Below are 53,820 nucleotides of genomic sequence, written 5' to 3' on the forward strand. Positions count from 1 at the left end.
GTTCTTTCGTGGTCCGTTGTTGTTTTGGTTTCTTTTTTTTTGTTTCTCCCCTTTTCCCCCTCCCCCCCCCCCCCCCCCCCCCCCCCCCCCCCACCCCCCGGCGGTGAGCACGACGGCTGCGATCAGGGGAAGGGGAAACAACCGGCGGAGCATCCGACGACTGTGCCGCATGCCCGGGCACCTTGGGGCGAGGGCCCGCGTGCATGCCACCGAAGAGTGACGTCAGGCCGTCCCGCCTCCGCGCAGGACGACGAACGGCCCGCGCCCCCGGGAACCGTCCGGCCGCTCCCACTCCGCGGTCACCTGACCGAGTACTCCGGTTGCGGCGGAGCCGCCGGCCTGCCCCTGGGCTTCCAGGACCCGGTTCAGGTGCACGACCAGTGGGCCGTGTGCGTCCCTCCCCACGACCACATCGGTGCCCTGCGCCGTGCTGCCTACCGCCGCGACCGGCCCCGCTGCCGACGCGTCGGCCCCCGCAACGTCAACCGCCGCGAAGTCCGCCCCCGGTCCCTCGGCGGTGACCGAGCGGTCCGGGGTGCCGGTCGCGTTCTGCGCCTGCGGCTCGGCGCGGCCCTGGAGCAGGGCGAGGAGCTGGGCGACGCACACCGGGTCGTACGCGCCGTCGTACACCCATCGCCGACCGAGCACCCCGTGCTCCGAGGTGCCGACGAGCCCCTGCGCGGCGCCGTCGAGCGGCGCGCCGCGGTAGGTGAGCGGCACGTGGTACGTGTGCGGCCGGTCGCCGGAGTCGTCCGTGACGACCACGAACTCGATGCCGACCTCGCCCTGCGGGTCGTCGAGCCGGAAGCCTCCGGCCTTGCTCAGCCGGGGACCGTCCCCCGCACCGGCGTACCAGGGCTGCCCCGGAAGCCAGGCGGCGAGCAGCTCCAGTTTGCCGGGGGACATGGTGGTGCGATGAATGACAGCCATGCTCCGTGAACTGCCACGGTACGACGGGAATTCCCCGCGCCCGCTTCGGTGACCCGCCCCGGCGCCCTACTCGTTGCCTCCCGCCGGCCCGTAGTGCTCGAGGTACTCCCGGAAGGCGGGCACGAGCGCGGGCCGGTCGGCACCCTGCACCAGGTCCCAGAGTTCGTTCTCCACCCAGAAGCGGTAGGCGAACTCCTCGAAGGACGGCGCGCACCACAGGATCGCCGACGCAGCGCCGCCGCCCTCGGCACCGTCCTCGCGGCCTTCTCCGGTTTCGTCACCCGCGGCGTCGTAGTCGTCGCAGTTCTCGTAGTCGTCGCAGGCTTCGTAGTCGAGGTGCGACGCCACGACGAAGGCCTCCCCGCCGGGCCGCAGGTAGAGGTACCAGAACACGCAGTCCTGCTGGTCGCGGAGGAACCGTACGAGGCGGGCGCCCTCCTCCACCGGGCTGCGCAGCGGCCCCGAGAAATCGGTCCAGCAGCCGGTCACCGAAGCCCGGTCGAGCGAGTGGCACAGACGCGCGCTGCGGTAGAACGTCCGGAAGTCCCCGGGCAGGGTGATCCCGGCAGCGGCCAGCTGCTCCGCCAGCGCGGCGAGCTCACCGTCGTGATCCGACGCATCGGAACCGGCCCCGCCCAGCCACCGGAAGCCGCCGTCGAACGTGACGGTTTCGAGCGGCGGCAGGCTCTCGTACGGGTACACCTCGTACGTCCCCTCGCAGGCCCTGTACACGCCGAGGTCGGTGGCGCACCAGCCCCGGTCGAATTCCACCGGCGGCGGTGGGGTGTTGTCAGACGTTTCTGCGGACACCGCTTCCCCCTGTTGCTCATCGACCCGTCCCGGAACGGCGGGTCGATCACGAGCATGGCACCCGCCACTGACAACGCGACCGCACGGGCAGCAATCGCACATAGCGGGACGAGGAATGACAACCCGCTCATCGTACTGGACATGGCGACAGGCACGCTGAAATGATCTCCGGCCCCCCTTCCCTTACGTAAAGGCTTCAGAGAATGACGACGCCTCACACGTCCGTCTTCCGGCGTGCCGGGTGGGTCGCGGCGATCGCCGCGGTGCTGCTCGCGGTGCCCGCGCTCGGCACCCCCGCGCAGGCGGCTCCCGGCGACCCGGCCACCGTCTCCTCCTTCGACCTCAAGTCAGGGCCGGACCTGACCGGTCACGTCGCCGACCTCAAGGCCGCCCTGCCCGTGACGGGCGTGCAGGTCCTCCTCGACCAGGCCAACCGGATCGCGAAGACGGGCGCGTCGTGCACCACGGACCCCTTCGGCGCGGGGGACAACGGCGGCGCGCTGGCCCCGGCCGGAAAGCTCTGCTGGGACGGGGGCGACGCCGACACGAAGGAGTGGATACCCCAGGGCATAACGGGCGTATCTGATGCGCAGTCCGACGAACTCTGGGGCTCCCGGAAGCCGTTGGTCACCTCCTGGTACGACAAGTCCGACGCCGCGCTCTGCTCCTCGGACCCCGGCACCTGCGACGACAAGGGCGTGCGGTTGTCGTTCCTCGACCCGGAGACCCCCGTGACGGGGGACCCGGACGGACGCCGGTACCGGCACGTGCTGCTCGTCGAGCCGTACTACAACTCGTACGGCAACATCTCGTACAAGTCGGTCAACGTCCACGCCGGCGGCCTCGCCTGGTACAAGTACTACCTCTACATCGCCGACACCATGAACGGCCTGCGGGTCTTCGACATGCGGGCCGTGCTCGACCTCAACCCCGACCGTGACTCCGCCGTCGACGACACCACGCTCGACGGCCTCAAGAGCAACGTGCGCGACGAGACCAAGATCGGCCGGCAGAGCGGCGTCTACTACAGCCACACCTACCGGTACGTGATGCCGCAGGTGGCCTCGTACAAGTTCGTCGCCGCACAGGGCAACTCCTCCTCGGCGGCGACCTGCGTCGCCACCGGTGCCCCCAAGGCGTCCTACATCTCCGTCGACCGCAGCGACCTCACGGCCCCCGCGCTGCTCATGGGCGAGTACTGCAACTCCGACGAGACGCACCCCGAGAAGGGCCGGGTCGGCGCACTGCCCATCGACGACAGCACCGGCCTGCTCAAGGCGGCCGGCGGAGTCGTCAGCGCGACGCAGGCGTACTACCTGCCGCGCGACCTCACCCAGGGCGCCGCGCGCTACAACGGCACGTACTACTTCAACCGCAGCTACCTGAACAACAGCGGCAGCCTGCGGCGGGCCACCGTCTCCGGCGGCCGGCTCGTGGACTTCGGCGGCAACATCACCAACGCCGTCGGTCCCGAGGACCTGTACTTCGAGCACGGTCAGGGCCGACCCGGGGCGCCCCAGCACCTGTGGTCGCTCACGGAGCACCGCATGGACGCGAGCGACCCGACCTGCACCGACAACGGCTCCCCGTGCGGTCGGGTCGTCTACGCCCACCAGGTGAGCGACATCCTGGCGCGCCCGTAGCGCCCCGGGCGCCCGCGCGCCCGTAGCGTCCCGCGGCAGCAGCCACCGGGGGCCGGCCCGTCGGGCCGGCCCCCGGTGTTAGTGTCGCGCCATGTCAAAGACCGAGATCGACGTGGTGACGGCCGACTTCTTCGGAGCCTTCGACAACCGGGGCGGCAAGGCTGCCGACCTCGAGCGGCTCCGCAGGCTGTTCCTGCCGGGCGGTGTGATCGTCAAGACCGGCCCGGACCTCACGGTCTACACCGTGGACGAGTTCATCGAGCCGCGCCGGAAGCTGCTGGCCGAAGGCCGGCTGGTCGACTTCTCCGAGTGGGAGACCTCCGAACGCACCGACATCGCGGGCGACATCGCGTCCCGGTTCGGCGAGTACGGCAAGTCCGGGATCCTGGACGGCAAGCCCTTCGAGGGGGCCGGGACCAAGACCATCCAGTTCGTCCGCACGCCGGAGGGCTGGAGGATCGCCGCGTTCTCCTGGTACGACCGGCCCTGACCCCGGGACCGCCGGCGGGTACCGCCGCGGGCGCCGTGCTCAGTCGTCGAGCAGCTGCCATGCGGTCAGTGCGACGCCGGCCCGGATCAGCCCGGTGGGGCCGGTGAGTTCGATGCCCAGGATCCTGCCGATCTGTTCGAGACGGCGGGCGACGCTGCTGTGGTGCAGGTGGAGACGGTCGGCGGCCCGCCGCAGGGAGCCGGTGGCACAGTAGGCGTGCAGCGTCTCCAGGTCGTCCGGGTTCTCGGCGATGCGGGCGATCGCGGCCACGTCGGCGTTCTCCCGCGCGGCGTCCCGCGGCACCCGGGCGAGCAGGGCCAGCGCGCCCAGGTCGTCATGGCGGACGACCGGCCGGAGCGGGGTGGTGAAGCGGAGGGCCGTACGGGCCTGCTGCCAGGAGCGGTCGGGGCCGCCGGCGGAGCCGATGCCCGCGCGGACACCCTCGGGGAAGCGGTCCGGGTCGATGCCGGTGGCCAGGACGACGCCCACGCCGGCCAGCTGCGCCGCCCTGACCGTGCGGGCCGGGCAGACCAGGCCGCCGATCCGGTCGAGCGGCAGCGGCGAGCGTACGGCGGCGACGTGGAGCGGAGCGTCGGCGGCGAAGCCCAGGAGCCGTAACGCCCGGGCCCTGGCCGCTTCGTCGCTGCCGGAGCTGACGGCCAGCTCGACGAGGGCGGGGTCGGCCATGGTGGTGCCGGCCGGTCCGTACCGCTCGACGGCCGCCGCGGTGGCGAGGGCGAGCCGGTCGAGCAGTACGTCGTCCAGCGGGCCGGGTGCGCCGGGGCGCTCCAGCCACACCGTGCCGATCTCCTCCTCGTCGAGGGTGATCGGCACGGCGCTGGAGGCGGGTGCCTGCGGGGCGGACGCCGGCCTGCCGTCGGGCGCGACGCGCACGGTCCGGCCGGTCCCGTGGAGCCGGATCCCGGCCACGCACTCGGCCAGGACCGCCGAGGCCCGGGCGAGCGCCTCCGGGTCCACCCGGCGGCGCATCAGCGTGTCGTAGAACACGACGACGCGGATGGCGCCCTCGACGTGCGAGTCCAGATGTGACAGCCGTACGGCCAGTGCCTCCATGGGCAGAGGATAGGGCGCCACGGCAGGAGGCCAGCACGCCGGTCGGCGCGCAATCGGGCGGCGAGGCCCGACAGTTGGCGGATGACCTCGGCAGTGCCGGCCAGCAGGATGGCCGGCATGGATCCCGAACTCGAAGCATTCGTCCCCCTGCTCCCCTCGCTCGACCTGACCGACCCGGAAGCCGCTCGCAAGAGCTTCGCCGCGGCGGCCGCCGCGAGGCCGGCGGCGGACACCGGCAACGTGACGGCCGAGGACCGCACGGTGCCCGCCGGTCCCGGCGTGCCGGTGCGCGTCTACCGCCCGCGCCAGGCCCGGGGGACCGTCATCTGGCTGCACGGCGGCGCCTGGGTCCTCGGCGACCTGGACACCGAGGACCCGGTGGCCCGCCTGCTCGCGGAACTCTCCGGCGCGGTGGTCGTCTCGGTCGGCTACCGGCTGGCGCCCGAGAACCCGTTCCCGGCCGCCCTCGACGACGCGTACGCCGTGCTCGACTGGACGGCCGGGCACGCCGCCGAGCTCGGCATCGACCCGGCGCGCATCGCGGTCGGAGGCCACAGCGCGGGCGCCGGACTCGCGGCCGCGGTGGCCTTGCGGTCCCGTGACGAGCAGGGGCCGCCCATCCGCTTCCAGCTGCTCAACCAGCCCGAGCTCGACGACCGGCAGGAGACCTGGTCGGCCCGGAACTTCACCGACACGCCCTGGATGAACCGCGACAAGATCACTGCCTCGTGGCGGCACTACCTGGGCTCCGCGCCCGCCTCGCCGTACGCCGCCCCGGCGCGGGCCGCCGACCTGTCCGGCCTGCCGCCCGCCTACATCGCCACCGCGGAGTTCGACCCCAACCGCGACGAAGACATCACCTACGCGCTGCGCCTGCTGCAGGCGGGCGTGTCCGTCGAACTCCACCAGTGGCCCGGCACCTTCCACGGCTCGCAGGCGATCGCGTCCGCGGACGTTTCGCAGCGGCAGATCGCCGAACTCGCCGCAGCCCTGCGCCGAGCCCTGACCGCGTGAACCGGCAGGCGAGGTGCGGCGGCGCAACCGCCCGGGCCGGGAACCCGGCGGCACGGGCGGCCGTGGGAAGCCGTCCGAGTACCTCAGCCGGGACGCCGACGTCCTGGGGACGCCCCGGGCCCTCGGCGGAGGGTGGACCCCGGCCGCCCAACGCCTGCTGGTGTCGGCGGGCGACGCCACCGGCGACGCGACTCCCGGCCTCTGGCCCACCGCCACCGACGGCACGGCCGAAGACCTCGCCTTCGTGTCCGCAGTCACGAGCCCGTCCGCACCGGTGACGATCGGCACCGGCGGCTGGCAGTGGATCAACTCGCCGTCCTGACAGCCCGGATGTCCCTGCGCCGCCGATCCTCCGGAAGGCACCGGAGGCCCGGCGGCGCAGCCGCACCGCATGCCCCGCGGGGCATGCGGTGCGGACGGGGTCAGCGGCCGAGACGCTTCAGCAGGCGCTTGCCCTCGGCGGACTCGCCGAGCGTCTTCCACAGCTTGGCCGAGCTGGTGGAGGCGTACACGCCCGGGGCGCCCTGCTCGGCGCAGCCATCGCCGTACGAGACGATGCCGATCTGGTACGTACGGCCGGCCACCCTGCGGAACAGCGGGCCGCCGCTGTCACCCTGGCAGGAGTCCTTGCCCTCGACTCCCGCGCACACGTTGACGGCCTTGTTGTATCCGGGGTAGGTCGCCTTGCACTCGAAGTGCGACAGCAGCGGCACGTTCACACCGCGCAGCCGGTCGGGGTAGTGGGTGATCTCGGTGTCCGTGTTGCCCCAGCCGATGACCGTGGCCTTCGCGCCGGGGCGCAGCAGCGCGTCGGTGCCCGCGGTCGGCAGTTTCACGGGGGCGATGCCGGTGACCGGCTTGGCCAGTTCGAGCAGCGCCAGGTCGTAGGCCTCGTCGCCCTTGACGTAGCGGGGGTGCGAGACGATGGTGCGCACCGAACGCAGCTGCCCCTGGCTCTTGTCGGAGAGCACGGTGCGGCCGACGGTGACCTCCAGCTGCTTGGCCTTGGCGCCCGTCACGCAGTGCGCTGCGGTCAGGACGAGGTCGCTGCTGATCAGACTGCCGCCGCAGAACTGGCGGTTGACGGGGCTGCCCTCGCCCTTGCTCAGCAGGGCGGCCATCCACGGGTAGGCCGCGTCGGGCTGCTCCTTGCCGCCGATGACGCCGACGGGGGGCTTGGACGAGGTGGTGGACGGCTCCGGGAGGGCCGTGGCCGGGCCGATGGTCGACGCGGACAGGGCCAGCGCCGCGCCGGCCACCAGACCGGCGGAGGCTATGCGGCCGCCGCGGCGGCCGGGCAGGGACGTCTTCATGGGGGGTGGATCTCCTACTTCTTCCTCGATCGAATGCCAAAGGTCCGTACCTTCTGGGCTGTTGGCCTTGGCATCTACCGAGATACGAGAGTGGAATCCGTGCCCGGGGGTTCACTCCCGTCCAATTCGGTTGTGCGAAAGTTGATCTTCCGGCTACAACCGTGGTGCTTCACGGGCCCGTTGCTGCGGCCCGCCCGCCCGGAGGGAAGGAACGCCACACGTGGACGCCGACCAGAGCCTGTTGCCGACAGAGCGCTTCGAGGAACACCGGTCACATCTGCGGGCGGTGGCCTACCGGATGCTGGGCTCGCTCGGCGAAGCCGAGGACGCCGTCCAGGAAACCTGGCTGCGCCTGAACCGGACCGACGTCAGCGAGGTGCAGAACCTCGGCGGCTGGCTGACGACGGTCGCCGGTCGGATCTGCCTCAACATGCTCCGCTCCCGCGAGCACCGGCGCGAGGACCCGCTCGACGTGCAGGTCCCCGGGACGGCCGGCAGCCCCGACGCCGCGGTCCCCGACCCCGAGCAGGAGGCCCTCCTGGCCGACTCCGTCGGGCTGGCGCTGCTGGTCGTACTCGACACCCTGACGCCGTCCGAGCGGCTCACCTTCGTCCTGCACGACATGTTCGCCGTGCCCTTCGACGAGATCGCGCAGCTGATCGAGAAGACACCGGCCGCGACCAGGCAGCTCGCGAGCCGGGCCCGCCGCCGGGTCCGGGGCGCGGAGCCCGCACCGGACGCCGATCTGAACCGCCGGCGCCGCGTCGTCGACGCCTTCCTGGCCGCCTCCCGCGGCGGCGACTTCGCGGCGCTGGTCGCCCTGCTGGATCCGGAGGTGGTGCTCCGCGCCGACAGCGCGGTCGGCCCCACCCCCGCGCCCGTCTTCCTCCGCGGTGTCAACGCCGTGGCCAAGGGCGCGTCCGCTGCCGCGGAGCGGGTCCGCTACACGCAGCCGGCGCTGGTCGACGGCGAGGTCGGCCTGGTGATGGCGCCCCTCGGGAAGCTGTTCCTGGTACTCCGCTTCACGATCGCGGAAGACCGGATCACCGAGATCGACATCGTCGCGGACGCGGACCGCCTCGGCCGGGTGGAGATCGCCGTTCTCGACGCGTGACCAGGCCCCCGGAGCCCGGTCCGGCCGGGCTCCGGGAGTTCCGCCGGTGCGCTCCCGCCGGCCGTACGGTCAGCTGCGCGGCCAGTCGTACGCCGTGATGAGGTGTTCCAGGACCGGCGAGGTCCCCATGCCCAGCAGCAGGCAGGAGTTGAGGGCGTCCGCGAAGGTGGCGCCGGGGCGGCCCGCGGCCGGCTGGAGGCGGGGCTCGGAGCTGATGCCGAGCAGGCCGCCGTCGGCGATGGTGTGCCAGATGGTCGAGTACTGCCGGGCCGGCAGCACCAGATGGGCCGTGCTCCTGCGCGACGCCGTGCCCTGGAACTCCAGGTTCAGCTTGACCAGCGGCTCCAGGCCGCCCATCGCGGACCAGCCCGTCCCGATGCCGAGCCGGTCCCCGACCTCCGCCGGGCCCACCTCGTCCAGCAGCCTGAACGCCTCCCGCAGCTGCGGCGCGGGCCCGAACGTCCGATCGTCCTCGTGGACGAGGAAGGTGAACAGCGGCTTCATCGCCACGTCGCGCGCGCCCTTGCCCGGCAGGATCAGCGCCGCGCCGGCCGCCAGCACCGTGCCCGCGAGGAAGTCCTGCCGCTGGCGCGCCTCGTCGTCGGGGTCGTACCGCGTGCTGCGGGTGATCCGCCCCGGGGTCGGCCGGTGCAGCGGACCTCCGCCGTCGTCCGTCCCGCCCCAGACGTCTGCCGCTTCGCGTTCCTTGCGTTCCTTGCGTTCCTCGCGATCCACCGCCGCCCCCAGTGCTGCGCCGACCCGATGCCCGTGCCGCCAGCGTGGCACAAAGAGAGCCCCGCCGGGGCCGGTTGGGGGATCGGGGGCGGTGTCCGGGACGCCGGGCTCATTCCTGGACTGGTGTCCATGTATTCTGGACACCCGTCCATGAAATGGAGTGCTCCCCATGGAGATCACCGCGAACGTGCTGGTCGCCCTCGTGGCCTTGCTGCACGCCTACATCCTGGTGCTGGAGATGTTCCTGTGGGAGCGTGCCCCGGGCCGGGGGCTGTCCGGGTTCGACCGCGAGATGGCCCGGGCCACCGCCCCGCTCGCCGCGAACCAGGGCCTCTACAACGGCTTCCTCGCCGCCGGACTCGTCTGGGGCCTCGTCGCCGACGACCCCACCGGGTTCCGCGTCCAGGTCTACTTCCTGATCTGCGTCGTCATCGCCGGGCTGTACGGCGGCTTCACCGCCAACCGCCGCATCTTCGTCGCCCAGGCACTGCCGGGCGCCCTGGCCCTCGCCGCCGTCCTGGCGGTCGCGGCCGGATGAGCCCCCGGCCCTCCGACCCCCGCACCCGGCGCACCCGGGCCCGCCTCCAGGAGGCGCTGCTCGCCGAGTGCGCCGACCGGCCGCTCCGGGAGATCACGGTCGCGATGCTGGTGCGCCGGGCTGCGGTCGCCCGCGCCACGTTCTATCTGCACTACGCGGACGTCGAAGACCTCGCGGTGGACACCTGCGGGGGCATCGTGCGCGAGGCGGTGGACGCCCTGCACGCCTGGCAGGGCGCCCCGGACCCGGCGCTGCCACCGCCTGCCCTCTCGGCCTTCTTCCGGGACGCGGCAGGGCGTACGGACCTCTACGCGGCCCTGCTCGGCCCCGGCGGCGGCGGTCCGCTCGGCGACACGCTCCACCGCGACCTGCGGGCCCGCAGCCTGGCCGAACGCACCGCCGCCGGCGGCTCGGCCCCCGACCTCGTCGCCTCGGCGGTGGCCGCCGCCTTCACCGGAATCCTCGCGGACTGGTCCCACGGGCTGATCGACCGCACCCCCGAGGCGCTGGCCGGGGACGTCTGGCGCCTGCTGATCGCCCTCCACCGGCACGGCCCGCCGCGCTGACGACGGCCGCCGTTCACCGTGACCGGACAGCCGGCGGCCGCCGAGCCGTCGGCCGCCGGGGCGCGTGCGCCGTGCCGTCAGCCCGTGATGATGACGGTGGCCGTGGCGGCCACGATCGTCGTGACCGAACACACCAGCATGACGGTCCTGACGCGATGGCCTTCGTCGGACGCCAGGGCCTGGCGCAAGTGCTCCAGCGCCCGGGCGGCTCCGCAGCCGGGCTCGGCGGGAGTCGTGTGCTCCTCGCGGAGGAGGGCGCAGCGGGTGCAGTCCTCGGTGTGCGAGCCGCCCTGCCAGTACGCGCCGTCCAGTTCGGCGAATCTCGGTTGTTCCACGCCGTGCTCAACTCCGCCGCCGGGGCCGGGCAACGCCCTGGCCACGGGTCGAGACCTGATCGGTATGCACCGGGCCCGGGGCGTCCTGGAGCCACAGCCACCGGGCGAGCAGGCCGGTCGCCGTGCCCGCCGCGTGGTACGGGACAGGCCAGGCGCGAGGGCCGCGCTCGCCGTGTCCCCGGGAAGTGCCGTGCGGAGTCCGGGGGTTCGGATGGAGGGCAGGCCGCCCCCGTCGTGCCGGACCGGCACGTGCACATCACCGCCGGCGGTGTCGCGGGGCCGGCGGTGAGGGGGTGCTCCAGGTCAGAGTCTGCCCATGCGCGTGTACGGGCTGACGATCCGTGCGGTGCGGGATCCGAAGTCGACCAGCATGGCGACGCCCTCCTCGACGCCGATGATCCGGCCGAGGCCGTACTGGTCGTGGGTGACCCGGTCTCCCAGTTCGAAGTGCTTGGCTGCCGGGGCGACCGGAGCCTGGAAGGGACTGGTGGGCAGGTGGCGCCGCGGCGCGGATGGCTTCGTCATCGTGAAACCAGTATGCGCCTCCGGACCTATGATCGGGCAGGCCTGCGGCGCCTCCGGGGCGGCGAGGATGCCGGGCGGCCGCAGCCGTCGGGCCGCCCGCCCCGGGTCCTGCCCTCGCCCCGCCGCCCTGCGGACCGGGCAGCCACCGGAAAACGGCAGGTCCAAGCTCGATGCCGGTATCCTGTCCCCGCATTGACCCAAGGTCAGCTTGTCCAATGAGCCGGCGAAAAATCCGATACGTCAGGCCGTGTGGTGGTACGGCAGGAGAGGGAGACCCCGATGGACGCGCAGCACTTCGAGCGGATCACCGCGTTCATCGAGGCGCGCCTCACCCCGCTGTTCGACGCGGAGACGGGCAGCGAGTACGGCTTCGGCATGGACGACACCTCCCGCGCGCTGCGTGCCCTGCGCAACGCCGTCCTGGAGGCCTCGTCGATCAAGGGCCTCATCGAGACGCGGGCGACGGCCGAACCGGCCGTGCGCCGCATCATCGACCAGTCGGTGGAGCACAACTGGGACGTGCTGCGCGGCATCGCCCGCCAGTGGGAGGACCACGGCGACTTCCGGCGCGAGTTCAAGCGCCACGCGTGGGAGCTCGACGAGGCGCCCGCTCCCGCCGCCGCGAAGGGCTGAGCCCCCCCCCCGCGTCCGCCGGGCCACGTGCTGGTGTGGCACCACGGCCGGTGAACCGGGCGGATCCGGGGCCGGGGCGGCCGGGGGCGGTGTTAGCGTGCGGGGATGCGCGCTCCCCTCGGAACCTTCGACGACGCCCGGCCCGCCCCCGACTGCCTCGACGAGCTGACCCGGCCGGTGGCCGAGGCGGTGCGCGGATGGCGCGGCGGCGTACCGGCCGGACAGATCGTGTACGTCGACACCGACCCGGAGATCGCCGACACCGCGGCCTTCGTCGCACACTACGGGCAGGAGCTGCTCGGGCAGTCCGCGAACTGCGTGGTCGTGGCCGCCAAGCGCGGCGGTGAGACGACGCTCGCCGCCTGCGTGGTGCCGTCCGCCGCCCGCGCCGACGTCAACGGCGTGGTGCGGCGCCACCTCGACGCCCGCAAGGTGTCCTTCGCCCCGATGGCGACGGCCGTGGAGCAGACCGGCATGGAGTACGGCGGCATCACCCCGCTGGGGCTGCCGGCCGGCTGGCCGCTGCTGGTGGACTCCGCCGTGGTGGACATGCCGTACGTACTCGTCGGCAGCGGCCGACGGCGGGGCAAGCTCATCGCGCCGGGGAAGCTGTTCGCCGAGCTGCCCGGCGCCGAGGTCGTCGAAGGCCTCGCCGGCTGAGGCCGGGGGGGCGCCCCCCCCCGGCCCCGGACGGGGTCAGTTGCCGGGAACCGGCGGGATGGCCTCGGTCGGCGTGGTCGTCGGCGTGTACCGCTGCGGGGCGACCGTCGTCGGCACGAGGGCCTTGTGGATGGCCTTCGAGATGCCCTGGATGGTCGCGACGCCGTAGTCCATCGTGGTGTTGTCCTGCGTCAGCACGGAGATGGAGTAGTCGCGCCCGCCGCCCTGGAAGGCGCCGACGCTGTGGACCCGCCAGCCGTGCGTGGCGCGCGGCAGCCAGCCGTTCTTGACGTGCACCTTCACCGTGGACGGCGCGCCCGCCGGGGTGCCCCAGCGCTGCGAGGCGACGACCTTGTTCATCAGCTTGAGGAGGTACGCGCGGGAGTTGTCGCTCAGGACCGTGTTCTTCGCCGTGATCAGCGCGAGGAGCTTCTGCTGGTCCGTCACGTTGATCTGGGTGAGGCCCCAGTAGCCGCCCGTGCCGGGCACGGTCTTCGTCATGCCGGCTGTGGTGAGGAACCCCTTGATCTTCGTCAGGCCGAGCTGGCGCCACAGGGCGGTCGTGGCGTTGTTGTCGGACTTGGTGATCATGGCGGTCGCGAGGTCGGCCTCGCGCTGCGTCAGGTAGCGGTTGGTCTTCTTGGCGTCCCACAGCAGGGTGGCCAGCACGGTCACCTTGACGATGCTGGCCGAGTCGTACGCCGAGGTGGCGCGGAAGGTGCACGTGGTCTTCGTGCTGCGGTCGTACAGCCCGACCGCGATGGCGCCCTTGCGGTACTTCATGGCGGCGGTGATGTCCCGCTGGAGCTTCGTGGCGAGACCGGCCTTGGCCGAGCTGCAGGCCACCTGCGGTGCGGGAGCGGCAGCGGCGGGCGCGGCCGCCGTCACGAGCGGTACGAGCACTCCCGCCGCGGCGGTCGCGGACAGCACGCGGGCGCGCCGGGATATCCGGTGAATCATATGGAGGTGTCCCCATCCCCTTGTCGTCGGTCGAGTGCGCCCCCGGCGCACTCGCACCCTCATGACGCGCGGGAGCGGGGAATGGTTGTACCTCGTACGAAAAAATGTTCGTAACGTTATCGAGGGCCGGTCGCGCTCGCCGGGCCACCTTCGAGTTCACGGTCGGCACACCCGCGCGCCGTGTCGCGGCTCGTGCGGCTTCATCTCGCGGTCCCACGCTCGGCGACGACTGACCGTCATGTTCCTGACATTGGAGTCCCTTCGTGGCCCTGCAACGTCGCGTCCGGCCCGCCGCACCCGCCGCCCTCGTCCTGAGCGCGGCCCTCGCGGTGCTCGCCGCCGGCACCGCCTCTCCCTCGACCGCCCTCGCACACCCCCGCGGGACGGCGACCCTGCCGGCCGTCACCCCCACGTCGGAGACGGCCACGCTGTTCGACGACGAGGAGGGCGGCAACGCCAACGCCGACGACCCCGCGATCTGGCGCAACACCGCCGACCCCGGCCGCAGCCTGGTCGTCGCCACCGCCAAGGAGGGCGGACTGCGCGTCTACGACCTCGACGCGGCCCAGGTGCAGGCCCTTCCGGCCCCCGCCGGACCGGGCGCGGACGACGCGCCGGGGCGCTTCAACAACGTCGACCTGGTCACCCGCATGCGGCTGCCGGCGGGCCGCGCCGACCTCGCGGTCGTCACCGACCGGGGCAACGACCGCCTGCGCATCTACCGCATCGACGGCGACCGCTCCGGAGCACCGCTGACCGACGTCACCGACCCCGCCGCCGCCCCGGTCTTCTCCGCCGACCAGACCGAGATCAACGACCAGCGCACGGCGTACGGGCTCGCCACCTGGACCGACCCCGCCACGCAGCGCTCGTACGCGCTCGTCAGCCGCCGCCACGAGACGACCGTCGCCCTGCTCGAACTCCTCGCGGTCCCGGGCGGCAAGGTCGGCTACCGCAAGGTCCGCACCCTCGACCTGCCGTCCTCCTTCAGGCTGCCCAACGGCACCGCGTGGACGCCGTGCAGCGAGCCCGGTGAACGACCGCAGGTCGAGGGCATGGTCGTCGACCCCGCCACCGGGACGCTCTACGCCGGGCAGGAGGACGTCGGCATCTGGCGCGTCCGCGCGGACCTCACCTCGCGGCCCGTCCTCGTCGACCGGGTCCGGGAGTACGGAGTGCCGGGCACGTACGACGAAGAGACCGAGGAATGCGCCCCGGGCGCCGACCCCGGCTACGGCGGGCGGCGCATCTCCGCCGACGTCGAGGGCCTGACCCTGATCAACGAGTCCGGCGGCGACGGATACCTGATGGCGTCCAGCCAGGGCGACGACAGCTTCGCCTTCTACGACCGCGAGCTCGACGAGGACAACGAGTACGAGGCCGGGCTGCGCATCACCGCGCGCTCCGAGGACCTCGACGGATCCGAGGAGTGCGACGGCGCGGCGGCCCTCAACCAGCCCCTCGGCCGGAAGTACCCCCGCGGCCTCCTCGTCGTCCAGGACGGGCACGACGCCCCGGAGGACGGCGAACGCACCGCCACGGGCTTCAAGTTCGTGGACCTGGGCGCCGTCCTGGACCGCATCGACGACTGATCCGGGCCTGGACGGCCGGTGCGGGACGCCGGTGCAGGGCGGCGGCCGCGCCGCCCTGCACCGGCCGGATCACCTTCAGCAGCGCGGGCAGGCGTCGCGGATCACGCGCCACGTGAACGTGGTGCTGCCGGTGCCGCCCGCCGCGTCCACTGCCGTGACCGTGACCGTACGGGTGCCGGCACCGCGCAGGATGCCCGAGATGCGGCCGGTCGTGGCGTTGATCGACACGCCGGTCGGCAGGTTCGCGGCCGACCAGGTGTACGGCGGTGTACCGCCGGTGGCCGTCATCTGCAGCGAGACGCTGTCGTACTGGTACCCGGTCTGGTTGCCGGGGTTGGCGACGTTGACCGTGCCGCTCTGGCTGCCGCCGGTGTACAGCAGCAGGTTCGGCGACCCGGAGCCCGGGTTGATCACCTTGCCGGGCGTGGCCGCGGCCGTCAGGGCGGCCTGGACCTGCGCCGGGGTGTCACCGGTGTGCGTCGCCAGGTGCAGCGCCGCCGCGCCGGCCGCGTGCGGGGCCGCCATCGACGTGCCCTGGAGGACGTTCGTTGCCGTGTCGCCCGTGTACCAGGCCGAGGTGATGCTCACGCCGGGCGCGAACAGGTCGGTGCAGGGACCGTAGTTGGAGAAGCCCGCCCGGTTGTCGGCGCTGTCGGTCGCATTGACCGTGATGGCCTCCGTCACGCGCGCGGGGGAGTAGTTGCAGGCGTCTCCGCTGCGGTTGCCGGACGCGAGAACGACGGTGATCCCGGCGGCGATCGTGTTGCGCACGGCCGCGTCCGCGGTGGTGTCGATGCCGGCGTAGCCGAGGCTCATGTTCGCGACCGCGGGCCTGACGGCGTTCGTCGCGACCCAGTTCAGGCCGTCGACCAGGCCGGCCGTGGTCCCGGACCCGGCGCAGTTCAGCACCTTCACGGCGGTGAGCCTGACCTGCTTGGCCACGCCGTACGCGCCGCCGCCGACCGTACCCGCCACGTGCGTGCCGTGACCGTTGCAGTCGGTGTTGTTGGTGTCGACGGAGTTGTGGCCCCATACCGCCCGGCCGCCGAAGTCGGCGTGGGTGGTGCGGATTCCGGTGTCGAGGATGTACGCGTTCACGTTGGAGGCGGTGCCCGCGTACGAGTAGCTGTTGTCGAGCGGCAGGTTCCGCTGGTCGATCCGGTCGAGACCCCAGGACGGCGGGCTGGGCTGGGTGCCCTGGAGGCGGATCTCGGCGTCCTGCTGGACGTACTCGACGCGCGGGTCGGCCGCCAGCCGGGCGGCCTGCGCGGAGCTCATCCGTACGGCGAAGCCGTGCAGCGCCTTCTGCCACACCATCCGGACCTGGCCGCCGTAGCGGTCGGCCAGCGTCTCCGCGGTCTGCGGGATCGACCGGAGCGACACCGCGCCGTCCCTCAGGACGACGACGTAGCTGCCGGGAACGGCCCGGGCGCCGGCGACGGTGCGGATCTCGCCGACGTCCGCACGGGGCGCGGCCGCGCCGGTGCCCGTGCTCGCCGCCGTGGTGGCGGTGACGGCGGCGACCACGCCGACGACCAGTGCGGATAATCGCCGGCGACGGCTCTGGTTCTTTTCCAAGGGGGACCTCCGGACTCGACAGGGCATGCCGGGGCGCACGCGCCGGACGCGTGTACGCCGTGGACATGAGGGGACATACCGTTCGAAGTGCGAGGGAGCTTCGGCAGCATAGAGAGCGCCGAGGATCCGGCACCAGGGCACGGACGGCCCGAAAAGCGGAGGCAAGCGTCCCTCTTGGGCGGATCAGCCGGCCTCCTTGACGCAGGTCCGGTCGCGCGCGGGCGGCCTGCCGGTGGCCAGGCAGCGGTTCACCTCGTCGTCCGCGCACGCGTTGCCGGTCGCGGACACGATCGGTGCGGAGGCGTCGTGGCGGACCTGCGTGGGCCGCTCGCGGGGCCGGTCCCGGAAGGCGCACGGGGTGATGTTGTGGGTGAGGGGGCCGAGGAGCGGGTGCGTGCCGCGGATGCCCTCGATGTCGCGCCAGTAGCGCTCGGGGTCGCGCGGTGCGGCCACGTCGCCGCAGATGATCGCGATCTGGACGCTGCCGTAGTGGGACTGGCCGTTCTTCAGTACGGCCTGCAGCAGGGCGGCGAAGGGCGGCGGCAGCACCGTCGGGCGGCCCTCCGCCGCCCTGGCCGGTACGGACAGCTGCTAGGCGAGCGCGGCCCGGGACGCGTCGGTGTCGTCCGCGATGCCGTTGACGATGACGAACGGCACCTGGGTGTCGTCGAGTTCGAAGGACCGGGGTGAGGTTCCGACGGTCAGCGGGCGGCGCGCGGACTCCTCGACGATGCGCTCGAGGGTGGCGAGCACCTGCGTGCGGGTGCGGCCGAGTCCGTAGGCGCCGTCGCGGCGGGCCGCTCATGCGGCCCAGTCGGCGAGCGCGGTCGTTCTCGGCCAGGGCGGGGCGCAGCGGCCGGGGCCGGTAGTGCGCCGGGTCGATCGCGCCGTCCAGGACCACGCGGTCGGAGCGGCCGGGGAACATCTGGGTGTAGACGGTGCCGAGGTACGTTCCGTACGAGTAGCCGAGGTAGGAGATCGTGCGCTCGCCGAGTGTGCCGACCTGGCGGTCGAAGGAAGCCCGGCCGAGACCTGTCGCGAACTGGCTGGTGCCGACGGGCCAGTTGCAGTCGAGGGGAGTGCTGCGGCCGGTGAAGCGGGGGTCCATGCCGATGATGTCGAAGCCCGGCACGGCCTGCTTCATCGCCGTGCGCATGCCCGGCGGGGAGTGCAGCGCGGGACCGCCGGGGCCGCCGTTGTCGAGGACCAGCGCACAGATGCGGTGGCGGGTGTCGGTGGCCCTGAGCCGGGAGACCGCGACGGTGATCGTCCGGCCCGGGGGGGCGTAGTCGAGCGGCACGGTCACGTCGGTGCACTGGGCGCCGGCTGCGTCCAGCTCGCGGCCCGTGGTGTCGTCGGGGCCCTGGGCACATCTGCCCCGGTCGAGGCGCTGCCGGCAGTAGCGGCCGAGGCCCGGCCGGGGCGGGCCGTACGGCCGGATCCGCCCCGGCGGCGGACGCGGGAGCGGCGGAGGCGGAGACCGCGGGGAGGAGGGCGAGACAGACGGCGGCGGCCAGTGCCGAGGCCGAGGCACGGCGCACGGCCGCGCCGGGGGTGGCTGGGTACGTGCCACTCGACGCCAAGGGCTGTTCCGTCACCCCCGGCGGGCGCACGGCGTCGGCTACGGCACCTCGCTGCGTTGTCGGAACATCGGAATGCACCCGGTATGAGGATGCTCCTCCGCCTTGCGACGCACCGCATCCGACGCCGTGCGCTGATCCACCAGGGGTTACGGGACAGTCCTGGGCGCGTGCAGCCCGGCCTTCACTCCGGCCTGCACCCCGACACCGGTGAGGCCCGCCCCACCTGCCCTCGGCACGCGCCCGCGGTCACCGTACGGGGCGCGCCCCCGCGGCCCGGGCCCGGTAGCGCCCGGGAGTCGTGCCGAACTCGCGGCTGAAGGCGTGCGACAGGGCGTACGGGCTGCCGTATCCGACCCGGTCGGCGACGGCGGCCAGGGGGTCCGTGGTGTCGCGGAGCAGGGTGGCGGCGAGGCTGAGGCGCCACCAGGTCAGATAGGCCATCGGTGACCGTCCGACCAGGGCGGTGAAACGACGCCCGAGGGTGGGCCGGGACACCCCCGCCGCGGCCGCCAGGCGCTCGGTGGTCCACGGAGCGGCCGGGGCGGAGTGCAGCGCCCGCACGGCCGCGGCGGCCACCGGGTCCCCCAGGACGGCCGGCCAGGCCCCGTTCCGGCTCTCGGCCACCCAGGAACGGATCATGTAGACGAGGAGCAGGTCGAGCAGGCTGGGGACCGCGACGCCGGAACCGGGCTGCTGCCCGCCCAGCTCACGGCCCAGCAGATCGATGGCGGAGCGGAGTCCGTCACCGCTGCCCGCCCGGCGCGGCAGGTGGACGACCTCCGGCAGCTCCGCCATCAGCGGGTGCACGCGGCTGCGGTCGAGCCGGTACTTGCCGCACAGCAGCTCCACCGCGCCCGTAGGGGCCCCCGGCGCGCGGGGATGCCCTTCCCCGGGACCGCCGGGACCGTTCAGCCGGTCGAGCACCTCCTCGAACGGCGCGGCCCTCCGCACGGCTTCCGCGTCGGCCGGGGAGTCGGCGATCACGTGCCCCGTGCCGTACGGCAGCAGCACCGCGTCGCCCGGCCCGAGCGAGACCGGGGAACCGCCGTCGGACAACAGCCAGCAACTGCCTTCCAGTACGACGTGGAAGCCGGCGCCGTCGTACGGCGCGAGCCGCGTGCACCAGCTCCCGCTCACCCGCACCCGGTCCGACGAGGGCCGCCCGATGCGTACGGCCGAGATCGCGTCGCTCACCACATCCATCGCACCAGCGTATGAGCAGGACGCGTATCCGGCTGACCCGGACGGGCATTGAGCGGCTCAGCCGCGCTTCCTAGGGTCGAGTGCATGAACACCGAAAGCAGGCAGAGCATCGTGCTCGGGGACGTCGAGGTCATCCGGGTCGTCGAGTGGCAGGGCCCCTTCGTCCCCGCCCGCGCCATGGTCCCGGAGGCCGGGGCCGCGGTCTGGAAGGACAACGAGCGCTGGCTCGCGCCCGACCACTGGCGGCCCGGCGACGACATGGCGGTGATGGCACTGCAGACGTGGGTCCTGCGCAGCGGCGGCCGGACCGTCCTGGTCGACACCGGGGTGGGCAACGGACGCGAACGCCCGCAGTCCCCGCACTTCCACCACTGGCAGGGAGACTTCATCGGCGCCCTGTCGCGGGCCGGAGTCCGCCCCGAGGACGTCGACGTCGTCGTCAACACCCACATCCACGCCGACCACGTCGGATGGAACACCCGCGACGCCGGCGGGCAGTGGGTGCCGACCTTCCCGAACGCCCGGTACCTGATCCCTGCCGCCGACGACTTCCACTTCGGTCCGCGCAACTCCCACGGCAACGGCCTGCGCCCGGACGACCGGCTGATCTACGAGGACAGCATCGCCCCCGTCCACCGGGCAGGCCAGGCCGTACTGTGGGAGGGCACCCACCGCATCGACGACCGCCTCACCCTGGAGTCCGCCCCCGGCCACACCCCCGGCTCGTCCGTGCTGCGCCTCGCGTCGGGCGGCCACCGCGCGGTCTTCGTCGGAGACCTCCTCCACAGCCCGGTCCAGATCCTCGCCCCCGCCTGCAACAGCTGCTTCTGCCTGGACCCGGAACAAGCCGCGTCGTCCCGCCGCCGGGTGCTCGAACGCGCGGCTGCCGAGGGCGAGTTGGTGCTCCCTGCTCATTTCGGCGGCGCGGGCGCGGTGGAGGTCCGCCGGGAAGGCGCCGGCTTCGCCCTCGGACGGTGGGCCGGATTTCCGAGCGTGCCGGGGCGGCCTACGGCACGGGGATGACGTTGCCGGGGGACACGGTCTCCGTGACCGCCTTGCCGAACAACATGCTCGGCTCGTGGTTCTCGTACAGGACGTCGGTGTTGAGCAGGACGGCCAGCGTCGCCTGCGCCTGCGGCAGGTAGACCGTGAACAGCCCGCTCCGCATGCCCGTCAGGTCGCGCGGGGTGATGCGGTCGCCGTCGGGGACGCGGTCGATGTGCTTGGCGATCGGATCGTCCAGGCCGAGCTTGCCCCGGTCGACCAGTTCGAGGACGGCGGTCACCGTGAACGTCTTCGTCTCGCTTCCCGGTGATGCGCGAGGCGCAGGTGCCGGGCGTGATGGTGGCCCTGGGCGGCCGCCCCACTGGCCGCGAGGTGAGCGCCGGCACCCGGCCGGGTGCCCGGGCGTCACCGGTCGGCCCGTTGCGTCGTTGGTGCGCTATGACTGATTTGATGGTGAAGATCCCCGCCGACTGGCTCGCCCGCGTGTTCCTCTCCTTGCGCCGGGGCACTTCCGCGGACGCCCACGCGCTCGCGGTCGAACTCCAGCCGTTCACGGAGAAGCCCGGTCAGCGCGTGCCCGTCCCGAGGGCGACGGTGCTGCGGACCGAGGTCGTGCTGCGCGGCGAGATGGAGACCGCGGGCGGGCAGCGTCGGCGGGAGGAGCTGGCCGAGGCGGCCGAGTACCTGCGCATGACGGGCTGCGGCTGAGGTCCGCGGCGGGGCCTGCCCGGGGCTGCCGGGCGGGCCTCCTGCCGCGGTACGGTCCGCCCCCGGCTGAGGTGTACCCATGAGTCAGCCCGGGTCCGTGACACCGCGTCCGCGGTCTGCCTCTGTGTATGACGCCACGGCGTGCCGCGGCCCGCCTGCCGGTGCCGGGCGGGAAACCGCTTGGCGGCGGCAGGGAGCCGTCCTACCGTTCGGAGGCGATGGACATCACCTTCCGGAAGCTGCCGGACAATCAGCACGAGATCCTGGTGACCGGGCGGCGCGGGCCCGACGTGCGGCTGCCCGCCCAGCCCACCGGGCCGAGCATTCCGCACGACCTCGCGCACGCCGCCGTCGAGGAGGCGCTCGGGATCACCGACGGCTTCTGGGGAGCGATCGCCGAGGGGGCGACCTTCGAGGGCTTCGAGTTCACCGCACCGACCCGGCACCGGCGCTCCGGTCTGAAGGTCCTGCGCCGCGGGGGCGACGCGGTGATGGCGGCCGAGCTCCACGTCAACTGGGCGTACCGGGTGTGGTCCGGGCTGTCCGTGACCGGCCGCGGCGTGGGCCGCGCCCCGCTCGACGGGCCGGCGCTCGTGCGGACGGGCGCCGCCCTCGACGCGGCTGCGGCCCGCTGGGCGGCCGTAACGGAGGGTGACCCCCTGCGCTGGCACTGGCGCTGAACCCGGGCGCCGGAGCCGTATCACCCGCGAAATGACCACGGAGGGTGAGCGTGCGGGTGTGCCGCGGTGAGCAGGGAGGCGTCCGGGCGGAGCTCACATCCCGCAGGACTTCTGCACCTCTCGGGCGGTGTGGAACGCTGGTGGGGTGAACCGGGCCCGTCAGACCTCGTGCCGCCCGGCCGACAGACACGGAAACCGCCCATGTCACAGTCCCTGCGCCTCCCCGCCGCCGTCGGCGGCGCCCTCATAGCCCTGGTCGTCGCGGCCTGCGCGCCCGGCACCGCCGCCGCGCCCGCTCCAGGCCCGGCCCGGTCCACCGCCGCGGCGGCACCGACCGCAGCGGCCGGAACCCCGGTACGGGAAGCCCCGCCGCGGGCCACGTCGCCCTCCTCGGCGCCGGCCACCACCGCGCCCGCCGTCCAGACCCGCGTCGCCAAGCCGCCCGCCCGCACCGTCGCCGTGATGTCCATACCGGCCATCGGGGTCCAGGGCCTGCGCGTGGTCCCGTACGAGGGCACGACGGACGACGAAGCCGGCACCGTCATCCAGGACCGCGGCGTGGCCGCCAGCCCGTACGGCTCCCGGGGCGGAGTCGGCCCGGGCGAGGTGGGCAACTACCTGGTCACCGCACACCGCCTCTCGGCGGGCGGCCCGCTGCGCGACCTGCCCGCGCTGGCCGAGGGATCGCCGGTCTACGTGACCGCGGGGGGCGTGACGTACGAGTACGAGATCACCGGGACCCGCAAGACGTCGTTCCGCTCGGAGCGCTCGCTCGGCGAGCAGCGTGCCGCGGTCCCGGGCTTCCCCGGCCGGACCCCCACCCGGGCGATGATCACGATCTCGACCTGCGCGACCCCCGAGGACCACGCCGAGGGCAACTACTGGAGCGACGCCCAGGGCAACCCGGAACACCGCATCGACAAGATCGGCGTGCTGCGCAAGACGACACCCGCCACCACCTGACGGTGGTGGCGGGCCCGCGCCCGCCCGTGCGCCCGTCTCCGGCTCAGTCGTCGGCGGCGCGCAGCAGGGGCTGGACGGCGCCCGACGCGTCGAAGCGGAAGCGCAGCGTCCAGGCGCAGAAGTCGCGGACCACCGGATCGGGGTGCGTGCGCAGCCGGTTCAGGAGCCGGCGGGAGATGTCCTCGTCCCTGCCCGGCGGCGGGTCCTGCGCCGTGAAGGTCAGGAGGTAGACCAGGGCGCGGGCCACCGGATGGCACCGGCGGTCGTTGATGAGCTCCGAGGCGGCGAGCTCCTCCAGTACGGGGGCGATGCCTGTCTTGATGGTCCGGTGCGCGCCCTGGTCGGGGGCGCCGAAGCCGACGCCGAAGCAGTCGCCGATCGCGAACAGCGCCGCGTGCATCTCCGTGATCTGGCTGTGGGTGGGTGCGGGGCCGCGCAGGCCGTCGTAGGCCTTCCGGCAGGCGGTGACGAGGATCCTGGCCACGTGGGTGTCGCGGCGCTGGAGGAAGCCGATGGCGAAGAGGACCCGTACGCGCAGCCAGGCTTCCCCCGGCGCGTCCTGCTCCCGCAGGACCTGCCCGAAGGCGGGGATGACCTCGTCGGCCCAGCCGCCCGCGACCAGCGTGTCCAGGGCCTGCCGCCGCTCCACGCCGCCGTTCTGGAGCAGGGCGTGCAGGAACAGCGCCCGGGTCGGCTGGAGTATGTGCTCCGGGATGTCGCCCGCAGCGAGGGTCTCGGCGGCGTTGCGGACGCTGCGCAGCCACGGCTCGTCGAGCACGGGCCAGTCGTTGCACACCGGTGTGCGGCCGTCGAGTACGGACTCCAGCGTGGCGGAGAGCCAGCGCATGCCGGTCGCGGCGTCCGGCCGGATCTTCGCCTCGCGGAACTCGGCGACCAGCAGCCGCAGTTCGGCCTCGACCTGCTCGACGTTGCGCAGCTGCCGGGGGTCGTCGGCGTGCCGGGCGTTGCCGGCCAGCGTGCGCTTCCACAGTCCCATCGTGGCCGTACCGCGCTCGCGGAGCGTGGCCTCGGGGTCCTTGGCCCGCTCGAGCAGGAATTCCCGTACCCAGTCGTCCTCGTGCGGGGACCAGGCCGGCGGAATGGCGATGGCCAGTTCGAGGTCGAGCGAGCGGCCGGGATAAATGCTGAGGCGGCGCAGTTCCTCCGCCTCGGACATGACGGTGTGCCGGACCCATTTGCTGATCGCGGCCGTCGCCCTGATCGAACTGGAGGACTGGTGTTCGGCTCCGGATTCCTCTCCGCACAGCTGAACCATTTTGGTGACGGCACGCCAGAGGCGGAAACCCAGGGGAGTTTTCAGCTGGTGCACCACGATGTCACCGACGCTCGGGTGAAAGGCGTAACGCACGAGACTGCCGAGCAGGACGAGGGCGTCGATATTGCGCGACGTCGGCGGCGCACCGCCGATCAAAGCCAGCCGTACGAGCAGGGGTTCGAGTTTCTCCCCGTACTTGCGCCGCAGTGTCTCGGGGCTTTTGTTCGCCTTGGCCAGCGGCAGGAACAGGGACAGCAGCGCGGAGGACTGGATCAGCACGGAGAAGTCCGTACGCGGAGTCTCCTGGAGCATCTCCCAGGTCCAGGCGGCCGGCAGGTGCGCCAGCAGGCTGTCCCGCTGGGTCAGTCCGCGCAGCCGTATTCCCAGCGAGTGCAGCGTGGAGGGATCGTCCGGGGCCAGGGCCGCGACGGCCTCGTCGATCCTGCGCAGCGTCTCGGACGACGGGATCCGGCCGGTCCCGGCCAGCAGCCGGGAGATCGCGGCGGACGTGACGCTGGCGCTGCCCACGGCGTTCTGCGTCACCGCGCCGTGCGAGTTCAGGTCCAGTCGCGCGATCTTGGCGGCCACGGCATAGCGGATCAACTGCTCCTTGTCACTGATGTCGTCGATCGCCAACTGGATCCGCGCGGCCCCCGAACTCCGGGAACCGTTTCGCGCCACCGCGCCCAACTCCACCTCGGCCATTGGCAGAAGCTATCAACACCTTTGCCATGCGACAACGCTGTTGTGTGCACCATTGCCAACCCGTTGCCCGCCGCCACGGCCCCCGCTCTGAACTGCAAAAACGACTTCAAGCTGGTGTTCTTGCAGTGCTTGCGGGGACCTTGGCCGATGAAAGGATGGCCGCACGGCCTCCCCCGGAACCTGTCACGGAACCAGACGCGCAAGCAGAAGCGGTGTCAGAAGCGGAACCGGAAGCGGTCCGGATGCCCCAACGGGGCGGTCAAAAGAAGAAAGAAAAAGGGCAGTCGGCGATGTGCCGTCGCCGACTGCCGTCCGGCATACCACGCCTGAGGAGCGACTATGCCTGATATTTCCACGACCGAAGGTAGCCCACCGCAGCGCTGGGCGGTAGACATTCCCATGATCCGCAACACCGACGGCTCGTCCACGCAGCTCAGCGGGCGCCGATCGTATTTCTACGCACCGGTGTTCGGCGTCGGCTTCAGCAGTGCGGGCCGGATCGTCCAGTCCGTCTTCGGCATCGACGGCGTCCTGGACAGCTGCGCCCTGTACGTCCTGTGCATGGTGTTCTCCGTCGTCGTCAGCCTCGCCGTCCGCGGCGCCAAGGACGAACGGGTCTCCCGGGTCGTCGGCGCGGGCATCGGCGTCGCGGCGCTCGCCGCCACCCGGCTGGCCGACGCCGTCCCCGGCGGCGGCGTGGGCGACGGCTGGACCACCGTCGAACTCCCCCTGGCCTCCGTGCTGTTCCTGGCCGCCGTCTCCGGTGTGCGCGAGCTCCTGTGGCGCCGCCACCCCGCCCGCCCCGCCCCGTGCCCGACCGAGCGGTAGCGCGCGGAGGACCGCAGACCACGCCGTGGCGCCCAACAAGGGCGCCACGGCGTCACATTTTCCCGCGGCTGCGAGTCAATAGGAGCATGAGGACTCCGTTGCTCACCCTCGGCATCCCGCTCGCCGCCGCTCTGCTGGCCGCGACCACCACCCTGCCCGCCGCCGGACAGGCGGCCGCCCCCGTCTCCTGGCGCACCGCCTGGGCCGCCTCCCCACAGGCCCCCACGCACACCAACTGGTACGCCAACTGGTCCGAAGCAGGCTTCGCCGACCAGTCCGTACGCCAGGTCGTCCGCGTCGGAGCCGACGGCCGCCGGCTGCGCGTCCGCCTCTCCAACACCTTCGGCAGGACACCGCTCAAGCTCACCGGCGCGACCGTCGCCCGCAGCGCCGGCGGGGCCGCCGTCCGGCCCGGCACGGCCCGCCCGCTGACGTTCGCCGGATCCCGCTCCGCGACGGTGCCCGCCGGCGGACAACTGTCCAGCGACGCGGCCGACCTCCCCGTCTCGGCCTTCGAACACCTCACCGTCACCTTCTACTTCCGCGGCCGCACCGGCCCGGCCACCTTCCACAACGTCGCCATGACCACCTCCTACCGGGCCGCCGGAAACCACGCCGGCGACACCGGAGCCGCCGCCTTCTCGCAGCAGAGCCTGTCCTGGTACTACCTGTCCGGTGTGGACGTGGAGCACCGGGGGCAGAGCGCCCCCCGGCCCCGCGGCGCGGTCGTCGCCTTCGGCGATTCCCTCACGGACGGCTTCGGCGCCACTCCCGGCACCGACCGCCGCTACCCCGACCTGCTGGCCGAGCGCCTCGCCGCCCGGGACCGCCAGCGGCCTGTGCTGAACGCCGGAATCGGCGGCAACAAAGTCCTCCACGACTCCGTCTGCTACGGCCAGAGCGCGGTCGCCCGTTTCCGCCGCGACGCGCTCGGCCGCCCCGACGTGGCCACGGTCATCGTCCTGGCCGGCACCAACGACATCATCCAGCCCGACGGGCCGTCCGACCGCTGCACCTCGCCCAGCCCCCGGGTCACCGCCGAGCAGATCATCGCCGGCCACCGCAAACTGATCGACGAGGCCCACGGACGCGGCGTACGGATCCTCGGCGGCACCATCCCGCCGTACCGCGGCTACCCGTACTGGACCCCGCAGGGCGAACGCGTACGGACCGCCGTCAACAACTGGATCCGCACCGGCGGCGCGTACGACGGCGTCGCGGACTTCGACCGGGCGGTCGCCGACCCGCGCTCCCCGCAGCACATCAAGGCGGAGTACGCCTACCGCGACCGGCTCCACTTCAACGACGCCGGCTACCGGGCGATGGCCGCCGCGGTCGACCTCAACACCCTCGGCTGCGCCCGCTAGGGAGTGTCGTCAAAGTGGGTCGTCGGCCCGGTGGGCGGGGTGGGCGGGGTCTGGTGCGTGCGATCGCTAGGCGGAGGAGGGAGCCCGTGCGGAGCATCGGCGACCGACGACAGCTCGGCCTCCGAAGGGCTGCGCAGCCGAGCCGGGACGGAGCGAGCGGAGCGAGCGCAGTGCGGCGAGCGTGCGTGCCGGACCCCGCCGACCCGGGGGCACCTCCCAGCGGTAGCCGGGGGAGGGACTTCGACGACACGACCCAGGGCGCGGCGCGCCCCGGTCCGAGCGTGATCCGGGCGACGACCGGGACGTGGTCGCTGCCGGTGCGGGGAAGCGTCCCCGCACCGGCAGCGCTCGCCCCGCGGGTCAGTACGTGGTCGATCCGGGAGACGGGGAAGGCCGCGGGCCAGCTGAACGCGAAGCCGCGGCGCGGCGGGTCGAGCCGAGAGGTGAGCGGGGACAGCCCGCGGTCGTCCACCGTGCCGTTGAGGTCGCCGAGCAGGACCACTGTCTCCAGCTCCTCCGACGCCAGGGCCGCGCCCAGCAGCCGGGCGCTCTCGTCGCGCAGGCCCGAGCCGAAGCCCGTCGGCCCGAGCCGCACCGACGGCAGGTGGGCGACGTACACCGCGATCTCACCGTGCGGCGTCCGGACACCGGCCCGCAGGCCGCGGCTCCAGCCCGCCGGGATGCCCCGCGGCCTGATGTCCAGCCGCCGGGACTGCGTCAGGGGGTGCCTGGACCACAGTCCGACCGTCCCCTCGACCGCGTGGTACGGGTAGTCCGGCGCCAGGGCCGCCCGGTAGACCGGCAGCGCCGAAGGCGACAGTTCCTCCAGTGCGATGAGGTCCGGACCCGCCTCGCGCAGCGTGTCCGCGGTGCCAGCCGGGTCTGGGTTCTCGTCGCTCACGTTGTGCTGCACGGCCACCAGATCGTGCGGACCGCCGTCCTCGGGGAGGAGGAGTCCGCCGAAGAGGTACGCCCAGACGGCCGCGGGCAGCAGGGCGGCGAGCGCCACGAGGGCCGAGCGCCGCAGCAGCGCCACGCCCAGCAGGACCGGCACGGCCAGTCCGCACCAGGGCAGGAACGCCTCCAGCAGACTGCCGAGCCGGCCCGCGCCGTTGGGGACCACGGCGTGGCAGGCGGGCAGCGCGGCGGCCGGTACGGCCGACGCGGCGGCCGGCCGGCCCCGCGCCCACGGCGAGCGGCCCGCGTCCGCCCCGGGGCGCCTGCACCACCGGCGCCACCTCCGGCGCCGCGCCGTGCCCGCCCGTTCCGACGGCACACCGCTGTCCGTACGCTCCACCACGCCCCGCCCGTCCGCTCCGGATCCGCTCCCGCTCCGCAGCCATGAGGACAACAGCCTCGAGCACGATGTCCTGTGCTACGACGCAGGACGCGCCGGTCGGGTTGCAGTGGGCCCGGGGAGTCCGGCGGTCCCCGGGTCGAGCAGCTCCCGGCGGGACCGTGGCGAGAGCGGCCGTGTTCAGGGCCGCGTTCCGGCGATGGCTTGATCCTCCGTACCGCCCGGCGGGGCGCGCGTACGCTGACCGGCAGCGGCCGCCCGGCCGCAAACCGGTTACGGGGAGGCCGTCTTGTCGGATCCGATGTCGTTAATCGCCATGGCCGGAGCGAGTGCCATCGTCTCGGCCATGGCCACCAGCGCCTGGCAGGCGGCCTGCGAGCGCACGGTGGCCCTCTTCCGGCGGCGCGGAGAGGCCGCGGACGGCGCGGAGGACACCGAGAACACCGCCGTACGGGCCGAACTGGAAGCCAGCGAGGCCCGGGTCCGCACCGCCGCCGATCCGGACGCCGCCCGCCGTTCCCAGGAGCGCCGCTGGCAGGAGAACCTGGAAGACCTCCTGCGCGAGCGCCCGGAGGCCGCCGACGAGCTGCGCGCCCTGACCGGAGAGCTGTCCGGCCGGGCGGGCGACGTCCGTCCCGTGGCACAGCAGAACGTCGTGGGCCGCGACGGCGGCTCGGCGTACGGCGCGATGGGACCGGGAAGCAGCGTGCACGTCCACCACCACGCTCCGGCGCAGCCGCCCTCGGTGCCGGGCCCGGCAGGCCGGGGGGAGGCCGGCGCGTGAGCCAGACGGTGCGCGCCGAGAACGGCTTCGCCTACGGCGTGGTCGGCGCGGACATCCACGTCTTCGGCGACGGCGTGCCGGTCTACCTGCTGCAACGCTGGTCCCCGGCCCCCGCGCCCGACGACTCCTTCCTCCGCGAGATGCCGAGCCGCATGCTCAACGCCCGTTTCCGGGTCGTGGAGTTCACCGGGCGCAGCGCCGAACTGCACTCCCTGCGGCAGTGGCGCGGCAGCGGTCCGCGGCTGGCGGTGCGCTGGCTCCACGGCCCGGGCGGCCAGGGCAAGACCCGGCTCGCCGACCGCTTCGCGCAGGAGACGGCGGAGGACGGCTGGCAGGTCGTCACCGCCACGCACGGCCCCGGCAGCGTCCTTCCGCCGCCCGGCAGCCAGGACCTCGGTGGCGCGGGCTCGGCCGGGACGCTGCTCGTCGTCGACTACGCCGACCGGTGGCCGCTCTCCCACCTGCTGTGGCTGTTCAGCAACTCGCTCCTGCACCGGTCCGACGGGCGGGGCGTGCGGGTGCTGCTGCTCGCCCGCGGTGACGACGTCTGGCCCGCCGTCCGCGCGGCGCTGGCCAACCACCAGGCCGGTACGTCGGCCCAGTTGCTCGAGCCGCTGCTCGACGCACGCCCCGCCGGCCCACCGGAGGACGACGCACCGGAACCGGGCCCACCGGGGGCCGGCCCACCGGACGCCGCGCCGGAGGCCGTCTCCGCACGGGAGCGGATGTTCGCCGTGGCCCGCGACTGCTTCGCCGCCAGGTACGGCGTCCCGCCCGCCGGCATCACCGCCCCCGTCGGCCTGGCCGACCCGGACTTCGGCCTGACCCTCGCGGTGCACATGGCCGCGCTCGTGGCCGTCGACGCGGGCGCGGTGGGCCGCCGGGCGCCCACCGATCTCGCCGGGCTGACCGGCTACCTCCTGGACCGCGAGCACGTGCACTGGGCGCAGCTCCACGGCGACGGCGGCCACCGGATCGCCCCGGCCGGCCGGGCGTTCACCACGCCGCCCGACGCCATGAACCGTACGGTCTTCACCGCCGCCCTCACCGGCCCGGTGGCTCCGGCCGCCGGGCGTGCCGTGCTGGAGCGGCTGGACCTGCGGCTGCCGGCCGACAGGGTCCTCGCCGACCACGCCGCGTGCTACCCGCCCTCGGATCCCGCCCGGGACACCGTGCTGGAACCGCTGTACCCGGACCGGCTCAGCGAGGACTTCCTCGCCCTCACGCTCCCCGGGCACGACGCGGAGTACCCGGCGCAGCACTGGGCGGGCCGGACGGTTGCCGGCGTGCTCGACGAGTCCGGCGGGGCGCTCCCCGTGACGTGGACGCCCCGCGCGGTCTCCTTCCTGGCCGCGGCCGCGCAGCGCTGGCCGCACGTCGGACCCCGCCACCTCTTCCCGCTGCTCGAAGCCGAGCCCGGGCTCGCGGTGGCCGGCGGCAGCGTCGCGCTGACGACGATGGCCGGCCTCGACGGCATGCCCGTCGAGCTCCTGGAATCCATCGCCGCGCACTTCCCGTCCTTCAAGCGGCCCCACGCCGACCTCGACCCCGGCATCGCGGCCGTCAGCGACCGGCTGCTCCCGCACCGCATCGCCCGGGCGGGGAACCCCAACGACGAGGGGGTCGTACGGCACGAACACGCGGTCCGCCTGTCCCACGCCGGCCGGCTGGAAGACGCCCTGGCCGCGTCCGAGGAGTGCCTCGCCCACCTGCGCGCGATCGACCTGCGCACGCTGCCGCACTCCTCCCTGATCCCCAAGGTCGAAGCCAACCTGGCCATCGCGCTCAAGGCGTACGGCACGCGCCTGGCCGATCTCGGCCGCCGCGCGGAAGCGCTCGCGGTCACCGAGGAGGCCGTCGTCCTGCTGCGGGGGCTCACCGTCCGCACGGGAGAATTCCTCGGGGAGCTGGCCGGTGCGCTGCTGGCCCTCGGACGGGACCTGTCCCGCGCCGAGCGGTGGCAGGAGGCGACCGCAGCGGCGCAGGAGTGCGTGGCGCTCCACCGGCAGCTGGCCGCATCCGACCCCGGCGAGCACACGTCGGACCTCGCGGCCGCGCTGGTGGCGCTCGGGCTGTGCCACACGAACACGGGGCAGGCCGAGGCGGCCGTGGAGCCGATGCAGGAGGGCGTCGCCCTGCTGCGCCGGCTGGCCGCCGCCGATCCGTTCGCCTTCAACCAGGCCCTGGCGAACGCCGTGTCCAATCTCGGTGCCGCCCTCGCCCGCGTGGGGCGCAGCGAGGGCGTCCCCGCAGCCCGGGAAGCGGTGGAGCTGTACCGGCAGCTCGCCGCTGCCAACCCCGCGGCCTACGAGGGCCGGCTCGGGGATGCGCTGGCCGGTCTCGCGCTGCAGCTGCTGCGCGTGCGCGACCTGGCGGAGAGCCTTCCCTGCGCCCAGGAGGGGGTCGCGGTGCTACGGCGCGCCGTCGCGCGCCAGCCGGGTGCCCGCGAACCCGCGCTGGCGGAGGCGCTGGGCGTCCTCAGCACCACGCTGCTGGTCACCGGCCGGATCGACGAGTCCCTCGGCGCGGCGGACGAGTGCGTGGCGCTGCGGCGGCGGCAGGCCGAGCAGCAGCCGGGCGTCGCCGGACGGCTCGTGATCACCCTGCTCCACGCCACCGGCGTACGGACCGAGGCGGGCGGCGTCCTCCGGCTCGACGAGGCCGTCGAGCTGTTCTGCGACGCCGCCGACCTCATCGAGCTCCACCCGGCCCTCCCTCCGGAGGCCCTCGGGATGCAGCAGGCGGTCGGCGCGCAACTCGCTGCCCGACTGGGCGAGGTCGGCCGCCCCGAGGCGGCCGCCAGGCTGCGCCGTGCCTTCCCCCGCCCGCCGGGGCCGCCGGCGGGCCGTGTCACGAGCCGTACGGGGTCCCCGAGGTGAGCAGGCCGACCAGGTGGTCGAGCGCCTCCTGCGCCCCCTCGCCGTCGACGACGGTCTCCGGGGCGGCCTGCGGCGCGGCGCGGCGCAGCTCGATCCACCCGAGGTAGGCGGCGTACGCAGCGACCGCCCGCCGGCGTGCGGCCGGTGCCTCCAGCCCCAGATCGGCGAAGATCCGCGTGAGGTAGTCGAGCCGGGTGCGGGTCACCCGGTCGAGCACCTCGGCGACCGCCGGGTGGTCGACCTGGGCCACGATCGCGGGCTCCAGCCCCGCGATCTCCTCGTCGCCGAGCGCCACCGCGAACAGTGCCCGGGCCCGCTCCAGCGGGTCGGGTTCCGCGCTGACGGCCTCGATGACCTCGCCGGTCGCGAGCCGTTCCCATGCTTCGAGGGCGGCGACGAGCAGCGCGTCGCGGTTCTTGAAGTGCCAGTAGAAGCTGCCGCGGGTCACGGCCAGCTCCTTGGCGAGCACGTCGACCGCCACGGCGGCGACTCCGCCGCGGGCCAGCGCAGCCAGTGCCGCCATCGTCCAGTCGTCGCTGGTCACTCTGCCCTTGGCCATGTCCATACGCTACTGTATGGATTATCCATACAGTACTGTATGGATGTCCTTCGTGGAAGGAGAACGCCATGCACGCCACCGACTCGACCGGCGCCGCCGGAACCCTCGCCGGGGCGGTCGACGGCGCCACCCGCGCCGCCGCCGGGGCCGCGGCCGCGGGTCTGATCGCCGCGGGCGCCCTGCACGCGGTCTGGGTGTTCACCCCCTGGCCGCTGGACTCGGCGGCGGAGTTCGCCGAGACGGTCGTGGGCGTTCGCGAGGACCAGCTGCCGTCGGCCCCGATGACCCTGGGCGTCACGGGGCTGCTCGGAGCCGCGGGCTATCTCGTCCTGAGCAACGGCCGCCTCGTGCGGCCGGTCGGACCGGACAGGATCCACCGCGCCGGAGTCTGGACGGTCGCCGGGGTGCTCGCCGCCCGCGGCGCCGCGGGCCTCGTCACCTCCGGGCTCTCCCTGGGCGGCGCCCCCGACTCGTACCGGAGATGGGACCTGGCCCTGTACTCGCCGCTGTGCCTGACCCTGGCCGGGCTGACCGCCCTGGTCGCCGGCCGGACCCGGCGCCGCGCGGGCGCCCGTTCGCGCTGAGCGGTCCCGCCGACTCCTCATACTCAACGATGTGATTAGTCATATTCTTGAGTAGGGTGGGCGCGGAGAGGTGCGGAAACGGACGGGGACACGGGAAGGGAGTCCGGTCATGGCCCTGCGGCACGCGGTGCTGGCGGCGCTGCTCGACGGCGAGTACAGCGGCTACCAGCTGGCGAAGGCCTTCGACATCGGCGTGGCGAACTTCTGGCACGCCCTGCCCCAGCAGCTCTACGCCGAACTGGCCAGGCTGGAGAACGACGGCCTCGTCGCCGGCCGCGAAGTGGTCCAGGAGACCCGGCCCAACAAGCGCCTGTTCCACGTCACCGACGCCGGCCGCGCCGAGCTGGAACGCTTCGCCGCCGCCCCCTCGAAACCCTCCTTCATCCGCGACGACCTGCTCGTCAAGGTCCAGACCGCCGACCGCATCGGAACCGGCCCCGTCGTCGAACAGCTCGAAGAACGCGCCCGGGCCGCCGAGGCCAAGGCCGGGATGCTCGGCGCCCTGCTGCGGCAGCTGCGCGGAGACACGGACGAGGAGGAGTACCTGCGCCACGGCGAGCGCATCGGCCCGTACCTGACGTGCCTGCGCGGCCTGGCGTTCGAGCAGGACCAGCGGGACTGGTGCCTGCGGATCGCAGCCATCCTCAAGGAAAGGCAGACCACGCGTGTCCCGCGATGAGTACCAGCGCTACGTCGCCCTGGGCGACAGCCAGACCGAAGGCCTCGGCGACGGCGACGACACCACCGGCCTGCGCGGCTGGGCCGACCGTCTCGCCGAGCACCTCGCCGCCGGCAGCCCCTCGTTCCGGTACGCCAACCTCGCCGTCCGGGGTCGTACGGCAGGCCAGGTCCGCGCCGACCAGCTCGGGCCCGCCCTCGAGCTGCGCCCCGACCTGGCCACCGTCGTCGCCGGGGTCAACGACCTGCTGCGGCCGCGCTTCGACGCCGCCGAGGTCGCCGGGCACCTGGAGGAGATGTTCGCCGCCCTCACGGCCGCCGGGGCGCACGTCGCGACCGTGACCTTCCCCGACATCGGCAGGATCGCCCCGCTCGCCCGGCCCCTGCGGCCCCGCGTGCTCGAGCTCAACGCACGCATCCGCACCGCGGCCGCCCGCCACGGCGTCACGGTCGCCGAAACCGCCCTCCAGGACGTCGCCACCGACGCGCGCCTGTGGACCGTGGACCGGTTGCACGCCGGCCCGCTGGGCCACGAGCTGATCGCCGCAGCCGTCGCCCACGCCCTCGGCCTGCCCGGGAGCGACGACGCCTGGACCCGGCCCCTGCCGCCGCAGCCGCGCCCGACGGGCGCCCAGGCCGCGGCCGCCGAACTCCGCTGGGTGGCCGGGTTCCTGGGCCCCTGGCTCGGACGCCGCGTACGCGGCCGGTCCTCCGGCGACGGCCGCACCGCGAAACGCCCGCAGCTGCTGCCCCTGCCCGCCGCCCGCCGCCCTGCCGCCGACACCGGCTCGGACGTCCCGGCGTAGGACGGCCCGGTGCGCACCTGTCTCAGCCCAGCGCGTCGAGCAGCTCGCGCTCGCGCGCGGCGCTGAGGCCGGCCCGCCGCTCCCGGTCCAGGCCCTCCTCGCGCTCCCACCGGAGCGTGTCGGCCACCAGCCGCTCCCGCGGGCGGTGCCGCAGCCCGGCCGCGTGCGCGGCGCCGCCGCTGCGGGCCGACCACCCCTGCCAGCCCGGCGCGACCAGCCACAGCGGCAGCGACCCGGGACCCATGTACTCGGCCACGCCCTGCGCGAGCAGCCATGCCGAACCGGCCTCCACCACGGGCCCGGTGTGTCCTCCGGCCGCTCGCGACAGCGCGATCCACTCCGCGAAGGACACGCGCGGCCCCACGGCGTCGTACGTACCGACGCGGCCCGCCTCGGCGCCGTCGAGCAGCCAGCCCACGAGGTCCCGTACGTCGACCACCTGCGTCGGCAGATCGGGCGTCCCCGGGACCAGCATCGGTTCCTGCGGATCCCGGGCCGCCCGCGCCGCCCAGTAGCCGGACCGTCCGCTGTGGTCTCCGGGCCCGCCGATGAGCCCCGCCCGCGTGATGACGAGCCGGTCGCCCACGGCAGCGGCCGACGCCCGCTCACAGGCGACCTTCGCCTCCCCGTACAGCTCGCGGCCGACCTCGTCCTCCCCGGTCGGCGGGAGGAGCGCCGCCGACTCGTCCGCGCCCGGGGGACCGTGCGAGGCGTAGGCGCTGATCGACGACACGTACGTCCAGTGCCGGGCCCGGGCGCCCAGCGCCGCCAGCGCGCCGCGGACGAAACCGGGCTGCCAGGACACCTCGACCACCGCGTCCCACTCCCGGTCGGCCACCGCTGCGTACGCCTGCGGATCACCCGGTCGGCGGCCACCAGCACCGCGCCCGGCGCCGTGCCCCCGCTCTCGCCGCGCGCCAGGCACGTCACGCGGTGACCGCGCTCGACCGCCTGCCGCGACAACTCCCTGCCCACCCACGCCGTGCCGCCCAGAACCAGGATCTCCATCCCCCCACCCAAACACCGTTTCCCCGCACCCGAGAGGGAGTTCGCCACCGGCAGACCGGCGTCTGGCAGACCGCCCTGCGATTCGCGCAGGGGTCCTACCGGCCGGTTCGGGAAGCGTCGTGCGGGTCCGCCGCTTGCCCGCGTGCGGAGAGGTGGTAGACGGCGAAGGCCCGGTCGATCACCGGCATGGCGACGTTGCGGACCATCACGCCGCCCGCGGTCGTCCCGTGCTCGGTGCCGAGGTGGGCGTGCCCGTGGACGGCCAGGTCGGCGCCCGCCTCGTCGATGGCCTCCGCGAGGAGGTAGCTGCCGAGGAACGGATAGATCTCCGGCGGCTCGCCCGCCAGGGTGTCCGGTACGGGGGAGTAGTGCGTCAGCGCGATGCGCAACGCGCACGCCCGGGCGCGGAGTTCGGTCAGGGACCGGTTCAGCCCCTCGGCGCAGTTGCGGGTGTAGCGGATGAACGCTTTCATCTCCGGCTCCCCGAACTCGCCTGCGCTGCGCCCGGCGAAGCCGCCGCAGAACCCCTTGGTGCCCGCGACACCGACGCGCGTACCGCCCACGTCGAGGACCACGCCCCCGCCTTCCAGCACGTGCACGCCGACGGCCGCCAGCTCCGCCGCCACGTCCTGCTCCCGGTCGCTCTGGTGGTCGTGGTTCCCGAGGACCGCGACCACGGGCACCGGCAGCCCGGCCACTTCGCCCGCCACCACCCGGGCCTCCTCCGGCGTGCCGTGCCGGGTGAGGTCCCCGGCCAGGAGCAGCAGGTCGGCGTGGTCGCCCAGGGTGTCGAAGGCGGGCCGCAGGCGCCCCTCGCTGCCCGGCCCGAGGTGGATGTCCCCGACGGCCGCCACGCGGATCACGACAGCTCCTCGGAGTGGTCGGGCGGGAAGGCGCAGCTGACGGTGAGGTCCGCGTGCCAGTCGACGCCGGCCAGTTCCTCCGCGGCGATCCGCAGCACCGTGTCCCGGAAGTCCGGGCTCGTCACGCTGCCCCAGAGCTTCACGCGGGCGCCCCGGGCCTCGATGCGCACGCCCAGCTCGGCGATGTCCTCGCGGGCCAGCCGCTCGCGCAGGTGCTCGATGCGGTACTCGACGATCCCGGACGCGGTCATGGCGCCTCCTGCTGCTCGGGTGCTCGGTCGATGACCCGGAGCCGGTCGAGGAGGTACAGGAACGCGTCGGACAGGGGCGCGGCCCGGTGGTCGCGTTCCAGCCGGTCCCAGTCGATCTGCTCGCGCAGCATGCGGGCCATGGGCAGCAGCTCGCCGAAGTCGCAGTAGTGCTCGCAGAGCGCGGCGAGCCGGCTGTCCATGAGATCGGTGGGGGCCAGGACCGGCATCCACACCGAGTCCACGGCCTTGACCTCGGCCCGCTCCAGCAGCTCGGTGCTGACGGGGCGACGGGCCAGTTCGAAGATCAGGTCGATCTCCTCCCCGCCGGAACGCCCCTTGACCAGCCAGTCCTCCGGGGCCCGGCGCATCGCGATGCCACCGGTCTCCAACGCCTCGATGGCCGGTCCGGCGTCCTCGGGGCGGACGCAGAAGTCCGTGTCGTGCTGGAAGCGGGCGGGCAGCCCGTGCGCGAAGGCGGCGACGCTGCCCGCGAGGGCGAAGGGCCGCCCGGACTGCTTCAGCAGGGCCGCGACGCGCTTGGTGGTCTCCAGGATCGCCTGCGTGTGGTCCTTGGGCAGCGGCGCCGGGGCCGGCGCGGGCGGGCCCAGTTCCTCCTGGGCCGCGGGGTTCCCGGGCGGGCGGAGCGCAGAAACAGGCTGGCTGTTCACGATGCCTCCATGCCTCGCGGGTCATGCGGGGCGCCTTACCGGTCGGGCCCCGGCCAAACCCCGCCGGGCCCGCGGCGGACCGGGCCGGGCGGAGGAGGGGGGCGTACGAGCCGGGGGAGCGGGTAGGCGCCGCGCATGTCCGCCGGGTGCGATCACCGCCCACCGCACACCGCTGCCGGACACCGGCCACCTAAGGAGTCGCCATGCCTCGCGGTTCGAGTCCCAAGCGTGAACGCCAGTACGAGCACATCAAGGAGAGCGCCGAACAGCGCGGCGAGAGCACGGAGCGTGCCAAGGAGATCGCCGCGCGGACCGTCAACAAGGAGCGTGCCCGCGCGGGCGAGTCCAAGACGGCGAGCAAGAGCTCGACCGAGGACATGTCCTCGTCCCGGCGGGGCGGGCTGCACTCCCACAGCGGCGCGCAGGGGCCGACGTACGACCAGCTCTACGCCGAGGCCAAGCGCCGCAACCTGCACGGGCGCTCGTCGATGAACAAGGCCGAGCTCAAGCGCAAGCTCGGCCACTGAACCTGCCGGGACAGCCCGCGCGCGCCTCAGGTGTGCAGACGGCTGTTGGAGCCGTCCCGGTCTCCGGCGGTGTCGTCGTTGAACCAGTAGTCACCGGCGGCCAGGTACCGGAACTGGTGCGTGCTGCGGCTGGGCAGCTCCACGGTCACGGCCCGCTTGCCGTCCTTGCGCGGCAGCAGCGTGTGCACGCCCGGCTCCCAGCCGTTGAAGTCGCCCACCACGCTCACCGGGCCCGGCGGAGTGTCGGCGGGCAGGACGAACGTGACACGGGTGCGGCCCTTGCGCAGCGTGCGTTCCAGCATGGGACGGGCTCCTTCGGCTCGGACAGGGGGGTGCGCCCATCGTCCCCCCGCACCGCGGGCGCCCGCACTCCGGCGCGGCGTGCATACGCCCGCCCGGGCGTGTCACCGGGCGCCACGGGGGTACGCCGGGGACGCGTCAGTGCGTGTACAGGGCTGCGGCGGCCTCCGCGGCGATGACCTCGGCGACGGTGGACAGCGCCGGGGAGTCGAGCTTCCACTGCTGCCAGAAGAGCGGAACGTCCACGGGGCGGTCCGGCGCGAAGCAGACCAGCGCACCCGCGTCGAGCATGGGCAGTGCCTGGGGCTCGGGGACCAGGCCCCAGCCGAGGCCGGCGGCCACCGCGTCGCAGAAGCCCTGCGAGGCCGGGATCTGGTGCCGCACCCGGCTCGCGCCCGCGCGGCCCCGGGTCAGCGAGCGGACGAAGGCGTCCTGGAGGTCGTCGCGGCGGTCGAAGACGATCACCGGGGCCTGCTGGAGCGCGGCCGCCAGGCTGCCGGTGAGGTGGCGCGCGGCGAAGTCGGGCCGGGCGACGGGCAGGTAGCGGGCGAGCCCGAGGCGCCGCACGGTGCATCCGGCCACCGGGTCGGGCGACGAGGTGACCGCCGCCATCACCTGGCCCTCCCGCAGGAGGGCGGTGGTGTGGGACTCGTCCTCCCGGTGCAGCTCGAAGCACACGGGCGGGTCCTGCGGGACCCGGCCGAGCGCCGGCAGGAACCACGTGGCCAGGGAGTCGGCGTTGACGGCGATGGGCAGCCGGGGCGGCCCCAGCGCGTCATCCAGGCCGAGCTCGGCCCGTGCGTCCCGCTCCAGCCGGGCGAGCTGGCGCGCGAAGCGGACCACGACCTGGCCGGATTCGGTGGGCCGCACCGGCTTGGTGCGCATCAGCAGGACGCGCCCGGTGCGCTGCTCGAGCGCCTTGACCCGCTGGCTCACGGCCGAGGGCGTCACGTGCAGGGCCGCTGCGGCGGCGTCGAAAGTGCCCTCGTCCACCACGGCGAGGAGGGTACGGACCTGGTCCAGGGGCAGTTCGTCCATCACGCGCCTAAGCCTAGCTAAGGATCCGTAAGAATCTTTAGCTGTACTGATGAACCGCAGGTCCGTACGGTCGTTTGCATGAACAACGGCATCCTCGCGGCGGCACTCGCCGGTTTCGGCACCGGACTCTCCCTGATCGTGGCCATCGGCGCCCAGAACGCCTTCGTGCTCCGCCAGGGCGCGCGGCGGCATGCGGTCCTCGCCGTGGTCGCCATCTGCGCGGTGTCCGACGCGGCCCTGATCGTCCTCGGTGTGGCGGGCGTGGGCGCCGCGGTGACCGCCTGGCCCGCCGCCCTGACCGTGGTCGGCCTGGCCGGCGGCGCCTTCCTGGTCTGCTACGGCGTCCTGGCCGCCCGCCGGGCCCTGCGCCCCGCACCCGAGGGCGGTCTCCACGCGCAGGGCCCGGCGGCCGGTTCCGTCCGGGCCGCAGTGCTGACGTGTCTGGCGATGACCTGGCTCAACCCGCACGTGTACCTCGACACGGTGCTCCTGGTCGGCTCGCTGGCCTCCGACCGCGGCGACTTCCGGTGGGCCTTCGGGGCCGGTGCCGCGCTCGCCAGCCTGACCTGGTTCACCACCCTCGGCTACGGCGCGCGGCTGCTGAGCGGCCTGCTGTCGCGGCCCGCGGCCTGGCGGGTCCTGGACGGCCTGGTCGCCGCCACCATGATCACGATGGGCGGCTTCCTGGTGGCCGGGGCCTGATCCGCGGCCCGCGGGTCCGGGGACTCGTACCGACCCGCGGGACCTGGAGCGGGACGGCGACGACCGTGGAGGAGGTCGCCGGGTCGCTCCAGTCCGCGTCGAAGCGGGCGTTGACCACGTACAGGCGGCCCGCGTGGACGGCCGCGGTGGTCGGCTCGTCGAAGCGGGGGTCGGTGATCTGGCGGAGGAAGTCCGCGCGGGTGCCGTCGGGGCTGATCCGGAACACGTCGACCGCGTACTTCCAGTTGCGTACGACGTACAGGGTGCGCCCGTGCGCCACGAGGCCGTCGCCGAAGCTCACCGAGCCGCCGTCGAGGACGGTGCGGGTGGCGGCGCCGGTGTGCGGGTCGACGCGGAACAGCGCCTCCGCGTGGTCGTTCACCACCAGCAGCGCCCGGCCGTCCGGGGTCTGCTCGATGCCGTTCGCGCCCCAGTACTGCCCGCCGGGCGGCGTCGGAACCCACTCGCCCGTCAGCGGCAGGGCGGTGACCGTGCCGGCGTCCGCCGGCCGTCCGGGCCGCAGCGGCAGCCGGTACAGGACGTCGTTGAAGGAGTCGGTGAACCAGGCGGCGCCGCAGCCGACGACCGTGTCGTTGACGAACGTCACCCCGGTCGCGGCCCGGTGGGTGGCCAGCACGCGGCCGGTGCGGGTGTCGATCACCCGCACCTCGCCGCTGTCGCCGCCGGCGACCAGCAGCCGTCCGTACGGGTCGACCTCCAGCCCGACGGAGGCCGGCCCGGTACCGCGTGTGACGATCCGGCCGTGCCCGGTGGCGAGGTCGAAGCAGTAGACCGAACCGTCGATCAGGGAGCCGGTGTACGCGAGGCCGCCGCGGCCGACGGCTATTCCCTCGGGCTGGAAACCGGGAGGCGTGCGGATCTCGTCGGGCCGGGCTCCGGCGGGTACCTGCGCGGCCGGGGCCGGGGTGCTGGTGAGCGGGCCGAGCAGCGCCGCGCCGCCAACGGCCGCGGCTGCGCTGATGACACGACGGCGGGACAGGGAATGGGCCACGGGTGGATCCTTCCGGCAGAAACCGCAGAGGGATACAGGTGAACGCAGACGGACGCAGACGGACGCAGACGGAAACGGGCAGGGCCAGACCGATCAGATGGCGCTGCCACTTCAGCACATACCAGAGCCGAAAATCGGTCGCCCATCGAAATTTCACAACCGGAAAGTGGTCTCGGATGAACACCAGTTGAGTGTGCAGCACACGAAGATCCCGAGGAGCCGTGAACCCGTGTCGACCCTGCGAGTCACCGCCGAAGCCCTGACCATCCACGAGCATCCCCGCGCCGACGCACTGGAGCTGGCCCAGGTGGGCCTGTACCGCGCCGTCGTCGCCAAAGGCCACTACCGCACCGGCGACTTCGCCCTCTACATCCCCGAACAGGCCGTGCTGCCCGCCGGGTTGATCGAGGAGCTGGGCCTCACCGGCCGGCTGGCGGGCAGCTCCGCCGACCGGGTCAAGGCGGTCCGGCTGCGCGGAGAGCTCTCGCAGGGCCTGGTCTGCCGGCCGGGCGCCCTGGCCGGAGTGGACCTGGAGCTGGCGGCCGAGGAGGGCACGGACTTCGCGGAACTGCTCGGGATCACCAAATGGGTGCCTCCGGTCCCCACCACCATGAACGGCGAGGTGGCGCCCGCCCCCGACCTGCTGCCGTGGGTCGACATCGAGAACCTCCAGCGCTTCCCGGACATCTTCGAGCCGGGCGAGCCGGTGGTGCTGACCGAGAAGCTGCACGGCACCGCCTGCCTCGTCACCCATCTGACCGCGGACGACCGCGTCCTGGTCTCCTCCAAGGGCTTCGGCGCGAAGAGCCTCGCGCTGGCGGAGGCCGACGGCAACCTCTACTGGCGGGCGGTCCACGGCCACGGCGTCCCCGCGGTCGCCGCCCGCCTGGCCGCCCGCCTGGGCGCCGCCCGCGTCGGCATCTTCGGCGAGGTGTACGGCGCCGGGGTGCAGGACCTGGTGTACGGCGCCGACGCCCGCACCACCGGACCCGGCTTCGCCGTCTTCGACGTGTCCGCCGAGATCGACGGCCAGGTCCGCTGGCTGGACCCGGCCGAGGTGACCGAGGCCCTGGCGGGCGAACTGTCCCTCGTACCGACGCTGTACGAAGGGCCGTACGACCCCGCCGCCGTCCTGGAGCTGGCCACCGGCCGCGAGACGGTATCGGGCCGCGAGCTGCACCTGCGCGAGGGCGTGGTCGTCCGGTCCGCGACCGGGCGCTACAGCCCGGTGACCGGCGGCCGGGCGATCGCCAAGGCCGTCAGCCCGGCCTACCTGACCCGCAAGGGCGGCACGGAGTACGAGTAGGCGAGCAGCAGCAGCGGCCGGGCTGGGCCGGGCCGGGCGGGGCGGGAACCGGACGCCCTCGCGTGCCGCGCGGGTACGCTGGGACACCCCCTCCGCCCGTCCCGACCACCCAGGAACCCGCATGCCGATGACCGGTCCGCAGTCCGTCGACCGCGCGCTCGCGGTGCTCGATGCCGTGGCCGACGCGGCGGGACCGGTCACCGCCAAGGCCCTGGCCCGCGAGGTGGGGTGCTCGCTGTCCACCGTGTACCACCTGCTCGGTGCACTCACCGCGCGCGGTCACGTGGTCCGCACCGCCCGGGGGTACGCCCCCGGGCCGCGCATCCCCGCCCTGAGCCGCGGCTTCCACCGGCACCTGGGGACCGCGCCGGGCATCGCCGAACTGCTGCCCCGGCTGCGGCGCGCAACCGGGGCCGAGGCCTACCACACGGCGTACCGGGCCGGTCTGATCACGGTCGTGGACACGACCGCGCCCGTCACGGACACCTCGAACCCCTTCACTCCGGGCCCCGAGGCCCGGGCGCACGCCACCGCGCACGGCAAGGCGCTGCTGGCCGCGCTGCCCCGGCCGGTGCGCCGCCGGTACCTGGCCGACCACGGCATGGCGCGGTTCACGGAGCGCACGATCACCAGCGCCGACCTGCTGGAGGCCGAGCTCGTCCGGGTCCGCGGGCAGGGGTTCGCCGTCTCGGTGGGCGAAGCCGACCCGGCGTACACCTGTCTCGCCGTGACCCTCGACGGCACGCGGGAGGACGGCGCCGTGCACGCCCTGTCGGTGTCCCTGCCGACCGCGGAGTTCCGGGCCCGCCACGGCGAGATCCGCACCGCCGTGGCACGGGCCGCCGCGGGCCGGCTCTGACCCGGTCCGCCACGCCGGCGCCGACGGCCTGCGCGCCCTTTCCGGCCCTGACGGAATCCGGGACCCCTGAGGATGCGCACCGGCGCCCGCGCCGCCACCCTTGAACGCATGATCTTCATTGCCGTCAGGTTCCAGGTCCGCCCCGAGCACAGCGACGACTGGCTCGCCCTCGTCGACGACTTCACCCGCGCCACCCGCAACGAGCCGGGAAACCTCTTCTACGACTGGTCCCGCAGCGTCGACGACCCGCACAGCTTCACGCTGCTGGAGGCCTTCACCGACGCCGAGGCGGGGGCCGCGCACGTCGCGTCCGCGCACTTCGAGGCCGGGATGGAGACGATGGCGGGAGCCATCGCCGCCACGCCCGAGATCATCCATGTCGAGGTGCCCGGCCAGGGCTGGAGCGCCATGGCCGAGCTGTCACCCCGGCCCTGAGGTCACGGCCCTCAGCCGGACTGGGCCAGCTCCAGGACCTTGACGCCGAGTTCCAGTGCCTCCCCGGGCTCGCGGACGCACTGCTGGAGGTCCAGGAAGCAGCTCTGCGCGCCGGTGGCCCGTACCCCGGCCAGGGCGGCCGCGATGTCGTCCGGGGTCGCGCCGGGCCGCGGGTTGTGGCGGATGCACTGCCGCAGCGCGTCGGGGTCGCGGCCGGCCTCCTCCGCGGCCTGCCGGGCGATCGGCCACAGCCCGGCGTGCACACCGGGCGGCAGGGAGACCCCCACCCATCCGGCAGCCCTGCGCCCGATCCGGCGCATCGCGGCCGCACTGAAGCCGCCGAGCAGCACCGGCGGGCCGGGCTGCTGCACCGGGCGCAGGCCGACGTGGGAGGGCGGGATCGTCCAGTGGGGCCCCTCGTGGGCGAAGACCTCGTCGGTCCAGAAGGAGTTCAGGATGTCGAGGATCTCCTCCAGGCGGGCCCCGCGACGGCTGAAGTCGGCGTTCACGGCGGTGAATTCGTCGCGCATCCAGCCGAGGCCGAGACCGGCGTCCAGCCGCCCGCCGCTGATCTGGTCGAGCGAGGTGAGCGAGCGGGCCAGCAGCAGCGGCGGGTACCAGGGGGCGTTGAGCGTGCTCGTCCCGAGCCGGATGCGGTCGGTCGCGGCGGCGACGGTGAGCACCGTGAGGGGGTCGAGGAACGTCCGGTACTCGCGCGGGTACGGGTCCTGCGGGGTGTGCCCGGGATAGATGTCGCTGGGCGCGACCGGAGTGAGCGAACGGTCCCCGACCCAGAGCGAGTCGAAGCCGGCCGCCTCCGCGTCCCGTGCGAAGCCGGCGATGAGGCCGGGCCGGGCGTGGGTTCCGTACTGGGGCAGTGCGATGCCTATGCGCATGCCGTCAGTATCCGAGGCGAACGCCCGGGGACCGAAGGGGTCCTGACCGCAGATCAGCTCGTGTCGCGCGGACGCGCCCGGCCCGTGGAGGCGGGCCGGGCGCGTGCCGTGGGGCGAGGCCGGGGGGAGGGCCTGAGGTACCGCGCTACCGCGGTACCGCGTTTCTTGCTTGCGACGTCACTTCCGTCGTGCGCGGACGGACCGGCTGGCTAGCTGACGACGTACAGCTTGGTGACGCGGTTCCAGCCGATGCCGCCGATCTTCGAGAACAGGTTCTTGATGTTGGCCGGGTTGAGCTTGATGCAGCCGTTGGAGTAGTAGTCGTTCGGGTTGCTGTTGGTCCACTTCTCGGACTCGATGGTGCCCTGGCGGCCGTTCGGCTTCATCTCGCTGTGGATGAACAGCTCGGTCCGCTTGGTGCCGTTGTGGCACTTCTTGTCGGAGATCTTGATGACGTAGCCGTTGATGATGCCGTCGAAGTTCGTCCGGTGGAACTCGATGTTGTACGTGCCGTTCGGCAGCCACCCCTTGCTGAGGGCACAGGTGTTCTTCGTCTGGCCGGAGCCGGCCTTGTAGCTCGCTATGACCTTGTCGGGCCCGTTGACGCTCTTCATCAGCAGCAGCTTGGAGTTGGTCACCGAGCTCTTGTCGAACTTGAGGTAGTAGGCCGGTGCGGCCGCGGGAGCCGCTGCCTGCCCGTCCGCCGGCTTCGCCTGGGCCGGAACGACGGCCGCGGAGAGCAGACCGCCCGCGAGGGTCATCGCGAGGGCCACGGGCATGACGAGTCGATTGCGCATGACGGAACTCCTGAAGATCAGGGAAGGGTGAGGGTGCCCGGCGGAGACTGCCGCCCGGGCCGCCGCCGAGTCTTGCGGCAGGGCGCCGGGCACACAACGGTTTCCGGTGTCCAGGACAGAGCCCCACGCATCTTCCCAGGTCAGCAGGGGTGGAACGGTCGAGGTAAATCCCTTGTCCGAAGATCGGGACAGCGCTCGGCGGTGCGGGGCGGCCCGCACCGCCGGCCCGCCGCGGTCGTGGAGAGCAGGGCCCGGCAGGGCGAAGGTCACGCGTCCGCCCTCCTGTTCGCCGCCTTCCGGGCGGCGTCTGCGGTCATGAGCAGCCTCACCGGCGGGGACGGGCTGTGCAGCCGTACGTCCTTCTGCGGCCAGGCGGCGAGGGCTTCGAGCAGCCCGCTGTCGGCGAAGGTGACGCGGGAGGCGTCGACCCGGAGCCTGGTGTGACCACGGGCCGCGGCGTCGGCGAGGAGTTCGCGCAGGGGCGCAGCGCTGAAGTGGTCGATCTCGCCCGTCAGACGGACGTAGAGGGTGGTGCCGGTCGAGGCGACGGAGTCGACGACGTCTATGACGCAGGGCGCGGTGTCCGCGCCCGGGCTGTGCTGCAGTCGGATGTGGCCGGAACGGGCGGGCAGTATCGGGCTGCTGGTCTTCATGCCGGGGCCAACGGGCGCGGCGCAGGCCGGGCAACGCGAACGGGCCGTCGATCACCCGCCTGGTGTCGGCGGTGTCGCCTGTGGGAGGGAAACCGCTCACCCTCGCGGGGGAGTGACGGATGCCCGCGCTTCCCAGCGCCGGGCGGAACGTCCGGTCCGCCGGTGCCCGGCTCGCACGACGTGCCCCGCCGGGCGACGATGGGACACGGGACCGTTCCGGGGGCCAGGCACTGGGAGACGCCCGTGGTGCACACCCCCGAAATCGACGTACTGATCGCCGGCGCCGGCCCGGTCGGGCTGAGCGCCGCCGCGGGACTCCGCTGCCGCGGGGTGCAGTGCCGCCTCGTCGACCGGCTCCCGGCCCGCCTCCCGTACGCCAAGGCGGTCGGCATCCAGCCCCGCACCATGGAGCTGTGGGACCGGATGGGCCTGGTCGGCCGCGTTCTGGAGACCGCCGTACCGCTGCGCGGCCAGCTGCTCTACGTCAACGGCCGGGAGCAGCCGCGCCTCGACCTCGTCCTGCCTCCCGAAGTGCCGTACTGCTTCGCCGCGCTGCCGCAGTACGAGACCGAGCGCCTGCTGGAGGAGTACGTCGCGGGCTTCGGCACGGCCGTCGAACGCGGCACCGAGCTGCTGTCGTTCACCCAGCACGCCGACGGGGTCACCGCCCGGCTGCGCACCGCGTCCGGGGCCGACGAGGAGGTCCGCGCGGGCTATCTGATCGGCTGCGACGGCGCACACAGCACCGTCCGCAAGGGCCTGGGCCTCACCTTCGAGGGCGGGGCCTTCGCCGACGAGTACATGCTGGCCGACGTCGAGGCCGACTGGGACCTGCCGCACGCGTACGGCGTGCGGTCGATGCACCGCGCCGACGACGGGTCGACCGACGACGTGCTGGTCTGCATCCCGCTGCCCGGCGAGGGCCGCTACCGCATGTCGATGCTGGTCCCGCCCGAACTGTCCACCCGCGGGACCGACCGCCCGGCCGACGCGGCGCCGGCACGGGACGCGGGTGTGGCGCACGGCCTGGAGGGCGGCCGGGCGCCGGAGCTGTCCCACATCCAGGCCGTCGTCGACCGTCTGGCCCCGCGCCCCGCCCGCGTGTCCCGGATGCGCTGGTCCTCCGTCTTCCGGATCAGCCACCGCATCGTCGACCGCTACGCCGACGGGCGGGTCTTCGTCGCCGGCGACGCCGCCCACATCCACCCGCCCACCGGCGCCCAGGGCATGAACACCGGTATCCAGGACGCCTGCAACCTGGCCTGGAAGCTCGCCCTCGTCGTCGGCGGCGAAGCCCGGCCGGCCCTGCTCGCCAGCTACGACGCCGAACGCCGCCCGGTCGGCGAGGAAGTCGTCGGCCGGACCGTCCGGCACGCCACCCAGGGCATCGAGGCCGACCCCGACGACCCGCAGACCCTGCTGCTCCGCGAGGCCCAACTGCTCGTCGGCTACCGGGGCGGCCCGCTCGCCGGCCCGCCGTACGGGCCCGCCGACGCCCCCCAGCCCGGCGACCGGGCCCCCGACTGCGCCGGGCTGACCACATCGCTCGCCGCCTACCCGCTGCGCCTCCTCGACGTCCTGCGCGGCCGCACGGGCCACCTCCTCCTGCTGTACGCGTCCGACCCCGCCGACCTCGCGGGTGCGGGCCGGGCGGCGGACGGGGCAGGCCTGCCTGCCGTCGCCGTCCTCGCCCGCGGGGACGGACCCGAGCCGCCCGTCCCCGGATACCGGGACGCGGCAGGCGAGTTCGCCCGCCTCTACCGCTGCGACGGCCCGACCGGATTCGTCGTCCGCCCCGACGGACAGCTCGCCGCCCGCTTCCCCCTCCCCGACACCGCCCGGGCCCTCGCCGACTACCTCGCGGCCCTCTCCGCCTCGGGATGAACTCGCTTCGGATCGGCAATCACTACGGTTTCGTAGCGGGTGCGGAGTGTTTATCGTGGAGGAATGCCGCAGACGCCGGGACTCCGCGAACGCAAGAAGGCCGCCACCCGCAAGGCCCTGTCCGACGCCGCCCTGGCCCTGTTCCTGGAGCGCGGGTACGACCGCGTCACCGTCGCCGAGATCGCCCGCCGCGCGGAAACCGCCGTGACCACGCTGTTCACGTACTTCCCCGGCGGCAAGGAGGCGCTGATCCTCGGCGACGGCACCGAACGCCGGGCCGCGCTGACCGCCGCCGTACGGGAGCGCCCGCGGGGCACGTCCGTCCTCGCCGCCCTGCACGCGTTCCTCGCGGAGCGCGGACCGTTCATCCGCGGCGCCGGCCCCGAACACCGGCGCCGCACCGAACTGGTCCTGTCGACCCCGGCGCTGCGGGCGTACAACCGGACCCTGTGGGTCGGCTGCGAGGAGGCGCTGACCCGGATCCTGGCCGAGGAGACGGGCCGGTCCGCGGACGACTTCGCCCTGCGCGTACTGGCCCGCTACGTGCTGGAGACCCCCGACCTCGCCGGCGCCGCCCCCGACCCGCGCGCCGCCCTGGACACGGTCTTCGCCCGCCTCGCGCTCGGCTGGCCGGAGCTGTGACCGGCCGCCGCGCCGGGCAGGCACCGCACCCGCACCCCGCCGGCCTGACCGACCGGGCCCGCGCACTGGCCGCCGCCGACGGCCGGCGCATCCTGGGCATCACCGGTCCGCCCGGCGCCGGCAAGTCCACCCTGGCCGTGCAGCTCGCCGAGGCGCTCGGGCCGCACCGGGCCGCCGTCGTGCCGATGGACGGCTTCCACCTCGCCCAGGCGGAGCTGGAGCGCCTCGGCCGGGCCGACCGCAAGGGCGCCCCCGACACCTTCGACGCCGCCGGGTACGCGGCGCTGCTGCACCGCCTGCGCGAACCCTCCGCCGGCCCGGTCTACGCCCCGGAGTTCGACCGCTCGCTGGAGGAACCGGTCTCCGGCAGCATCGCGGTCCACCCGGGCGTACCGCTGGTGATCACCGAGGGGAACTACCTGCTGCACGACGGGGGCGAGTGGGCGCGCGTACGGCCCCTGCTGGACGAGGTGTGGTTCCTCGCCCCCGACGACGAGCTCCGCGTCCGGCGGCTGGTCGACCGCCACGTACGCCACGGCAAGGACCGTGCCCGTGCCGTGGCCTGGGTGGCCCGCTCGGACGAGGCCAACGCCCGCCTGATCGCCGCGGGCCGGTCCCGGGCCGACCTGGTGGTGACCACGCCCGGCCCCGCGCCCGGCCCGACTCCCCGCCCCGCGCCCGGCCCGATGCCTGGCTGACCACCGGACCGGACACCGGTACGAACGGGTGGGAACCGGCACACCGCCCGGCGCGTCATGATCGGAAAGGTCCCGATCGAAAGGGGTTCGTACCCGTGTGTCCCATGCGCCCTGCCCGCCGTACCGTGCTGACCGCCCTCGGCGCCGGAGCCGGCGCACTCCTGACCGCGTCCGCCCCGGCCGTCGCGGCCCCGGCGCCCCGTGGCCGCATCACGGAGTCCCTGGCCGCCCTCGAACGCGAACACGGCGCCCGCCTCGGCGTCTTCGCCTGCGACACGGGCACCGGCCGGACCGTCACCCACCGCGCGGACGAACGCTTCCCCCTGTGCTCGGTGTTCAAGACCCTGGCCTCCGCGGCCGTCCTGCGGGACCTCGACCACGACGGCACCGTCCTCGGCCGCCGCGTCCACTACACCGAGGCGGACATCGCGCGGTCCGGCTACTCGCCCCGGACCAAGCAGGAGAAGCACCTGGCCGACGGCCTGACCATCGCCGAACTGTGCGAAGTGGCCATCACGCACAGCGACAACACCGCCGCCAACCTGCTCCTGCGCGAGCTCGGCGGCCCTGCCGCCCTCACCCGCTTCGCCCGCTCCCTCGGCGACCGCACCACCCGCCTCGACCGCTGGGAGCCCGAGCTCAACAGCGCCGAGCCCGACCGGATCACGGACACCACCACACCCCGCGCGATCGGCCGCACGTACGCCCGCCTGACGCTCGGAGACGCGCTCGGCCGCCGCGACCGCGCCCTGCTCAACGGCTGGCTGCTCGCCAACACCACCAGCGGCACGCGGTTCCGCAAGGGCCTGCCCGCCGACTGGCGACTGGGCGACAAGACCGGCGGCGGCTCCTACGGCACCAACAACGACGTCGGCATCGCCTGGCCCCCGCACCGCGCGCCGCTCGTGCTCGTGGTCCTGACGACCAAGCCGGACCGGGACGCCGCGTCGGACGACGGACTGGTCGCCGGGGCCGCCGAGCTGCTCGCCGGTGCTTTCGCCGGCACCGGCCGCAGCCTCGCCCCCGGCACGGCCCACCGCTGACGGCCTGCGGCGCGCCGTGCACGCACGCCGTGCCGGGCCGGGCGCCGCGCGGGTTACCGTCGGCGGCATGGACGGTGAACGTCACGGATGGCGCCAGTGTCTGCTCGGCGGGGCGGTGTTCCTCGTGTGCATGGCCGGCACCACGCTGCCCACCCCGCTCTACGGCCTCTACCAGGAGAAGTTCGGGTTCTCCGAGCTGATCGTGACCGTCGTGTACGCCGTGTACGCCTTCGGGGTCATCGGTGTGCTGCTGCTGGCGGGCAACGCCTCGGACGCCGTTGGCCGGCGGCCGGTCCTGCTGTGGGGCCTGGTGTTCTCCGCGGCGAGCGCCGTCTGCTTCCTCTGCGCCACCGGCCTGGGCTGGCTGTACGCGGGACGACTGCTCTCGGGACTGTCCGCCGGCCTGTTCACCGGGGCCGCCACGGCGTACGTGATGGAACTGGCACCGGACGGCGGCGCCTCCCGCGCGACGTTCGTGGCGACGGCCGCCAACATGGGCGGGCTGGGCTGCGGCCCGCTGCTCGCCGGAGTGCTCGCGCAGTACGCCGCCTGGCCGCTCTACCTGCCTTTCCTCGTGCACCTGGCCCTGGTGGCGGTCTCGGCCGCCGTCCTGCTGGGGCTTCCCGAGACCGTGCGCGACCGGCGGCCGCTGAGCACCGTACGGCCGCAGCGTCCCGGCCTGCCCCCGCAGGTCCGGGCGGTGTTCGGGCCCGCGGCCATCGCGTCGTTCGTGGGCTTCGCGCTGTTCGGGGTGTTCACGTCCGTCAGCCCGTCGTTCCTCGCCCAGTCCCTGGACGTGCACAACCGCGCCGTGAGCGGGCTGGTCGTCGCCCTGGCCTTCTTCGCCTCGACCGCCGGGCAGCTGGCGGTCCCCCGCGTGGGGTTCGGGCGCTCGCTGCCGCTGGGCTGCGCCGGCCTCTTCGCCGGACTGGCACTGCTCGCGGGGGCGCTGCGCTGGGACCTGCTGGCGCTGGTGGTGCTGAGCGCGCTGGTCGGCGGGGCCGGGCAGGGACTGGCCTTCCGCGGCGCGCTGTCCGCGGTGGCCGGGGCGTCTCCGCCGGACCGGCGGGCCGCGGTGATCTCGACGCTCTTCGTGGTGGCGTACGCGGGCATCTCGGTGCCCGTGATCGGGGTGGGCGTGCTGGCGGAGCCGCTCGGCCTGGAAGGAGCGGGCCTGGTGTTCATCGCGTGCATGGCGGTCCTGGTGACGATCGCGGGGCTGTACCTGCTCCGCCGGCCGGTACGGACGCGATGACCCGGCGCGCTGCCTGCATCCCCGTCAGAAGGGCCTGCCCCGGAGACTGTTGAAGCCGGCCGCCGGGCCGCGCGCGCTAAGCTGCGCGCGCCGCAGTACGCACACACAGACGAGGTGAACGGTGTTCGAGCCGGTCCAGGAGAATCCGTACCCCGACAGCCACGTCCTCGGAACGGGCCCCGAGCCGCACCCGCTGCTGAAGCCGGTGCTGCCGCTGCTGGGCCGCTGGCAGGGAACCGGGCGCGGCGAGTACCCGACCCTGGAGAAGGACTTCCGGTACGCGCAGGAGGTCACGTTCAGCCACGACGGGCGCCCGTTCCTGGTGTACGAGGCACGGGCCTGGCTCATCGACGAGTCCGGCGCCCCGCTGCGCCCGGCGGGACGCGAGAGCGGATGGTGGCGGGTGACTCCCGACGCGTCGCTGGAGGTCGTCCTCGCCCATCCCACCGGAATCGTCGAGACGTTCGTCGGCCGGATCTCGGGGGAGGAGTTCGAGATCGAGACCAAGGAGGTGGCGACGACCCCGCTGGCCAAGGAGGTCACCGCGACGCGGCGCCGCTACACCCTCGACGGCGCCGGCCTGACCGTCGTCCAGGACATGGCGGCCGTGGGCCGGCCGATGCAGCACCACCTGTCCACGCATCTGCGGCGACGCCCGTCCTGACCGGCCCGCGCCGGGCGGTCCGGCCTGCCCGGCCGTCCGGCTCGGGCAGGTCAGATCGGTGAGGTCAGAGCCGGGGGAGTCCGGCGGTCACGCGCTTCCACGGCGACCGGGTGGCCCCGAAGCCGCTCTCGTGGTCCCAGATGTGGGTGCAACCCGGGCACTGGAGGTGGAGCAGGCTGCCGGAGTGGGAGAGCAGGTAGCGCCAGTGGTCGCGGCAGGTCTGCCGCTCCTCGCAGGGGGTGCACCCCCGGGTGTCCTCGCAGTTCGGGCAGGCCACCCATGCCCGGCGCCCGATGTCGGCCTGCGGGTCAAGAGGCAGCACGGCCGGCCCCGTCCCCGCGCCGGGGCAGCACACCGGCCGCCACCAGGTCGTCGTACAGGCGCTGCTGCCCCTCGTCGAGTCCGGAGTACAGCAGGTCGTACGCCGCCTCCTCGCCGAGCAGGACCTCGACCGGGTCCCAGTCGGGCCCGAGCGCGGCCATGACCTGGGCCCGCCGCAGGACCTCCTGCGCGCTGAGGTCGACGGCGAAGTCGACGAGCGCGGGGTCGCCCGGGTCGATGGGGGGTGTGGGGTGGTGCACGTCCATACAGTGAACTTAGGTAACCCTTCCTTCCCCGGTCAAGGGAGGGTGGGCGGAGTCACAGGCGGGCCGCCCGGGCCGACTGAGCGGCCTTCCGGTTCCTCAGTCGGTGCCCTTGCCCGACCGCTCTGCGGCGCGGCGGTATTCGGCGTTGATGCGCTGCGCCTCCTCGAGCTGGTCCTCGAGGATGACAATGCGGCAGGCGGCCTCGATCGGAGTGCCCTGGTCGACGAGCTCCCGAGCACGGGCGGCGATCCGCAGCTGGTACCGGGAGTAGCGCCGGTGGCCGCCGTCGGAGCGGAGCGGGGTGATCAGGCGGGCCTCTCCGATGGCCCGGAGGAATCCGGGGGTGGTGCCGAGCATCGCTGCTGCGCGGCCCATCGTGTAGGCGGGGTAGTCGTCGTCGTCCAATCGGCCGCCGAGCGCATTATCCGCTGTCATCTGCACCTCTTCCTGGGAGCGCGTCGAGGGGCCCTGGTGCCGTACGGCACCAGGGCCCCGAAGGAAATTCAACACCATCCGTCGGCCCTAGTGATGCGCCGACCTCCTGTTTCCGCTGCCACGCCCTGCTGAAGGGCGGGGGTGCGGGGATCGCGAATGCGTAACCGGGGACCACCTTCCATTCCGGGGTCTTGCGGTACCCGGGCCGAAGCTCCACCACCCGGGCGATCCTGATGGCGTCTGCTCCTTCCGTCCTCCGTCTTTGGCTACAGGAGAAACCTTAGCCATGGGAGAGATCAATGTCTACTGCGGCGAGGATAGATTTTCGGATACTCAATGGCCAGGTATCGGTGCGGAACATCCCGGGATGCAGGTTCGCCCCGGCATCCGGGGCGAATAGAATCGGGTTCCATGTCGAAGCCTGACGAGCTGCTCGCTGACATCGCCGCCATGGTGGAGTCCGGGCAGACCAATCAGATGTCCCTGACCGTGGTCACCAACGGCGCCGTGATCACCGGCCGGCTGGCTCCCGAAGCCGTGTGGAGGCAGCGCGTATCGGAGGTCCTGACGGACTCGGCCCAGCTGGGCGAGTTCTCCGGTGTCTTCAATACCTCCGTACGGAAGGAAGGGCCGCCCGAACACCTTCACTTCCATGTCGCCCGGATCCTCCAGGGCCCGGTGGGCATCCCCGAGACGGGCGGTATGTACCGGGTGTCGATCGAGGACGTCAGCGCCTGGACGGTGGGTGACTTCAGCTACTCCGACCACTGAGCCGCCCCGCCGCGGCGATCCGCGGCGCGGCACCCCGAAAAGGGGGGGGGGGGGGGGGGGGGGGGGGGGGGGGGGGGGTCGGCCGGCCGCGATTGTGTGGGTGTGCGTCTG

The 53,820-nt window shown here is 73.6% G+C and carries 59 protein-coding genes and 4 pseudogenes; 33 read left to right on the top strand and 30 right to left on the bottom strand.

The annotated features are described in order from the left end of the window. Positions 1-222 precede the first annotated feature (222 nt). Entirely contained in the window at positions 223-930 is a 708-nt protein-coding gene (locus tag ACZ7H1_RS28960; RefSeq protein WP_470790749.1) for a maltokinase N-terminal cap-like domain-containing protein, read from the bottom strand. A gap of 66 nt (positions 931-996) precedes the next feature. Beyond that, complete coding sequence (locus ACZ7H1_RS28965; RefSeq protein WP_470790750.1) at positions 997-1,740, bottom strand: hypothetical protein; 744 nt, start codon at positions 1,738-1,740, stop codon at positions 997-999. A 203-nt stretch (positions 1,741-1,943) separates the two neighbouring features. Here ACZ7H1_RS28965 and ACZ7H1_RS28970 point away from each other — a divergent pair, with 203 nt between their 5' ends. Both ACZ7H1_RS28970 and ACZ7H1_RS28975 read left to right on the top strand, forming a co-directional pair. Continuing rightward, positions 1,944-3,383 carry a hypothetical protein gene (locus ACZ7H1_RS28970; protein ID WP_470790751.1) on the top strand — a complete coding sequence of 480 codons (1,440 nt, stop codon included), beginning with the start codon at positions 1,944-1,946 and terminating at the stop codon, positions 3,381-3,383. A 91-nt stretch (positions 3,384-3,474) separates the two neighbouring features. Continuing rightward, positions 3,475-3,873: a nuclear transport factor 2 family protein gene (locus ACZ7H1_RS28975; protein ID WP_470790752.1), complete on the top strand. Its 399-nt coding sequence runs from the start codon at positions 3,475-3,477 to the stop codon at positions 3,871-3,873. A gap of 39 nt (positions 3,874-3,912) precedes the next feature. Here ACZ7H1_RS28975 and ACZ7H1_RS28980 read toward each other — a convergent pair whose 3' ends face one another. Next, entirely contained in the window at positions 3,913-4,947 is a 1,035-nt protein-coding gene (locus ACZ7H1_RS28980; protein ID WP_470790753.1) for a PucR family transcriptional regulator, read from the bottom strand. A gap of 117 nt (positions 4,948-5,064) precedes the next feature. Here ACZ7H1_RS28980 and ACZ7H1_RS28985 point away from each other — a divergent pair, with 117 nt between their 5' ends. Continuing rightward, positions 5,065-5,961 (top strand): alpha/beta hydrolase, encoded by an 897-nt coding sequence (locus tag ACZ7H1_RS28985; RefSeq protein WP_470790808.1) that lies wholly within the window; start codon positions 5,065-5,067, stop codon positions 5,959-5,961. Positions 5,962-5,974: 13 nt separating this feature from the next. Then, a complete protein-coding gene (locus ACZ7H1_RS28990; RefSeq protein WP_470790754.1) occupies positions 5,975-6,283 on the top strand; it encodes a hypothetical protein in 309 nt (102 codons plus the stop codon). A gap of 100 nt (positions 6,284-6,383) precedes the next feature. Here ACZ7H1_RS28990 and ACZ7H1_RS28995 read toward each other — a convergent pair whose 3' ends face one another. Then, positions 6,384-7,274, bottom strand: coding sequence for a S1 family peptidase (locus ACZ7H1_RS28995; protein WP_470790755.1), 891 nt, complete (start codon positions 7,272-7,274; stop codon positions 6,384-6,386). Between the two features lie 220 nt (positions 7,275-7,494). Here ACZ7H1_RS28995 and ACZ7H1_RS29000 point away from each other — a divergent pair, with 220 nt between their 5' ends. Beyond that, positions 7,495-8,388: a sigma-70 family RNA polymerase sigma factor gene (locus tag ACZ7H1_RS29000; protein WP_470790756.1), complete on the top strand. Its 894-nt coding sequence runs from the start codon at positions 7,495-7,497 to the stop codon at positions 8,386-8,388. A 69-nt stretch (positions 8,389-8,457) separates the two neighbouring features. On the opposite strand, the gene ACZ7H1_RS29005 is transcribed toward ACZ7H1_RS29000, so the two are convergent. Next, positions 8,458-9,123 carry a hypothetical protein gene (locus ACZ7H1_RS29005; protein WP_470790757.1) on the bottom strand — a complete coding sequence of 222 codons (666 nt, stop codon included), beginning with the start codon at positions 9,121-9,123 and terminating at the stop codon, positions 8,458-8,460. Between the two features lie 169 nt (positions 9,124-9,292). Between ACZ7H1_RS29005 and ACZ7H1_RS29010 the strand changes: the two genes are divergently transcribed. Then, positions 9,293-9,661 carry a DUF1304 domain-containing protein gene (locus tag ACZ7H1_RS29010; RefSeq protein ID WP_470790758.1) on the top strand — a complete coding sequence of 123 codons (369 nt, stop codon included), beginning with the start codon at positions 9,293-9,295 and terminating at the stop codon, positions 9,659-9,661. After that, complete coding sequence (locus ACZ7H1_RS29015) at positions 9,658-10,227, top strand: TetR/AcrR family transcriptional regulator (RefSeq protein WP_470790759.1); 570 nt, start codon at positions 9,658-9,660, stop codon at positions 10,225-10,227. Before ACZ7H1_RS29010 ends, ACZ7H1_RS29015 begins: the two co-directional genes overlap by 4 nt. 77 nt (positions 10,228-10,304) lie before the next feature. On the opposite strand, the gene ACZ7H1_RS29020 is transcribed toward ACZ7H1_RS29015, so the two are convergent. After that, positions 10,305-10,562 carry a hypothetical protein gene (locus tag ACZ7H1_RS29020; RefSeq protein ID WP_470790760.1) on the bottom strand — a complete coding sequence of 86 codons (258 nt, stop codon included), beginning with the start codon at positions 10,560-10,562 and terminating at the stop codon, positions 10,305-10,307. Positions 10,563-10,865: 303 nt separating this feature from the next. Further along, entirely contained in the window at positions 10,866-11,087 is a 222-nt protein-coding gene (locus ACZ7H1_RS29025; RefSeq protein ID WP_470790761.1) for a hypothetical protein, read from the bottom strand. 279 nt (positions 11,088-11,366) lie between these two features. Here ACZ7H1_RS29025 and ACZ7H1_RS29030 point away from each other — a divergent pair, with 279 nt between their 5' ends. Together ACZ7H1_RS29030 and ACZ7H1_RS29035 are read left to right on the top strand one after the other, a co-directional pair. Further along, positions 11,367-11,720, top strand: a complete 354-nt coding sequence (locus ACZ7H1_RS29030; RefSeq protein ID WP_470790762.1) for a hypothetical protein — start codon at positions 11,367-11,369, stop codon at positions 11,718-11,720. Between the two features lie 105 nt (positions 11,721-11,825). Continuing rightward, positions 11,826-12,380 (top strand): YbaK/EbsC family protein, encoded by a 555-nt coding sequence (locus ACZ7H1_RS29035; RefSeq protein WP_470790763.1) that lies wholly within the window; start codon positions 11,826-11,828, stop codon positions 12,378-12,380. Between the two features lie 36 nt (positions 12,381-12,416). Here ACZ7H1_RS29035 and ACZ7H1_RS29040 read toward each other — a convergent pair whose 3' ends face one another. Next, positions 12,417-13,340 carry a serine hydrolase gene (locus ACZ7H1_RS29040; RefSeq protein WP_470790764.1) on the bottom strand — a complete coding sequence of 308 codons (924 nt, stop codon included), beginning with the start codon at positions 13,338-13,340 and terminating at the stop codon, positions 12,417-12,419. 263 nt (positions 13,341-13,603) lie between these two features. On the opposite strand from ACZ7H1_RS29040, the gene ACZ7H1_RS29045 reads away from it, so the two are divergent. Beyond that, positions 13,604-14,932, top strand: a complete 1,329-nt coding sequence (locus ACZ7H1_RS29045; RefSeq protein WP_470790765.1) for a phytase — start codon at positions 13,604-13,606, stop codon at positions 14,930-14,932. Between the two features lie 75 nt (positions 14,933-15,007). Here ACZ7H1_RS29045 and ACZ7H1_RS29050 read toward each other — a convergent pair whose 3' ends face one another. From ACZ7H1_RS29050 to ACZ7H1_RS29070, 5 genes and pseudogenes are all read right to left on the bottom strand, one after another. Beyond that, a complete protein-coding gene (locus tag ACZ7H1_RS29050) occupies positions 15,008-16,510 on the bottom strand; it encodes a S8 family peptidase (protein WP_470790766.1) in 1,503 nt (500 codons plus the stop codon). Positions 16,511-16,693: 183 nt separating this feature from the next. Beyond that, entirely contained in the window at positions 16,694-17,059 is a 366-nt protein-coding gene (locus ACZ7H1_RS29055; protein WP_470790767.1) for a hypothetical protein, read from the bottom strand. Between the two features lie 42 nt (positions 17,060-17,101). Continuing rightward, positions 17,102-17,263 (bottom strand): hypothetical protein, encoded by a 162-nt coding sequence (locus tag ACZ7H1_RS29060; protein ID WP_470790768.1) that lies wholly within the window; start codon positions 17,261-17,263, stop codon positions 17,102-17,104. Between the two features lie 175 nt (positions 17,264-17,438). Continuing rightward, positions 17,439-17,666, bottom strand: a pseudogene (locus tag ACZ7H1_RS29065) (alpha/beta hydrolase); the annotation flags it as partial. Between the two features lie 673 nt (positions 17,667-18,339). Next, on the bottom strand, positions 18,340-19,296 hold the full coding sequence (locus ACZ7H1_RS29070) for an AraC family transcriptional regulator (protein ID WP_470790769.1): 957 nt from the start codon (positions 19,294-19,296) through the stop codon (positions 18,340-18,342). Positions 19,297-19,380: 84 nt separating this feature from the next. Here ACZ7H1_RS29070 and ACZ7H1_RS29075 point away from each other — a divergent pair, with 84 nt between their 5' ends. Then, the gene (locus ACZ7H1_RS29075) at positions 19,381-20,319 is read left to right on the top strand and encodes an MBL fold metallo-hydrolase (protein WP_470790770.1); all 939 of its coding nucleotides are present in this window, start codon (positions 19,381-19,383) and stop codon (positions 20,317-20,319) included. A gap of 127 nt (positions 20,320-20,446) precedes the next feature. Here the strand turns inward: ACZ7H1_RS29075 and ACZ7H1_RS29080 are convergent. Continuing rightward, positions 20,447-20,605: pseudogene (locus ACZ7H1_RS29080) on the bottom strand (serine hydrolase); the annotation flags it as partial. Between the two features lie 146 nt (positions 20,606-20,751). On the opposite strand from ACZ7H1_RS29080, the gene ACZ7H1_RS29085 reads away from it, so the two are divergent. From ACZ7H1_RS29085 to ACZ7H1_RS29095, 3 genes are all read left to right on the top strand, one after another. Continuing rightward, positions 20,752-21,009: a hypothetical protein gene (locus ACZ7H1_RS29085; protein WP_470790771.1), complete on the top strand. Its 258-nt coding sequence runs from the start codon at positions 20,752-20,754 to the stop codon at positions 21,007-21,009. Positions 21,010-21,227: 218 nt separating this feature from the next. Beyond that, positions 21,228-21,689, top strand: a complete 462-nt coding sequence (locus tag ACZ7H1_RS29090; protein WP_470790772.1) for a hypothetical protein — start codon at positions 21,228-21,230, stop codon at positions 21,687-21,689. 201 nt (positions 21,690-21,890) lie between these two features. Beyond that, complete coding sequence (locus ACZ7H1_RS29095; protein ID WP_470790773.1) at positions 21,891-22,652, top strand: class E sortase; 762 nt, start codon at positions 21,891-21,893, stop codon at positions 22,650-22,652. Positions 22,653-22,695: 43 nt separating this feature from the next. Here ACZ7H1_RS29095 and ACZ7H1_RS29100 read toward each other — a convergent pair whose 3' ends face one another. After that, positions 22,696-24,633: a hypothetical protein gene (locus tag ACZ7H1_RS29100; protein ID WP_470790774.1), complete on the bottom strand. Its 1,938-nt coding sequence runs from the start codon at positions 24,631-24,633 to the stop codon at positions 22,696-22,698. A 399-nt stretch (positions 24,634-25,032) separates the two neighbouring features. Here ACZ7H1_RS29100 and ACZ7H1_RS29105 point away from each other — a divergent pair, with 399 nt between their 5' ends. Further along, positions 25,033-25,461: a hypothetical protein gene (locus ACZ7H1_RS29105; protein WP_470790775.1), complete on the top strand. Its 429-nt coding sequence runs from the start codon at positions 25,033-25,035 to the stop codon at positions 25,459-25,461. 86 nt (positions 25,462-25,547) lie between these two features. Then, positions 25,548-26,828, top strand: a complete 1,281-nt coding sequence (locus tag ACZ7H1_RS29110; protein WP_470790776.1) for an SGNH/GDSL hydrolase family protein — start codon at positions 25,548-25,550, stop codon at positions 26,826-26,828. Positions 26,829-27,108: 280 nt separating this feature from the next. Here the strand turns inward: ACZ7H1_RS29110 and ACZ7H1_RS29115 are convergent. Beyond that, positions 27,109-27,969, bottom strand: a pseudogene (locus tag ACZ7H1_RS29115) (endonuclease/exonuclease/phosphatase family protein); the annotation flags it as partial. 472 nt (positions 27,970-28,441) lie between these two features. On the opposite strand from ACZ7H1_RS29115, the gene ACZ7H1_RS29120 reads away from it, so the two are divergent. Both ACZ7H1_RS29120 and ACZ7H1_RS29125 read left to right on the top strand, forming a co-directional pair. Next, a complete protein-coding gene (locus ACZ7H1_RS29120) occupies positions 28,442-28,909 on the top strand; it encodes a hypothetical protein (RefSeq protein WP_470790777.1) in 468 nt (155 codons plus the stop codon). Further along, positions 28,906-31,788 carry a hypothetical protein gene (locus ACZ7H1_RS29125; RefSeq protein ID WP_470790778.1) on the top strand — a complete coding sequence of 961 codons (2,883 nt, stop codon included), beginning with the start codon at positions 28,906-28,908 and terminating at the stop codon, positions 31,786-31,788. The genes ACZ7H1_RS29120 and ACZ7H1_RS29125 overlap by 4 nt, the downstream gene beginning before the upstream one ends. On the opposite strand, the gene ACZ7H1_RS29130 is transcribed toward ACZ7H1_RS29125, so the two are convergent. Next, positions 31,760-32,347, bottom strand: coding sequence for a TetR/AcrR family transcriptional regulator (locus tag ACZ7H1_RS29130; RefSeq protein WP_470790779.1), 588 nt, complete (start codon positions 32,345-32,347; stop codon positions 31,760-31,762). The genes ACZ7H1_RS29125 and ACZ7H1_RS29130 overlap by 29 nt on opposite strands. A 68-nt stretch (positions 32,348-32,415) precedes the next feature. On the opposite strand from ACZ7H1_RS29130, the gene ACZ7H1_RS29135 reads away from it, so the two are divergent. The 3 genes from ACZ7H1_RS29135 to ACZ7H1_RS29145 all read left to right on the top strand — a co-directional run bounded on the left by ACZ7H1_RS29135 (position 32,416) and on the right by ACZ7H1_RS29145 (position 34,415). After that, complete coding sequence (locus ACZ7H1_RS29135) at positions 32,416-32,931, top strand: DUF3995 domain-containing protein (RefSeq protein WP_470790780.1); 516 nt, start codon at positions 32,416-32,418, stop codon at positions 32,929-32,931. A gap of 109 nt (positions 32,932-33,040) precedes the next feature. Then, positions 33,041-33,610, top strand: a complete 570-nt coding sequence (locus ACZ7H1_RS29140) for a PadR family transcriptional regulator (protein ID WP_470790781.1) — start codon at positions 33,041-33,043, stop codon at positions 33,608-33,610. Then, positions 33,597-34,415 carry an SGNH/GDSL hydrolase family protein gene (locus ACZ7H1_RS29145; RefSeq protein ID WP_470790782.1) on the top strand — a complete coding sequence of 273 codons (819 nt, stop codon included), beginning with the start codon at positions 33,597-33,599 and terminating at the stop codon, positions 34,413-34,415. The genes ACZ7H1_RS29140 and ACZ7H1_RS29145 overlap by 14 nt, the downstream gene beginning before the upstream one ends. Before the next feature lie 22 nt (positions 34,416-34,437). Here ACZ7H1_RS29145 and ACZ7H1_RS29150 read toward each other — a convergent pair. From ACZ7H1_RS29150 to ACZ7H1_RS29165, 4 genes and pseudogenes are all read right to left on the bottom strand, one after another. Further along, a pseudogene (locus tag ACZ7H1_RS29150) lies at positions 34,438-35,423 on the bottom strand (NAD-dependent epimerase/dehydratase family protein). Between the two features lie 95 nt (positions 35,424-35,518). Then, positions 35,519-36,286 carry a metallophosphoesterase family protein gene (locus tag ACZ7H1_RS29155; protein ID WP_470790783.1) on the bottom strand — a complete coding sequence of 256 codons (768 nt, stop codon included), beginning with the start codon at positions 36,284-36,286 and terminating at the stop codon, positions 35,519-35,521. Beyond that, on the bottom strand, positions 36,283-36,537 hold the full coding sequence (locus ACZ7H1_RS29160; protein WP_470790784.1) for a hypothetical protein: 255 nt from the start codon (positions 36,535-36,537) through the stop codon (positions 36,283-36,285). Before ACZ7H1_RS29160 ends, ACZ7H1_RS29155 begins: the two co-directional genes overlap by 4 nt. Beyond that, positions 36,534-37,205, bottom strand: a complete 672-nt coding sequence (locus ACZ7H1_RS29165) for a nucleotidyltransferase family protein (protein WP_470790785.1) — start codon at positions 37,203-37,205, stop codon at positions 36,534-36,536. Before ACZ7H1_RS29165 ends, ACZ7H1_RS29160 begins: the two co-directional genes overlap by 4 nt. Before the next feature lie 203 nt (positions 37,206-37,408). Between ACZ7H1_RS29165 and ACZ7H1_RS29170 the strand changes: the two genes are divergently transcribed. Then, positions 37,409-37,732, top strand: a complete 324-nt coding sequence (locus ACZ7H1_RS29170) for a plasmid stabilization protein (RefSeq protein WP_470790786.1) — start codon at positions 37,409-37,411, stop codon at positions 37,730-37,732. A 26-nt stretch (positions 37,733-37,758) separates the two neighbouring features. On the opposite strand, the gene ACZ7H1_RS29175 is transcribed toward ACZ7H1_RS29170, so the two are convergent. Continuing rightward, positions 37,759-38,034 (bottom strand): isoamylase early set domain-containing protein, encoded by a 276-nt coding sequence (locus tag ACZ7H1_RS29175; RefSeq protein WP_470790787.1) that lies wholly within the window; start codon positions 38,032-38,034, stop codon positions 37,759-37,761. Positions 38,035-38,170: 136 nt separating this feature from the next. Next, positions 38,171-39,070 carry a LysR family transcriptional regulator ArgP gene (locus tag ACZ7H1_RS29180; RefSeq protein ID WP_470790809.1) on the bottom strand — a complete coding sequence of 300 codons (900 nt, stop codon included), beginning with the start codon at positions 39,068-39,070 and terminating at the stop codon, positions 38,171-38,173. A gap of 78 nt (positions 39,071-39,148) precedes the next feature. Between ACZ7H1_RS29180 and ACZ7H1_RS29185 the strand changes: the two genes are divergently transcribed. Next, positions 39,149-39,772: a LysE/ArgO family amino acid transporter gene (locus ACZ7H1_RS29185; protein ID WP_470790788.1), complete on the top strand. Its 624-nt coding sequence runs from the start codon at positions 39,149-39,151 to the stop codon at positions 39,770-39,772. Here ACZ7H1_RS29185 and ACZ7H1_RS29190 read toward each other — a convergent pair. Then, entirely contained in the window at positions 39,738-40,784 is a 1,047-nt protein-coding gene (locus ACZ7H1_RS29190) for an SMP-30/gluconolactonase/LRE family protein (protein ID WP_470790789.1), read from the bottom strand. The genes ACZ7H1_RS29185 and ACZ7H1_RS29190 overlap by 35 nt on opposite strands. 229 nt (positions 40,785-41,013) lie before the next feature. Between ACZ7H1_RS29190 and ACZ7H1_RS29195 the strand changes: the two genes are divergently transcribed. The 3 genes from ACZ7H1_RS29195 to ACZ7H1_RS29205 all read left to right on the top strand — a co-directional run bounded on the left by ACZ7H1_RS29195 (position 41,014) and on the right by ACZ7H1_RS29205 (position 43,384). Continuing rightward, entirely contained in the window at positions 41,014-42,090 is a 1,077-nt protein-coding gene (locus tag ACZ7H1_RS29195) for an RNA ligase (ATP) (RefSeq protein ID WP_470790790.1), read from the top strand. A gap of 121 nt (positions 42,091-42,211) precedes the next feature. Next, positions 42,212-42,949 (top strand): IclR family transcriptional regulator, encoded by a 738-nt coding sequence (locus ACZ7H1_RS29200; RefSeq protein ID WP_470790791.1) that lies wholly within the window; start codon positions 42,212-42,214, stop codon positions 42,947-42,949. Between the two features lie 108 nt (positions 42,950-43,057). Then, positions 43,058-43,384 (top strand): putative quinol monooxygenase, encoded by a 327-nt coding sequence (locus tag ACZ7H1_RS29205; protein WP_470790792.1) that lies wholly within the window; start codon positions 43,058-43,060, stop codon positions 43,382-43,384. An 11-nt stretch (positions 43,385-43,395) separates the two neighbouring features. Here the strand turns inward: ACZ7H1_RS29205 and ACZ7H1_RS29210 are convergent, their stop codons facing one another. The 3 genes from ACZ7H1_RS29210 to ACZ7H1_RS29220 all read right to left on the bottom strand — a co-directional run bounded on the left by ACZ7H1_RS29210 (position 43,396) and on the right by ACZ7H1_RS29220 (position 45,730). Continuing rightward, the gene (locus ACZ7H1_RS29210; protein WP_470790793.1) at positions 43,396-44,280 is read right to left on the bottom strand and encodes a TIGR03619 family F420-dependent LLM class oxidoreductase; all 885 of its coding nucleotides are present in this window, start codon (positions 44,278-44,280) and stop codon (positions 43,396-43,398) included. 209 nt (positions 44,281-44,489) lie between these two features. Continuing rightward, a complete protein-coding gene (locus tag ACZ7H1_RS29215; protein ID WP_470790794.1) occupies positions 44,490-45,077 on the bottom strand; it encodes a L,D-transpeptidase family protein in 588 nt (195 codons plus the stop codon). A gap of 266 nt (positions 45,078-45,343) precedes the next feature. Next, positions 45,344-45,730, bottom strand: coding sequence for an STAS domain-containing protein (locus tag ACZ7H1_RS29220; protein WP_470790795.1), 387 nt, complete (start codon positions 45,728-45,730; stop codon positions 45,344-45,346). Positions 45,731-45,973: 243 nt separating this feature from the next. On the opposite strand from ACZ7H1_RS29220, the gene ACZ7H1_RS29225 reads away from it, so the two are divergent. The 6 genes from ACZ7H1_RS29225 to ACZ7H1_RS29250 all read left to right on the top strand — a co-directional run bounded on the left by ACZ7H1_RS29225 (position 45,974) and on the right by ACZ7H1_RS29250 (position 51,916). After that, positions 45,974-47,614 (top strand): FAD-dependent monooxygenase, encoded by a 1,641-nt coding sequence (locus ACZ7H1_RS29225; RefSeq protein WP_470790796.1) that lies wholly within the window; start codon positions 45,974-45,976, stop codon positions 47,612-47,614. 63 nt (positions 47,615-47,677) lie between these two features. Further along, on the top strand, positions 47,678-48,256 hold the full coding sequence (locus ACZ7H1_RS29230) for a TetR/AcrR family transcriptional regulator (RefSeq protein ID WP_470790797.1): 579 nt from the start codon (positions 47,678-47,680) through the stop codon (positions 48,254-48,256). Further along, positions 48,253-48,954 (top strand): nucleoside/nucleotide kinase family protein, encoded by a 702-nt coding sequence (locus tag ACZ7H1_RS29235; RefSeq protein ID WP_470790798.1) that lies wholly within the window; start codon positions 48,253-48,255, stop codon positions 48,952-48,954. The genes ACZ7H1_RS29230 and ACZ7H1_RS29235 overlap by 4 nt, the downstream gene beginning before the upstream one ends. A 104-nt stretch (positions 48,955-49,058) precedes the next feature. Beyond that, positions 49,059-49,997, top strand: coding sequence for a class A beta-lactamase (gene bla / locus ACZ7H1_RS29240; RefSeq protein ID WP_470790799.1), 939 nt, complete (start codon positions 49,059-49,061; stop codon positions 49,995-49,997). Between the two features lie 67 nt (positions 49,998-50,064). Then, positions 50,065-51,252, top strand: a complete 1,188-nt coding sequence (locus ACZ7H1_RS29245; protein WP_470790800.1) for an MFS transporter — start codon at positions 50,065-50,067, stop codon at positions 51,250-51,252. Between the two features lie 121 nt (positions 51,253-51,373). After that, positions 51,374-51,916, top strand: coding sequence for a heme-binding beta-barrel domain-containing protein (locus tag ACZ7H1_RS29250; protein ID WP_470790801.1), 543 nt, complete (start codon positions 51,374-51,376; stop codon positions 51,914-51,916). 64 nt (positions 51,917-51,980) lie between these two features. On the opposite strand, the gene ACZ7H1_RS29255 is transcribed toward ACZ7H1_RS29250, so the two are convergent. From ACZ7H1_RS29255 to ACZ7H1_RS29265, 3 genes are all read right to left on the bottom strand, one after another. Continuing rightward, positions 51,981-52,238 carry a hypothetical protein gene (locus ACZ7H1_RS29255; RefSeq protein ID WP_470790802.1) on the bottom strand — a complete coding sequence of 86 codons (258 nt, stop codon included), beginning with the start codon at positions 52,236-52,238 and terminating at the stop codon, positions 51,981-51,983. Then, on the bottom strand, positions 52,225-52,503 hold the full coding sequence (locus ACZ7H1_RS29260) for a DUF6400 family protein (protein ID WP_470790803.1): 279 nt from the start codon (positions 52,501-52,503) through the stop codon (positions 52,225-52,227). The genes ACZ7H1_RS29255 and ACZ7H1_RS29260 overlap by 14 nt, the downstream gene beginning before the upstream one ends. Positions 52,504-52,599: 96 nt before the next feature. Next, positions 52,600-52,938, bottom strand: a complete 339-nt coding sequence (locus ACZ7H1_RS29265) for a MerR family transcriptional regulator (RefSeq protein WP_470790804.1) — start codon at positions 52,936-52,938, stop codon at positions 52,600-52,602. 411 nt (positions 52,939-53,349) lie between these two features. Between ACZ7H1_RS29265 and ACZ7H1_RS29270 the strand changes: the two genes are divergently transcribed. After that, entirely contained in the window at positions 53,350-53,709 is a 360-nt protein-coding gene (locus ACZ7H1_RS29270; RefSeq protein ID WP_470790805.1) for a hypothetical protein, read from the top strand. Positions 53,710-53,820 lie beyond the last annotated feature (111 nt).

This window comes from Streptomyces sp. NPDC037401, from assembly GCF_055602345.1.

Coding starts and splice junctions, on each gene's coding strand:
- ACZ7H1_RS28975 (WP_470790752.1), top strand. CDS start 3,475: ATGTCAAAGACCGAGATCGACGTGGTGACGGCCGACTTCTTCGGAGCC.
- ACZ7H1_RS29180 (WP_470790809.1), bottom strand. CDS start 39,070: ATGGACGAACTGCCCCTGGACCAGGTCCGTACCCTCCTCGCCGTGGTG.
- ACZ7H1_RS29130 (WP_470790779.1), bottom strand. CDS start 32,347: ATGGCCAAGGGCAGAGTGACCAGCGACGACTGGACGATGGCGGCACTG.
- bla (WP_470790799.1), top strand. CDS start 49,059: ATGCGCCCTGCCCGCCGTACCGTGCTGACCGCCCTCGGCGCCGGAGCC.
- ACZ7H1_RS29210 (WP_470790793.1), bottom strand. CDS start 44,280: ATGCGCATAGGCATCGCACTGCCCCAGTACGGAACCCACGCCCGGCCC.
- ACZ7H1_RS29175 (WP_470790787.1), bottom strand. CDS start 38,034: ATGCTGGAACGCACGCTGCGCAAGGGCCGCACCCGTGTCACGTTCGTC.
- ACZ7H1_RS29265 (WP_470790804.1), bottom strand. CDS start 52,938: ATGACAGCGGATAATGCGCTCGGCGGCCGATTGGACGACGACGACTAC.
- ACZ7H1_RS28970 (WP_470790751.1), top strand. CDS start 1,944: ATGACGACGCCTCACACGTCCGTCTTCCGGCGTGCCGGGTGGGTCGCG.
- ACZ7H1_RS29095 (WP_470790773.1), top strand. CDS start 21,891: ATGTCACAGTCCCTGCGCCTCCCCGCCGCCGTCGGCGGCGCCCTCATA.
- ACZ7H1_RS28995 (WP_470790755.1), bottom strand. CDS start 7,274: ATGAAGACGTCCCTGCCCGGCCGCCGCGGCGGCCGCATAGCCTCCGCC.
- ACZ7H1_RS29185 (WP_470790788.1), top strand. CDS start 39,149: ATGAACAACGGCATCCTCGCGGCGGCACTCGCCGGTTTCGGCACCGGA.
- ACZ7H1_RS29010 (WP_470790758.1), top strand. CDS start 9,293: ATGGAGATCACCGCGAACGTGCTGGTCGCCCTCGTGGCCTTGCTGCAC.
- ACZ7H1_RS28980 (WP_470790753.1), bottom strand. CDS start 4,947: ATGGAGGCACTGGCCGTACGGCTGTCACATCTGGACTCGCACGTCGAG.
- ACZ7H1_RS29220 (WP_470790795.1), bottom strand. CDS start 45,730: ATGAAGACCAGCAGCCCGATACTGCCCGCCCGTTCCGGCCACATCCGA.
- ACZ7H1_RS29120 (WP_470790777.1), top strand. CDS start 28,442: ATGGCCGGAGCGAGTGCCATCGTCTCGGCCATGGCCACCAGCGCCTGG.
- ACZ7H1_RS29245 (WP_470790800.1), top strand. CDS start 50,065: ATGGACGGTGAACGTCACGGATGGCGCCAGTGTCTGCTCGGCGGGGCG.
- ACZ7H1_RS29105 (WP_470790775.1), top strand. CDS start 25,033: ATGATCCGCAACACCGACGGCTCGTCCACGCAGCTCAGCGGGCGCCGA.
- ACZ7H1_RS29030 (WP_470790762.1), top strand. CDS start 11,367: ATGGACGCGCAGCACTTCGAGCGGATCACCGCGTTCATCGAGGCGCGC.
- ACZ7H1_RS29100 (WP_470790774.1), bottom strand. CDS start 24,633: ATGGCCGAGGTGGAGTTGGGCGCGGTGGCGCGAAACGGTTCCCGGAGT.
- ACZ7H1_RS29070 (WP_470790769.1), bottom strand. CDS start 19,296: ATGGATGTGGTGAGCGACGCGATCTCGGCCGTACGCATCGGGCGGCCC.
- ACZ7H1_RS28960 (WP_470790749.1), bottom strand. CDS start 930: ATGGCTGTCATTCATCGCACCACCATGTCCCCCGGCAAACTGGAGCTG.
- ACZ7H1_RS29085 (WP_470790771.1), top strand. CDS start 20,752: ATGGTGAAGATCCCCGCCGACTGGCTCGCCCGCGTGTTCCTCTCCTTG.
- ACZ7H1_RS29040 (WP_470790764.1), bottom strand. CDS start 13,340: ATGATTCACCGGATATCCCGGCGCGCCCGCGTGCTGTCCGCGACCGCC.
- ACZ7H1_RS29015 (WP_470790759.1), top strand. CDS start 9,658: ATGAGCCCCCGGCCCTCCGACCCCCGCACCCGGCGCACCCGGGCCCGC.
- ACZ7H1_RS28985 (WP_470790808.1), top strand. CDS start 5,065: ATGGATCCCGAACTCGAAGCATTCGTCCCCCTGCTCCCCTCGCTCGAC.
- ACZ7H1_RS29110 (WP_470790776.1), top strand. CDS start 25,548: ATGAGGACTCCGTTGCTCACCCTCGGCATCCCGCTCGCCGCCGCTCTG.
- ACZ7H1_RS29215 (WP_470790794.1), bottom strand. CDS start 45,077: ATGCGCAATCGACTCGTCATGCCCGTGGCCCTCGCGATGACCCTCGCG.
- ACZ7H1_RS29140 (WP_470790781.1), top strand. CDS start 33,041: ATGGCCCTGCGGCACGCGGTGCTGGCGGCGCTGCTCGACGGCGAGTAC.
- ACZ7H1_RS29205 (WP_470790792.1), top strand. CDS start 43,058: ATGATCTTCATTGCCGTCAGGTTCCAGGTCCGCCCCGAGCACAGCGAC.
- ACZ7H1_RS29035 (WP_470790763.1), top strand. CDS start 11,826: ATGCGCGCTCCCCTCGGAACCTTCGACGACGCCCGGCCCGCCCCCGAC.
- ACZ7H1_RS29090 (WP_470790772.1), top strand. CDS start 21,228: ATGGACATCACCTTCCGGAAGCTGCCGGACAATCAGCACGAGATCCTG.
- ACZ7H1_RS29270 (WP_470790805.1), top strand. CDS start 53,350: ATGTCGAAGCCTGACGAGCTGCTCGCTGACATCGCCGCCATGGTGGAG.
- ACZ7H1_RS29160 (WP_470790784.1), bottom strand. CDS start 36,537: ATGACCGCGTCCGGGATCGTCGAGTACCGCATCGAGCACCTGCGCGAG.
- ACZ7H1_RS29230 (WP_470790797.1), top strand. CDS start 47,678: ATGCCGCAGACGCCGGGACTCCGCGAACGCAAGAAGGCCGCCACCCGC.
- ACZ7H1_RS29170 (WP_470790786.1), top strand. CDS start 37,409: ATGCCTCGCGGTTCGAGTCCCAAGCGTGAACGCCAGTACGAGCACATC.
- ACZ7H1_RS29025 (WP_470790761.1), bottom strand. CDS start 11,087: ATGACGAAGCCATCCGCGCCGCGGCGCCACCTGCCCACCAGTCCCTTC.
- ACZ7H1_RS29075 (WP_470790770.1), top strand. CDS start 19,381: ATGAACACCGAAAGCAGGCAGAGCATCGTGCTCGGGGACGTCGAGGTC.
- ACZ7H1_RS29260 (WP_470790803.1), bottom strand. CDS start 52,503: ATGGACGTGCACCACCCCACACCCCCCATCGACCCGGGCGACCCCGCG.
- ACZ7H1_RS29135 (WP_470790780.1), top strand. CDS start 32,416: ATGCACGCCACCGACTCGACCGGCGCCGCCGGAACCCTCGCCGGGGCG.
- ACZ7H1_RS29200 (WP_470790791.1), top strand. CDS start 42,212: ATGCCGATGACCGGTCCGCAGTCCGTCGACCGCGCGCTCGCGGTGCTC.